The 57671-nt window shown below is 63.9% G+C and carries 50 protein-coding genes and 1 tRNA gene (1 of these 51 running past the window's edge); 22 read left to right on the forward strand and 29 right to left on the reverse strand.

Annotation, left to right across the window (positions count from 1 at the left end):
• Positions 1 to 167: 167 nt before the first annotated feature.
• Both IFT75_RS17640 and IFT75_RS17645 read right to left on the reverse strand, forming a co-directional pair.
• Positions 168 to 1274 (reverse strand): Gfo/Idh/MocA family protein, encoded by a 1107-nt coding sequence (locus tag IFT75_RS17640; RefSeq protein WP_185793265.1) that lies wholly within the window; start codon positions 1272 to 1274, stop codon positions 168 to 170.
• 108 nt (positions 1275 to 1382) lie between these two features.
• Positions 1383 to 1468 (reverse strand) — tRNA-Leu (locus IFT75_RS17645).
• A 239-nt stretch (positions 1469 to 1707) separates the two neighbouring features.
• On the opposite strand from IFT75_RS17645, the gene IFT75_RS17650 reads away from it, so the two are divergent.
• The 3 genes from IFT75_RS17650 (at position 1708) to IFT75_RS17660 (ending at position 6934) form a co-directional block, all read left to right on the forward strand.
• On the forward strand, positions 1708 to 3978 hold the full coding sequence (locus IFT75_RS17650; RefSeq protein WP_192055942.1) for an ATP-binding protein: 2271 nt from the start codon (positions 1708 to 1710) through the stop codon (positions 3976 to 3978).
• A gap of 3 nt (positions 3979 to 3981) precedes the next feature.
• Positions 3982 to 4443 carry a response regulator gene (locus IFT75_RS17655; RefSeq protein WP_122477893.1) on the forward strand — a complete coding sequence of 154 codons (462 nt, stop codon included), beginning with the start codon at positions 3982 to 3984 and terminating at the stop codon, positions 4441 to 4443.
• A gap of 112 nt (positions 4444 to 4555) precedes the next feature.
• Positions 4556 to 6934 (forward strand): hybrid sensor histidine kinase/response regulator, encoded by a 2379-nt coding sequence (locus IFT75_RS17660; RefSeq protein WP_185793267.1) that lies wholly within the window; start codon positions 4556 to 4558, stop codon positions 6932 to 6934.
• 18 nt (positions 6935 to 6952) lie between these two features.
• Here IFT75_RS17660 and csrA (IFT75_RS17665) read toward each other — a convergent pair whose 3' ends face one another.
• Positions 6953 to 7147: a carbon storage regulator CsrA gene (gene csrA / locus IFT75_RS17665; protein WP_185793268.1), complete on the reverse strand. Its 195-nt coding sequence runs from the start codon at positions 7145 to 7147 to the stop codon at positions 6953 to 6955.
• A gap of 194 nt (positions 7148 to 7341) precedes the next feature.
• On the opposite strand from csrA (IFT75_RS17665), the gene IFT75_RS17670 reads away from it, so the two are divergent.
• Positions 7342 to 7674, forward strand: a complete 333-nt coding sequence (locus tag IFT75_RS17670) for a hypothetical protein (protein ID WP_122477898.1) — start codon at positions 7342 to 7344, stop codon at positions 7672 to 7674.
• Between the two features lie 87 nt (positions 7675 to 7761).
• On the opposite strand, the gene csrA (IFT75_RS17675) is transcribed toward IFT75_RS17670, so the two are convergent.
• The 3 genes from csrA (IFT75_RS17675) to IFT75_RS17685 form a co-directional block, all read right to left on the reverse strand.
• The gene (gene csrA, locus IFT75_RS17675) at positions 7762 to 7959 is read right to left on the reverse strand and encodes a carbon storage regulator CsrA (protein ID WP_122477900.1); all 198 of its coding nucleotides are present in this window, start codon (positions 7957 to 7959) and stop codon (positions 7762 to 7764) included.
• Between the two features lie 256 nt (positions 7960 to 8215).
• Entirely contained in the window at positions 8216 to 10033 is a 1818-nt protein-coding gene (locus IFT75_RS17680) for a glycoside hydrolase family 15 protein (RefSeq protein WP_185793269.1), read from the reverse strand.
• Positions 10026 to 10826, reverse strand: coding sequence for a glucose 1-dehydrogenase (locus IFT75_RS17685; protein WP_122477903.1), 801 nt, complete (start codon positions 10824 to 10826; stop codon positions 10026 to 10028). The genes IFT75_RS17680 and IFT75_RS17685 overlap by 8 nt, the downstream gene beginning before the upstream one ends.
• A gap of 153 nt (positions 10827 to 10979) precedes the next feature.
• On the opposite strand from IFT75_RS17685, the gene IFT75_RS17690 reads away from it, so the two are divergent.
• Positions 10980 to 11123, forward strand: a complete 144-nt coding sequence (locus IFT75_RS17690; protein ID WP_163007541.1) for a hypothetical protein — start codon at positions 10980 to 10982, stop codon at positions 11121 to 11123.
• A 60-nt stretch (positions 11124 to 11183) separates the two neighbouring features.
• On the opposite strand, the gene uvrA is transcribed toward IFT75_RS17690, so the two are convergent.
• Both uvrA and IFT75_RS17700 read right to left on the reverse strand, forming a co-directional pair.
• Positions 11184 to 13688 carry an excinuclease ABC subunit UvrA gene (gene uvrA / locus IFT75_RS17695; RefSeq protein ID WP_192055944.1) on the reverse strand — a complete coding sequence of 835 codons (2505 nt, stop codon included), beginning with the start codon at positions 13686 to 13688 and terminating at the stop codon, positions 11184 to 11186.
• An 81-nt stretch (positions 13689 to 13769) separates the two neighbouring features.
• Complete coding sequence (locus tag IFT75_RS17700; RefSeq protein ID WP_185793271.1) at positions 13770 to 14807, reverse strand: DNA topoisomerase IB; 1038 nt, start codon at positions 14805 to 14807, stop codon at positions 13770 to 13772.
• A 230-nt stretch (positions 14808 to 15037) separates the two neighbouring features.
• Here IFT75_RS17700 and IFT75_RS17705 point away from each other — a divergent pair, with 230 nt between their 5' ends.
• From IFT75_RS17705 to IFT75_RS17740, 8 genes are all read left to right on the forward strand, one after another.
• Positions 15038 to 15538 (forward strand): CS1 type fimbrial major subunit, encoded by a 501-nt coding sequence (locus tag IFT75_RS17705; protein ID WP_122477908.1) that lies wholly within the window; start codon positions 15038 to 15040, stop codon positions 15536 to 15538.
• Between the two features lie 82 nt (positions 15539 to 15620).
• A complete protein-coding gene (locus tag IFT75_RS17710; protein WP_192055946.1) occupies positions 15621 to 18143 on the forward strand; it encodes a CS1-pili formation C-terminal domain-containing protein in 2523 nt (840 codons plus the stop codon).
• The gene (locus IFT75_RS17715; RefSeq protein WP_185793273.1) at positions 18140 to 19321 is read left to right on the forward strand and encodes a hypothetical protein; all 1182 of its coding nucleotides are present in this window, start codon (positions 18140 to 18142) and stop codon (positions 19319 to 19321) included. The genes IFT75_RS17710 and IFT75_RS17715 overlap by 4 nt, the downstream gene beginning before the upstream one ends.
• Before the next feature lie 17 nt (positions 19322 to 19338).
• On the forward strand, positions 19339 to 20070 hold the full coding sequence (locus tag IFT75_RS17720; RefSeq protein WP_122477911.1) for a molecular chaperone: 732 nt from the start codon (positions 19339 to 19341) through the stop codon (positions 20068 to 20070).
• Between the two features lie 126 nt (positions 20071 to 20196).
• Positions 20197 to 20823, forward strand: a complete 627-nt coding sequence (locus IFT75_RS17725; RefSeq protein WP_122477913.1) for a response regulator transcription factor — start codon at positions 20197 to 20199, stop codon at positions 20821 to 20823.
• A gap of 366 nt (positions 20824 to 21189) precedes the next feature.
• On the forward strand, positions 21190 to 21816 hold the full coding sequence (locus tag IFT75_RS17730; protein ID WP_185793275.1) for a response regulator transcription factor: 627 nt from the start codon (positions 21190 to 21192) through the stop codon (positions 21814 to 21816).
• Positions 21816 to 25436, forward strand: a complete 3621-nt coding sequence (locus IFT75_RS17735; RefSeq protein ID WP_192055948.1) for a transporter substrate-binding domain-containing protein — start codon at positions 21816 to 21818, stop codon at positions 25434 to 25436. Before IFT75_RS17730 ends, IFT75_RS17735 begins: the two co-directional genes overlap by 1 nt.
• 88 nt (positions 25437 to 25524) lie before the next feature.
• Complete coding sequence (locus tag IFT75_RS17740) at positions 25525 to 26733, forward strand: EAL domain-containing protein (protein ID WP_163007560.1); 1209 nt, start codon at positions 25525 to 25527, stop codon at positions 26731 to 26733.
• Positions 26734 to 27408: 675 nt separating this feature from the next.
• Here IFT75_RS17740 and modC read toward each other — a convergent pair.
• The 11 genes from modC to tusD form a co-directional block, all read right to left on the reverse strand.
• Positions 27409 to 28488: a molybdenum ABC transporter ATP-binding protein gene (gene modC / locus IFT75_RS17745; RefSeq protein ID WP_192055950.1), complete on the reverse strand. Its 1080-nt coding sequence runs from the start codon at positions 28486 to 28488 to the stop codon at positions 27409 to 27411.
• Between the two features lie 4 nt (positions 28489 to 28492).
• Positions 28493 to 29173, reverse strand: coding sequence for a molybdate ABC transporter permease subunit (modB, locus tag IFT75_RS17750; RefSeq protein ID WP_122477920.1), 681 nt, complete (start codon positions 29171 to 29173; stop codon positions 28493 to 28495).
• Complete coding sequence (gene modA / locus IFT75_RS17755; RefSeq protein ID WP_185793278.1) at positions 29173 to 29922, reverse strand: molybdate ABC transporter substrate-binding protein; 750 nt, start codon at positions 29920 to 29922, stop codon at positions 29173 to 29175. Before modA ends, modB begins: the two co-directional genes overlap by 1 nt.
• Before the next feature lie 115 nt (positions 29923 to 30037).
• A complete protein-coding gene (gene ada, locus IFT75_RS17760) occupies positions 30038 to 30880 on the reverse strand; it encodes a bifunctional DNA-binding transcriptional regulator/O6-methylguanine-DNA methyltransferase Ada (RefSeq protein WP_185793279.1) in 843 nt (280 codons plus the stop codon).
• Positions 30881 to 30953: 73 nt separating this feature from the next.
• On the reverse strand, positions 30954 to 31604 hold the full coding sequence (gene alkB / locus IFT75_RS17765) for a DNA oxidative demethylase AlkB (protein ID WP_122478261.1): 651 nt from the start codon (positions 31602 to 31604) through the stop codon (positions 30954 to 30956).
• Between the two features lie 5 nt (positions 31605 to 31609).
• On the reverse strand, positions 31610 to 32617 hold the full coding sequence (locus IFT75_RS17770) for a glutathione S-transferase family protein (protein WP_192055952.1): 1008 nt from the start codon (positions 32615 to 32617) through the stop codon (positions 31610 to 31612).
• A gap of 377 nt (positions 32618 to 32994) precedes the next feature.
• Entirely contained in the window at positions 32995 to 34011 is a 1017-nt protein-coding gene (locus IFT75_RS17775; RefSeq protein WP_192055954.1) for a glycosyl transferase family protein, read from the reverse strand.
• Positions 34008 to 34343: a TusE/DsrC/DsvC family sulfur relay protein gene (locus tag IFT75_RS17780; protein ID WP_185793283.1), complete on the reverse strand. Its 336-nt coding sequence runs from the start codon at positions 34341 to 34343 to the stop codon at positions 34008 to 34010. Before IFT75_RS17780 ends, IFT75_RS17775 begins: the two co-directional genes overlap by 4 nt.
• Complete coding sequence (gene tusB, locus IFT75_RS17785; protein ID WP_122477931.1) at positions 34340 to 34633, reverse strand: sulfurtransferase complex subunit TusB; 294 nt, start codon at positions 34631 to 34633, stop codon at positions 34340 to 34342. Before tusB ends, IFT75_RS17780 begins: the two co-directional genes overlap by 4 nt.
• A complete protein-coding gene (gene tusC, locus IFT75_RS17790; protein WP_192055956.1) occupies positions 34633 to 34992 on the reverse strand; it encodes a sulfurtransferase complex subunit TusC in 360 nt (119 codons plus the stop codon). The genes tusB and tusC overlap by 1 nt, the downstream gene beginning before the upstream one ends.
• Position 34993: 1 nt before the next feature.
• Positions 34994 to 35386, reverse strand: coding sequence for a sulfurtransferase complex subunit TusD (gene tusD / locus IFT75_RS17795; protein ID WP_192055958.1), 393 nt, complete (start codon positions 35384 to 35386; stop codon positions 34994 to 34996).
• 716 nt (positions 35387 to 36102) lie between these two features.
• Between tusD and IFT75_RS17800 the strand changes: the two genes are divergently transcribed.
• On the forward strand, positions 36103 to 36387 hold the full coding sequence (locus IFT75_RS17800; protein ID WP_192055960.1) for a hypothetical protein: 285 nt from the start codon (positions 36103 to 36105) through the stop codon (positions 36385 to 36387).
• Positions 36388 to 36399: 12 nt separating this feature from the next.
• Here the strand turns inward: IFT75_RS17800 and IFT75_RS17805 are convergent, their stop codons facing one another.
• Positions 36400 to 37935: a sensor domain-containing diguanylate cyclase gene (locus tag IFT75_RS17805; protein ID WP_192055962.1), complete on the reverse strand. Its 1536-nt coding sequence runs from the start codon at positions 37933 to 37935 to the stop codon at positions 36400 to 36402.
• Between the two features lie 205 nt (positions 37936 to 38140).
• Here IFT75_RS17805 and IFT75_RS17810 point away from each other — a divergent pair, with 205 nt between their 5' ends.
• Positions 38141 to 39100 (forward strand): 2-hydroxyacid dehydrogenase, encoded by a 960-nt coding sequence (locus IFT75_RS17810; RefSeq protein ID WP_185793288.1) that lies wholly within the window; start codon positions 38141 to 38143, stop codon positions 39098 to 39100.
• Between the two features lie 124 nt (positions 39101 to 39224).
• Here the strand turns inward: IFT75_RS17810 and IFT75_RS17815 are convergent, their stop codons facing one another.
• Positions 39225 to 39485, reverse strand: coding sequence for an ogr/Delta-like zinc finger family protein (locus IFT75_RS17815; RefSeq protein WP_122477941.1), 261 nt, complete (start codon positions 39483 to 39485; stop codon positions 39225 to 39227).
• A 302-nt stretch (positions 39486 to 39787) separates the two neighbouring features.
• Between IFT75_RS17815 and IFT75_RS17820 the strand changes: the two genes are divergently transcribed.
• Positions 39788 to 40168, forward strand: coding sequence for a helix-turn-helix domain-containing protein (locus IFT75_RS17820; protein ID WP_185793289.1), 381 nt, complete (start codon positions 39788 to 39790; stop codon positions 40166 to 40168).
• Positions 40169 to 40173: 5 nt separating this feature from the next.
• On the opposite strand, the gene IFT75_RS17825 is transcribed toward IFT75_RS17820, so the two are convergent.
• The 8 genes from IFT75_RS17825 to IFT75_RS17860 all read right to left on the reverse strand — a co-directional run bounded on the left by IFT75_RS17825 (position 40174) and on the right by IFT75_RS17860 (position 49489).
• Positions 40174 to 40524 (reverse strand): hypothetical protein, encoded by a 351-nt coding sequence (locus IFT75_RS17825; RefSeq protein ID WP_185793290.1) that lies wholly within the window; start codon positions 40522 to 40524, stop codon positions 40174 to 40176.
• 195 nt (positions 40525 to 40719) lie between these two features.
• Positions 40720 to 42171, reverse strand: coding sequence for a SulP family inorganic anion transporter (locus IFT75_RS17830; RefSeq protein ID WP_185793291.1), 1452 nt, complete (start codon positions 42169 to 42171; stop codon positions 40720 to 40722).
• A 117-nt stretch (positions 42172 to 42288) separates the two neighbouring features.
• Complete coding sequence (locus tag IFT75_RS17835) at positions 42289 to 43125, reverse strand: aldo/keto reductase (RefSeq protein WP_185793292.1); 837 nt, start codon at positions 43123 to 43125, stop codon at positions 42289 to 42291.
• Positions 43126 to 43202: 77 nt separating this feature from the next.
• A complete protein-coding gene (locus IFT75_RS17840; protein ID WP_185793293.1) occupies positions 43203 to 44459 on the reverse strand; it encodes a dihydrolipoamide acetyltransferase family protein in 1257 nt (418 codons plus the stop codon).
• A complete protein-coding gene (locus tag IFT75_RS17845; protein WP_122478262.1) occupies positions 44460 to 45509 on the reverse strand; it encodes an alpha-ketoacid dehydrogenase subunit beta in 1050 nt (349 codons plus the stop codon).
• Positions 45510 to 45519: 10 nt separating this feature from the next.
• On the reverse strand, positions 45520 to 46752 hold the full coding sequence (locus tag IFT75_RS17850; protein WP_185793294.1) for a thiamine pyrophosphate-dependent enzyme: 1233 nt from the start codon (positions 46750 to 46752) through the stop codon (positions 45520 to 45522).
• 284 nt (positions 46753 to 47036) lie between these two features.
• Positions 47037 to 48230 (reverse strand): NAD(P)-dependent oxidoreductase, encoded by a 1194-nt coding sequence (locus IFT75_RS17855; RefSeq protein WP_244646886.1) that lies wholly within the window; start codon positions 48228 to 48230, stop codon positions 47037 to 47039.
• Between the two features lie 176 nt (positions 48231 to 48406).
• Positions 48407 to 49489, reverse strand: coding sequence for a glycosyltransferase (locus tag IFT75_RS17860; RefSeq protein ID WP_122477953.1), 1083 nt, complete (start codon positions 49487 to 49489; stop codon positions 48407 to 48409).
• Positions 49490 to 50292: 803 nt separating this feature from the next.
• Here IFT75_RS17860 and IFT75_RS17865 point away from each other — a divergent pair.
• The 6 genes from IFT75_RS17865 to IFT75_RS17890 form a co-directional block, all read left to right on the forward strand.
• Positions 50293 to 51840 (forward strand): MBOAT family O-acyltransferase, encoded by a 1548-nt coding sequence (locus tag IFT75_RS17865; RefSeq protein WP_192055964.1) that lies wholly within the window; start codon positions 50293 to 50295, stop codon positions 51838 to 51840.
• A 38-nt stretch (positions 51841 to 51878) separates the two neighbouring features.
• A complete protein-coding gene (locus IFT75_RS17870; protein ID WP_192055965.1) occupies positions 51879 to 53801 on the forward strand; it encodes an HAD-IIIC family phosphatase in 1923 nt (640 codons plus the stop codon).
• Complete coding sequence (locus tag IFT75_RS17875; RefSeq protein WP_122477958.1) at positions 53794 to 54045, forward strand: acyl carrier protein; 252 nt, start codon at positions 53794 to 53796, stop codon at positions 54043 to 54045. The genes IFT75_RS17870 and IFT75_RS17875 overlap by 8 nt, the downstream gene beginning before the upstream one ends.
• A 3-nt stretch (positions 54046 to 54048) precedes the next feature.
• On the forward strand, positions 54049 to 55062 hold the full coding sequence (locus IFT75_RS17880) for a hypothetical protein (protein WP_185793297.1): 1014 nt from the start codon (positions 54049 to 54051) through the stop codon (positions 55060 to 55062).
• Between the two features lie 132 nt (positions 55063 to 55194).
• A complete protein-coding gene (locus IFT75_RS17885) occupies positions 55195 to 57561 on the forward strand; it encodes an ATP-binding protein (protein WP_192055967.1) in 2367 nt (788 codons plus the stop codon).
• Positions 57562 to 57652: 91 nt separating this feature from the next.
• Positions 57653 to 57671, forward strand: the start of a protein-coding gene (locus tag IFT75_RS17890; protein WP_122715433.1) for an antitoxin Xre-like helix-turn-helix domain-containing protein. It continues 386 nt past the right edge of the window; only the first 19 of its 405 coding nucleotides appear in the window; the start codon lies at positions 57653 to 57655; its stop codon lies off the right edge, out of view.

Raw genomic sequence — 57671 nt, forward strand, 5'->3', positions numbered from 1 at the left:
TTTTCGGGCGGTCATCGGCTGTGAAAGGGGTGTTCGGTACAGCCTACGGACCGCAGCGCGCCCTTCGCGGCCACCGACCGCTCCTACTGGGGAACCCCAATCTTCGTAGGAGCGGTCGTCGGCCGCGAAGCAGGCGCTGCGGTCATTCAGGCAGATCGGCGCACTGCTCAGTCGTTGGGTTCAGTGGTATTGACGTACGGCGGCACCTTGGCCAGGGTCAGCGATCGCGCCTGATCGGCCTGAATGCCCTGGCGCGAAGCCAGCGGCTCGAGCTTCTGGATCTCGCCGGTCTGCAGCGAGCGCTCGATAGCAGCCAGTACCCGCACGTCACGCCAACCTTCGTCACCATCCGCTTCAGGCTGGCGATCTTCGAGAATGCACTGAGAGAAGTACTCCGTCTCGCCGCCGAACTGATCGACCACCGGGAAGGTATGAGCCTGCGTTTCGCCGTCGATGATCGCGCGATAGGCAATGGCGACGCCTTCACCGAAACCGAAGCAAGGCGATGCCTCGAACTCCCCCTTGGTACCGATCAACTGGAACCGCTCGGTTGCCGGCAGGCTGTAGCTGACGGTGAACGTAGCCTGACGCTGCTCGGAGAACCGCAGAGTCACACTGACGGTGTCTGGCGTGTTGATCGGTCGTCCGGGTGTCTGCGCGCCTACAGCATGCACTTCCAGCGGCTCGCCGCCGAACAGGTTGCGCACGGCATTGAGCGGGTAGGGCCCCATGTCCGCCGCCGGGCCGGCCCAGAAACCGCTTTTCATCCGGTGGTTCTCGGCATCGGTGTGTTGCGTGAAGGTAGCGGTAAACAGCCGTGGCTCACCAATATCACCCCTGCGCACGCGCTGGACCATGTCCACCGTGCCAGGCTCGCAATGCAGACGGTAGGCGATCATCAGCTTGGCCTTGCCACGCTCGGCAGCCGCATTGATCGCCAAACAGTCTTCCTCGCTGGCAGCCATGGGCTTTTCCAGCAGCACATGGATACCGGCTTCGAGCGCCGGGACGGCGAATTCGCGATGACGGAAGTTGGGCGTGGCCAGGTAGATCGCATCGATCTCGCCCGACGCCAGCAGTTCGGGAAACTGCTCGTAGCTGTAGCTCTTAAGGTCATACATCGCAGCCAGTTCATCGGCCTTGATCGGGTCACCGGTCACCAGTGCAGTCATCACCGAATTGCTGGTCTGGTCCACACCGGGCATGAACGCACCTTGCGAAATCCAGCCACCGGCAACCACGGCGTAACGAATTTTTCCCTGAGCATCAGGCATGGGTCGGGCCTCCTTGTGTCACCAGGCGAAATGCGTGGCGTATAGGAAGTCGGCAAGCTGAGAGGGCAGGAGTTCCCGAAGATTGGGAGGAGGGGGGAGAAATCGAGATGGTGCGAGGTGCGGGAATCGAACCCGCACAACCAAAGGTCGTCAGATTTTAAGTCTGATGCGTCTACCAATTTCGCCAACCTCGCATAGTCGCGCATCATACTGATTAGGCTGAGAAATGTCATGCGCTAATGGTTCGATGGCGCGGCCTGCCAAACATGCACTCGCGGTGGCTAAAATCAATTTGCCATTATTGAACATAAAGCCGACATGGCGCGTCCTAATTTGCTAAGGTGGTAGCCGATTGTAAGTTTTTCACATGCCACGGTTGGCGACCATGCAATGGCTTGCAGCGCTGCGCTGATAGGCCGCCAGGAGATTCACTGTGACATCACGCGAGACTTCGGTCCTGCTCGCCGCTGCCATCGAGCAGTGCGCGAGCGAGCCCATCCGTACGCCGGGCAGCATCCAGCCGCAGGGTTTCATGCTGGTGCTCGACGCCGCCGCCCAGCGTGTGCTGCAGGTCAGCGACAACGTCCGCCATTGGCTGCAGCTCGAGCCTGCGCACCTGCTGGAAACGCCGGTCGCCGACCTGATCGAGCGAGGTGCGGCACTGTCGGCGCGCCTGGCCGCCTGGTCCGGGGAAGAACAGCAGCCATTTCATTTCGCCGATGTGAGCTTCGCCCAGGGCAGCCGTCGCCAGATTGCCACGGCGATGATGGTGCACCGCGTCGACGGGGTGATCGTCGCCGAGTTCGAGCCCGCTGCCGATGAGGCCCATGCCTATGGCGCCTTGTACCCAATGGTGCGGACGTTCATTGGCCAGTTGCACAACGCCCGGGACATTCTCGAGTTGTGCGAGCGCTCGGTGGTCGAGGTGAAGCGCGTGACCGGCTTCGGTCGGGTCAAGGCCTACAGTTTCGACGAGACGGGCAACGGCACCGTGCTGGCCGAGGCACGGGACGAGGGCTACCCCAGCTACCTGGGGCTATGCTTCCCGGCGTCCGATATTCCGCGTCAGGCCAGGGAGCTGTACTGCATCAACCGCATCCGGGTGATCGAAGATGCCAACTACCAGGCATCGCCGCTGATGCCGGCCAACAACCCCCTGACCGGCGAGCCGTTGGACCTCAGTCATGCAGCACTGCGCAGCGTTTCACCCGTGCACGTGCAGTACATGCGCAACATGCAGACGATGGCGTCGATGTCGATTTCCATCGTGGTCGACGGTCGGCTCTGGGGTCTGATCTCCTGTCACCACGACCAGCCTCATGCGGTCGGTTTTCAGACCCGTACCGCCTGTGAGCTGCTGGGCAGCGTCCTGTCGCTGCAGATCGAAACCAAAGCCGTCCATGCGCAGAACGAGCGCATGCTCGAACTGCGTCGGCAGATCGTCCAGTTGCTCTCCGCCATGGCCGACAGCGACAGCGTGCGTGCCGGCCTGCTGACGCTGCCCGAGACCTTTCTGGGCTTCGTCCGCGCCAGCGGTGCGGCGATCATCGCCGAGGCTCGCTGCGAGTTGCTGGGTGACACACCTCCGCAGGCGTTGGTCGATGCACTGGCAGTGTGGCTGGCCGAGCGCGGCGGGCAGGAAATATTTCACAGTGACAACGTCGGTCGGGACCTGCCCGAGCTGCCCGAACTGGCGCGTTACTGCGGCGGTGTGCTGGCCGTGGCGATTTCCGAGATTCATTCCCACTATTTGATCTGGTTCAAGCCGGAGCAATCGCACACGGTGACTTGGGCAGGGCGGGCAGAAAAAAGCCTGGACAGTGCCGGTGTGCTCAATCCACGCGCCAGCTTCGATAGCTGGAAGCAGGAAGTCAGCGGCTTCTCAAGCCCCTGGGACGCACTCGAGATCGAAGGCGTACACGAACTGCGCACCGCCGTGCTGGGCATCGTCCTGCGCAAGGCCGAGGAACTGGCGCAGTTGGCCGGCGAACTGAAGAAATCCAACAAGGAGCTCGAGGCGTTCTCGTACAGCGTGTCCCATGATCTGCGTGCACCGTTGCGCCACATTGCCGGCTACGCCGAATTGCTGGCCGATTTCGAAGGCCCCAAGCTGTCCGAGCGAGGCTTGCGTTTTCTCGAACACATCGGCGAGTCGGCGCGGTTTGCCGGCACCCTGGTCGACAACCTGCTGAGCTTTTCCCAGATGGGCCGTTCGGCCCTGCGTTTCACCGACGTCGACCTCAACGCGCTGGTCGAGTCCATCCGCCTGGAGATGCAGCCCGATTACGAAGGTCGCGATCTGCAATGGCAGGTGGCGGCACTGCCGCGCCTGGTGGCCGACGCCGCGTTCGTGCACCTGGCGCTGCGCAACCTGTTGTCCAATGCCATCAAGTACAGCCGCACCCGCGAGCATGCGGTGATCGAAGTCGGCGCTTACCAGCAGGACGCCGAGACGATCATTTTCGTGCGTGACAATGGCGTGGGCTTCGACATGGCCTACGCCGGCAAGCTGTTCGGGGTGTTCCAGCGCCTGCACCGCATGGAAGAGTTCGAAGGGACCGGGATTGGCCTGGCCAGCGTGCGCCGCATCATCGAACGACACGACGGCCGGGTGTGGGCCGAAGGCGCCCTGGATCAGGGCGCCACTTTCTACATGGCGTTGCCGCGACGCGCACATTCCGCCAGCACGAATTCACCGAGGTAAGCGATGCTCAAACCTATTCTTCTGGTCGAGGACAATCCCAAGGACCTGGAGCTGACACTGGTGGCGCTGGAGCGCAGCCAGCTGGCGAACGAAGTCATCGTCATGCGTGACGGTGCCGAAGCGCTGGACTACCTGCTGCGCCGCGGCAGTCATGCGGCGCGTGACGCGGGCAACCCGGCAGTGCTGCTGCTGGATCTCAAGCTGCCCAAGGTCGACGGGCTGGAAGTGCTCAAGGTCGTCCGCGAAACCGAGCAGTTGCGCAGTATTCCGACGGTCATGCTGACCTCTTCCAGGGAAGAACCGGATCTTGAACGCGCCTACTCACTTGGAGTGAACGCTTACGTGGTCAAGCCGGTCGAATTCAAGGAATTCGTGTCAGCCATTTCCGACCTGGGTATTTTCTGGGCGGTGTTGAACGAGCCGCCACCTGGCTCGTCACGAATCGTTCGTCGTCCCGGCTCTTGAGTCCTGCTCGCGCTGTGTGACGGTCGGGACCCAACCACACCCAGCGCGCCCCACCCAATGGCGCACGGATGGCGCACAGCGCGCCACACTCCAGCCACGTATTCGGATCTCTATGCCGCCCAAGCCTTTGCAACTGCTGTTCGTGGAAGACAGCCCCCTCGATGCCGAACTGGCGCTGATGACCCTTGAGCGCGCGGGCGTGGCCGTCGAGTCGACCCTGGTGTTCAATCATCAGGGTGTGGAGCAGGCGCTGGCGGACGGTGCGTTCGACCTGATTCTGTGTGACTACATGCTGCCAGGCTCATCCGGCCCTTTGGTGCTGCAGGCAGCGCAGCGCCTGGCGCCGATGACGCCGTTCATCTTCCTGTCCGGGGTCTACGGCGAAGAGCATGCGGTCGAGATGATGCGCCAGGGCGCCATCGACTATGTGCTCAAGCAGAACCTGAGCCTGTTGCCCCGTGCCATCCAGCGTGCCATGGACGAAGTCCACGAGCGTCATCGTCGGCGCGACGCAGAGCGTTCCCTGCAGCACGCCGAAGTGCGTGCGCACATCGCCACCAACGCAGCGCGCATGGGGGTCTGGGACTATGCGCCGCGCAGCGATACGTTGCTCTGGGACGAACGCTGCCGGGCACTGTACGAGCTTGACCCCGCTACCGAAGTCAACCTGGCGCTGTTTCTCGACTACTGCCACGACGAAGATCTGCCCGTGGTTCAGGAACGCATGACTGCGGCCCTGACGGTCGACGATGGGCGGTTGTTTCACATCGAGTATCGCGTGCGTCTGGCCAGCGGTACCCTGCGCTGGATTGCCAGCCACGGGCAGGCCTTCTTCGAAGAGGGTGCGTGCGTGCGTTTCACCGGCGTCATTCAGGACATCACCGAGCAGAAGCAAGCCACCCAGGCCCTCGAGCAGCTCAACGAGATGCTCGGTGAGCGGGTGGTCAAGCGTACCCGCGAGCGCGACCGCACCTGGGAGCTGTCCCGCGAGTTGCTGGGGGTAATGCGCTTCGACATGTCGCCGGTGTCGCTCAACCCCGCGTGGGAATCCACACTGGGCTGGACCCGTGAGCATCTGGGCAGCATCCAGTTGTGGGAGATCATTCATCCCGACGATCTCGCGGCAACCCGCCGCGAGACCGAGAACATCGCCAACGGCAATGTCTCGACCCGCTTCGTCAACCGCATGCGCCACGCCGACGGAAACTACCGTTGGTTGTCCTGGACCATCGTTCCGGACGAGGGGCTGATGTACACCGCCGTGCGCGACATCACCGGTGAGCGTGAAGTGCTGGATGAGCTGGCCGGTGCCAACCATCAGCTGCGCGAGCAGATCGACGAGCGCCAACGCATCGAGGCCACGCTGCACCAGCTGCAGCGCCTGGAAGCGGTCGGCCAGCTGACGGCGGGTGTGGCGCACGACTTCAACAACCTGCTGACGGTGATCCTGGCCAGTACCACCTTCATTGCCCGCGATTTCGAAAAGGGCAGGACCGAACGCATTCAGGGCCGCCTGCAGAACATCAAGGAGGCGGGCGAACGCGGTGCCAAGCTCACCGGTCAGTTGCTGTCCTTCTCCCGCCGCCAGCGCCTCGAGCCGGTGGCGGTGAACCTCAACGGTACCGTGGAAGGCATGATCGAGCTGTTGCAGCGCACCCTGGGTGGCAGCATCTGGATCGAAACCGACACCGCGCCCGACCTGTGGAATGCATTGGTGGATCCGACCCAGACCGAGATGATCATTCTCAACCTGGCGATCAACTCCCGCGATGCCATGCCCGGTGGCGGCACCTTGCGCCTGTCCACGGCCAACGAAACGGTAAGCATGGCGGCGCAGCGTCCGGAAGACCCGGAGCCCGGCAACTACGTGGTGCTGTCGATCCAGGATTCGGGTACTGGCATGAGCCAGCAGGTGGTGGCCAAGGCCTTCGAGCCGTTCTTTACCACCAAGGAAGTGGGCAAGGGGTCAGGCTTGGGTCTGGCTCAGGTGTTCGGCTTTGCCAAACAGTCGGGTGGGGGCGTGGCCATCATGACCTCGCCGGGCTACGGCACCACTGTGAAGGTCTACTTGCCGGGCGTTCCGGATCAACTCGTAGCGCAGGCAGACGAGCCCGCCTATGTCGCTGCCGCTCATGACGAAAGCGAGCGCCAGACTATACTGCTGGTAGACGATGATCACGACGTGCGGGAAGTGACGGCGACCATGTTGCAGGGCCTCGGCTACAGTGTGATCGAGGCCGACAGTGCCGAGCAGGCGCTGAACAAGTTGGACCCCAGTGTCGACCTGGTACTGACCGACTTCGCCATGCCTGGCACCAACGGCGGCGAGTTGGCGCATATGATCCGCCGCCGTCACCCACGATTGCCGATCGTGTTCGTGACCGGTTATGCCGAGCTCGAGGGCCTCGATTCCGAGCACTATCCTTTGGTCCAGAAACCCTTTCGCGAGCAGGACCTGGCGAGCAAGATCAGCGCTGCATTCCGTGCCTAGCAACGGCTGCCAGCCGATTCAACGGCCAGCTGCCTTGGGTACCATGGGTACGCCGGCCTTGATGCGTTCGTAGATTTCCTGACGATGCACCGCCACGTCCCGTGGCGCATCTATGCCCAGGCGGACCTGACCGCCCTTGACGTCGATGATGGTGATACGAATATCGTCTTCGATAACGATGCTTTCGTCAGTGTTGCGCGTCAATATCAGCATGATGGAATCCTTGCGCTCGAGGGATTTCGTTCCTGGCATCTCTGATTAGTGACGTATGCCGTGTGGGAATAATTCCCTTCGATGCGCATTTGTCGTCGGCGAGATTTCCTACCGCTGGGTTGTACTGAACCACGGCGCTTGTAGAGGGTCGGTTATATAAGGCATCGCCTTGATTACCCACAAGAGGTAGGCATATGACAGACGTAGAATTGGAAACCACCAAGCAGTTCATGGAATGGGAAGACTCGTCAGCGAACTATCTGGACGAGCAGGTTCGCCATGAGGAAACGCTCAAAAACGGCTGCCGTATCGTGGTGCGTGCGCGCAAGATCGGCGAAGACAAAATTTCGGTGTTCTTTGGCACCTACGGCGTGGATGGCCGGGTGATCAAGGAACAGACCGAAATACGCGATGGATTGACATGTGCCAAGGATGCACTGGCGTTCGCCACGGACAAGGCAAAGCGTCATGCAGGGGGTGGGGCAGGGGCTCCAGACGACAATCATCACCAGGCAACGCCTGTCTGACCGTGTGAGCGGTGACTTCGCGCCGCTGTGCAGCTTGGCTGAAGCCAGCTGCATGGCGGCGTTCGAAGGACCGCGGCAAGTGGCCGATCAGGCCTGGCCATCTCCCTTTTCCGGTGCAGGGCTGCCTGCCTGGATACGCTTGAAGATTTCTTCGCGATGTACCTGTACATCCTTCGGCGCATCGATGCCGATTCGCACCTGCATCCCTTTCACGCCAAGGATAGTGATCTTGATGTCGTCATGAATGACGATGCTTTCGCCTACCTTGCGGGTGAGTATCAGCATGAACGGCTCCTTGATTCCTTTGCTTAGAATTTATCCGGTGTTTGTAGGGTGTCGATTGCTACCTGAATACGGACGCAACGTGACAAATTTAATTCCCTCGAAGCGCCCTGTTTGTGGATACGCGGCAGTCATGGCACAACGAGTGGCACTAGGCGCCAGTATGGCGTGGTTCTGTACAGGCGCCTAGCAGATTGGCATTACGTTTGGTTTATCGGGGCGATAGTGGCACTCTTGCCACAATCGCTGAAACCAAACCCTAGGGTTGCCACTGGGTACGCTGGCCACTCAGCTTCCTGTCAAGAAAGCTGGCGGCGCTGATCAGTGCCAGATGGCTCAATCCCTGGGGGGTATTGCCGAGATGATGGCCATGCCGATCGAACTCTTCGGCGAACAGACCCAGCGGGTTGGCATAGCGCAGCAACTGCTGGAACTCCAGATGCGCCTTTTCTACCTGTCCAGCCCGCGCCAGGCACTCCACATACCAGAACGAGCAGGCGGTGAACGCACCTTCGTCGCCGGGCAGGCCATCATCCTGGCGGTAGCGGTAGACCATGCCGTCACGCACCAGGGTGCGCTCGATTGCCTCCAGTGTGCTCAGCCATTGCGGGTCGCTGGCACCCACGAAACGCACCAGTGGCATCAACAGCATGGAACCGTCGAGCTCGACGCTGCCCAGCTTCTGTACGAAATGCCCAGCATCGGCGTTCCAGAAATTATTCCAGATGTCGTCGTGAATCGCCTGGCGTTCCTTGTCCCAGCGCTCGAATGGAGCTGGCAGCGAACGCTTCTCGGCCAGACGCAGGGCCCGATCCAGAGCAACCCAGCACATCAGGCGTGAGTGCAGGTAATGCTCGGGCGGGTTGCGCATTTCCCAGATGCCGACGTCCTTCTGATGCCAGCTGCTGCACACTTTGTCGACGATGTGGGTAACGTGTTTCCAGCCTTGGTGGGAGATCGCCTCGCCGTACTTGTTGGCCAGGTACACGGCGTCCAGCAGTTCGCCGTAGATATCCAGCTGAACCTGATCATGGGCGCCGTTGCCCACCAGCACCGGCTTGGCACCGCCATGCCCGCTCAAGTGATCGAGCTCGGACTCTGGCAGCTCTTCGCGTCCGTCCAGGCCATACACCACGCCCAACCGGGCTGGCTCATCGCAGCATTCGCCGACGCGATCGCGCACCCAGCGCATGTAGTCGTTGGCCTCGGTGGTGAAACCCAGGCGCATGAAGGCATACACGGTGAACGATGCATCGCGGATCCAGGTATACCGATAGTCCCAGTTGCGCACGCCGCCGGGGGCCTCGGGAAGGCCGAACGTGGCGGCGGCAATGATCCCGCCATGACGGCGCGACGTCAGCAGTTTCAAGGCCAGTGCAGAGCGATCGACCATCTCGCGCCAGCGACCCTTGTAGTTCGAATGGCCGATCCAGTTGCGCCAGAACGCCAGGGTTTCGTCCAGGCATGCCTGGCCTTCACCGGCACGCACCATCGGGTCTTCGGCGCCGCCGAGGATGAATTCGGCGCATTCGCCTTCCTTGAGTTCGAACACGGCGATGGCGCTGTGCGCCTCGATGCGCAAAGCCTGGGTTGCCGACAGCCGCAAGGTGGGCTGGCCTTCGGCGCTGAAGCAGACGTCCTCGCCGCTGGCGTGGGCCTGGGTATCGGCGCGGCTGTAGTCGTGCCGAACCCGGCAGCGCAAGCGGATGGTGGCAGTGCCGTTGCGCACTTCTACCCGACGTATCAGCCGGGGCAGGGCGTCGGCCTCTGCGGCGACCGGCATCAGGTCGGTGACCTCGACCACTGCGTCCTGGTCGATCCAGCGGGTTTGCAACACGTTGCTGTCGGGCAGGTAGATCTGCTGGCGACGCGCGCCGGGCAGGTCCGGGGCGAGTTCGAACACACCTGCGCGATCGCAGTCCAGCAGGGCCGTGAAAATGGAAGGGCTGTCGAATTCCGGCCAGCAGCAGAAGTCGATACTGCCGTTGTCCGCGACCAGCGCGGCGCTGCGCATGTCGCCGATGATGCCGTGGGCCTCGATCGGGCTTTGCAGGGTGCTGCAGACGTCTTCAGCCATTGTTTCGGAACCCCGGATACAAGCTCATGCCACCGTCGATGAACAGCGTGGTGCCGTGCACGTAGTCACTCAGATCGGATGCCAGCCAGACGACCGCGTTGGCGACGTCGTCGACCTCGCCGACACGGCCGTAGGGAATCAGTTCGAGCAGCTTCTTCTCGGCGTCGCCTTGGGTGTTTTCTTCGTTGATGGCGGTGCGAATCGCGCCAGGGGCGATCGAGTTGACGCGAATGCGCTGCTCGCCGACTTCCTGGGCGATGCTGCGCATCAGCAGATCGATGCCGCCCTTGGAGGCGGCGTAGTTGACATGGCCGGCCCAGGGAATCAACTGGTGCACCGAGCTCATGTGGATGATCTTGCCGGCCGCCCGCGACAGCCAGGAGCGCGGGCCCTGTTTCTGGAACTGTCGCAGGGCGGCGCGCGCGCAGAGGAATTGGCCGGTGAGGTTGACCTCGATCACCTTGTTCCAGTCGGCCAGGGTCATGTCGACCGTGGCAGCATCACGCTGCAGGCCCGAATTGGCGACCAGAATATCCAGTGCGCCGTAGGTGTCGATGGTGGCGGCGAAGAGTCGCTCGACGTCGTCTTCCTTCGACACGTCCGCGCCCACCGCAATGGCTTTGCCACCCGCTTCGCGGATCTCTGCAACCAGGCGTTCGGCGGGCTCGGCGTGGGAATTGTAGTTGACGACCACAGCGGCCCCGGCGGCGGCCAGTGCCTTGGCGGCAGCGGCGCCCAGGCCGGAGCTGGCGCCGGTGACCAGGGCAACCTGTTTGTCCAATGAAATCTGCATCCGGGATGATCCTCCAATAATGGCGTTTCAATGCTGACTGGCGATGCGGTGCGGGAGTTCAGCGCAGAAACGTTTGGGCACGAATGCCGAAGGCAGCTGCCTAAATCAAGTACCGGCTCGATGAGCCGTCCAGCCCCTGCCAGGAGAGACACCGTGGACAAAGAATCCAAGCGTGAAGACCTCGACCACAAGCCGGAAAATGCCGGCAAGGTGGGTGAGCAACACAAGCGCGCCAACCAACAGGGCGAAAAGGCCCGCAGCCCGTCCGACGAAGGCCAGAGCAAGCCGGTCGGTTGAAGCAACCCTGGGCAGCCCCGCGCGCTGGGGCTGCCGCTATGTGTGCTCGGTGGACAGCCGCTATACAGGTTCCGCCAGTGCGCTTTGCAGATAGGTTGCAGTGCGGCTGGCGCTGACCTTGGCCACGTCTTCCGGGCGCCCGGCTGCGACGACTTTACCGCCTTGGTCACCGGCCTTCGGGCCGATGTCGATCACCCAGTCCGCCTGCGCCACCACGCGCATGTCGTGTTCCACCACGATCACGCTGTTGCCGGCGTCCACCAGATGATTGAGTTGCTGCATCAGCCGATCGACGTCGCTGGGGTGCAGCCCGGTGGTCGGCTCATCGAGCACGTACAGAGTGGCGCCGCGTTGGTTGCGCTGCAGCTCGGTAGCCAGTTTGATGCGCTGTGCTTCACCGCCGGACAGTTCGGTGGCCGGTTGGCCCAGGCGCAGGTAACCCAGGCCGATATCACGCAGCACGGTCAGTGGCCGCAGCACTGCCGGCTGTTCGGCGAACACCTCGCACGCCTGGTGGACCGTGAGCTGCAACACGTCGGCAATGCTGCGGCCTTGCCATTTCACCGCCAGGGTCTTGGGGCTGTAGCGCGCGCCGTGGCAGGTCGGGCAGGGGCTGAACACGCTGGGCATGAACAGCAGCTCGACGCTGACGAAGCCTTCGCCTTCACACTCGGGGCATCGCCCCTTGGCGACGTTGAAAGAAAACTGCCCGGCATCGAAACCGTGCCGCTGCGCATCGGGGGTGGCCGCGAACAGCTTGCGTACGGCGTCGAACAGCCCGGTGTAGGTGGCCAGGTTCGACCGCGGCGTGCGACCGATAGGCTTCTGGTCGACCTGCACCAGGCGCTTGATGCTGTGCATGCCTTCGACGATATACCCCGATTCGGTCTGCGGTACGGCGTCTTCGAGCACGTCCTCGACGTCTTCGCGAGCCTGGCCCAGATGCTCGCCCACCAGTTCCAGCAGCACCTGGCTGACCAGGCTCGATTTACCCGAGCCGGAAATCCCGGTAACGGCCGTGAAGCACTGCAGGGGAAAGTCGGCAGCGACTTTGTGCAGATTGTTGCGGCTGACGTCGGCCAGCTTCAGCCAGCTTGCGGTAGGCCGACGCGGGCGCGGCAGCGGCACGGCGCTGCCGTACAGGTAGGCACGGGTCTGCGACGCGTCGACCTGGGCCAGCCCTTTGGGCGGTCCGCTGTAGAGCACCTGGCCGCCTTGCTCGCCCGCCAGTGGCCCGACATCCACCACCCAGTCGGCGCGGCTCATGGTGTCCAGGTCGTGTTCGACCACGAACAATGAATTGCCTGCCGCTTTCAGCCCTTGCAGGGCGGCGTGCAACGATTCGCCATCGGCGGGGTGCAGGCCGGCGGTCGGTTCGTCCAGCACATAGACCACGCCGAATAGCTGCGAGCCCAGCTGGGTGGCCAGGCGCAAGCGCTGCAGCTCGCCCGAGGACAAGGTGGGCGTACTGCGCTCCAGCGCCAGGTAGCCCAGACCAAGGTCGATCAGGGTGTTCAGGCGACCCAGCAGGTTCTGCGCAAGCTGCTCGGCGGCCATGCGCTTCTCTTCACTGAGCTTCTTGCCGACTTGCTTGCCATCTGCCACCGGCTTGAGTTTCTGCGCCAGCTGGGTGAGCGGCAGTCGCGAGAACTCACCAATGTCCAGCCCGGCAAAGGTCACGCTCAGTGCTTCCGGCTTGAGCCGCTTGCCTGCGCAGACTTCGCACGCGGCACCGATCATGAACTGACTGACGCGCTTCTTCATCAGCGCGCTTTGCGAGTGGGTGAAGGTGTGCAGCACATAGCGTCGTGCGCCGGTGAAGGTGCCCTGGTAGCTGGGCTCCAGCTTGCGCTTGAGCGCGTCGCGGGTCTGCGCTGGGGTCATTCCGCCGTACACCGGCACCGTCGGCGTTTCCTCGGTGAAGAGAATCCAGTCGCGCTGCTTTTTCGGCAGGTCACGCCACGGCACGTCGACGTCGTAGCCCAGGGTCACGAGGATGTCGCGCTGGTTTTGGCCCTGCCAGGCTGGCGGCCAGGACGCGACTGCGCGCTGGCGAATGGTCAAGCTGTCGTCGGGCACCATGGTTTTTTCGGTGACCTCGTACACCCGGCCCAGGCCGTGACAATGCGGGCATGCCCCCTGTGGCGTATTGGCCGAGAAATCTTCGGCGTAGAGCATGGCCTGGCCAGGAGGATAGGCGCCGGCCCGCGAATAGAGCATCCGCACCAGGCTGCCCAGGGTGGTGACGCTGCCCACCGACGAGCGTGTGCTCGGCGTGCCGCGCTGTTGCTGCAGGGCCACGGCCGGCGGCAGCCCCTCGATGCTGTCGACATCGGGCACCCCGACCTGATCGATCAAGCGCCGGGCGTAGGGCGCCACCGATTCGAAATAGCGTCGCTGGGCTTCGGCGTACAGGGTGCCGAACGCGAGAGACGACTTGCCCGAGCCCGACACCCCGGTGAACACCACCAGGGCATCGCGGGGAATATCGACGTCGACGTTCTTGAGGTTGTGTTCGCGCGCGCCGCGAACTTGGACGTAGCCGCTGGGAGCGGTAGGTTTCATGAAAAGCCTTGGAATGTATGAGCGTTGCTATAACCGACCGCAGTGGCCACGCACAATTCCGGCGGTCGTTGCAGCGCTCGCTCAGGCCGCAGCCACCAGCCGCTCCAGGAACGTGGCCAGGGCCACTTCTTCCAGGCGCAGCCCTTTGCGCTGACGCGGCTTGGGCAACTTGGCCAGCTCGCCCATGACGAAGTGCTCCAGCACCTTGGGGTGGATGTAGCACTTGCGGCACACCGTAGGGGTATTGCCCAGCTGCCTCGCCACGGCTTTGACCATGTCGACGATGTGCTGCTTGGCATCGGGTTCGGGCTGCCAGTGCAGCTCGCGCAGCATGGCCAGCGCCAGCGCGCTGCCGGCCCAGGTGCGGTAATCCTTGGCGGTGAAATGCGCGCCGGTGATCTGGTGCAGATAGGCGTTCACGTCATGGGAGCTGACGCTGTGGCGTTCACCATGCTCGTCCAGGTACTGGAACAGGTTCTGCCCAGGCAGCTCCATGCAGCGCTTGACGATGGTGGCCAGCCGACGGTCCTTCACCGTGACCGCGTGTTCGACGCCACTTTTGCCGCGAAACTGGAACGCAATGGTATGCCCCTTGACCTCCACGTGCTTGTTGCGCAGCGTGGTCAGCCCATAGGACTTGTTGTCCCGGGCGTACTGGCTGTTGCCAACCCGGATCAGCGTGTTGTCGAGCAGCGAGACGACCGCGGCCATCACCTTGTTTCGGTCCAGGCCCGGCGCAGCCAGATGCGCTTCCAGCTGCCGGCGCACCTTGGGCAGCATCTTGCCGAACTCGATCATGCGCGAATACTTGTCTTCGTCGCGCACCTCGCGCCAGCGCGGGTGGTAGCGGTACTGCTTGCGGCCGCGGGCATCGCGCCCGGTGGCCTGCAAATGGCCTTGAGGGTCGGCGCAGATCCACACATCGGTATAGGCCGGAGGAATCACCAGTGCATTGATGCGCTTGATCTCGTCGGCATCGGTGATGCGCTCGCCGCTGGCATCGAAGTAGGCAAATTTGCCGCGCAGGGTCTTGCGGCGCAACCCTGGCTGGTTGTCGTCCACGTAATGCAGGTCTGGCGGGAGTACAACGGTCTGAAGGTCGTCTTCGATGTCAGGCATGGCTCGGCTCAGTGAAGGTACTTAGCCTTGTAGACAGTAGGAATCTTTCGCCGTGCAGTCAGACAGATCGCCCGTATTGTCAGACTCGTCACTTCATCGGTCAGACCTGTCTGACAGCCAAGCCAGCGAGGCTTCGGGACAATGTTGCCCATCGAGTTGAACGCCGCTCAGCCGTGAACGCTGCGGCCAATTCGATCCATCGTCCCTATGCCCAAGCTGGAGAAGTACCCATGAAGAAAATCTACGCCGCGTTCCCATTGGCTTGTTGTCTGGCCAGCCCGGTGTGGGCTGCCGATCAGATCGAAAAGCAGGTCACGGTGACCGCAACGGTTCCCACCGCTGCCTTCTTCGTCGAGCCCATCGGCGGCAACTGGATGAACGACCCACAGGACATGGCCTACAACTCGTTCACCAAGACCTTCGCACCGATCCGCAAGCAGCTGCAGGCCAAGAACACCGCCGCCGGCGGTATCAGCGCCAAACTGATGCGCCCGGCGGTGATCGTCAGCGGTGCCGACCAGATCCCTCTCACCGTGTCGGTAGGCGGCAAGAGCCTGAACCACACCACTGCGCAGTTGGTGGTCACCCAGGCCGATGCCCAGGCCGGCAACGGCGCCGTGGTGGACTTCCAGATCGCCTCGGCACTGGCGGCCGGTACCGCACCGAACGCAGGCAACTACCAGGGTGAAGTGAACATGATGTTCGAGCCCGGTCCAGTCGTTGCGCCCTGACCCAGGATAGACCCCACCACCCACGCGCTTCCTGGCCATCCACCCGTGCTGGGCCGCGAAGCGCGTTCACGAAAAGACCTGCATGTTCAAGACTACCTCATTGGCCAACGCCATCGGTGTGGCGCTAGGCGCGGGCTGGCTGCTGCTCGGACCCGTGCCGGCGCACGCCGCCAACACGCCGCCTGCCCTGGGGATCCTCGGCCAGGCCCAGGGCCTGCCGGCAGATTTCGCCGAGCATTTCTTCGATGTCCCGCTGGCAGTGCGTGTCGATCTGGACGGCCGCCTGCTGGGCGAGGCGCTGGTGGTGCTCGGCCGTGACGACACGCTGCAGTGGCTCGAGTACACCGATACCAGTGAAAGCCGGGAGACCCCGGTGGTACGGCAACGCTGGGCACAACGGTTGAGCGAGGGCGTGAGTCTGGGCAGCTGCACGACACAGTGCACCGATGGTTTGGTGGCCGTGCATTACAGCCTGGTCAACTCGCAGCTCTCGTTGCTGACGCGCGCCGTCGAGCAGTCCACCGATGTCCAGCGCTACCATGCCTTGCCCGAGCAGGCCGAGCACGGGCTGATCCTGCGCAACCAGCTCAACCTCAGCCAGGCAGGCGATGAAACCGTTGGCCGCTACGCCGTGCAAGGGGTGGGCAGTGTCGGCGACTGGAGCACCCAGGCCAACCTGCAGATGGACAAGACCAATTTTCATGGCCTGCGCCATCGCGTTGACCAGCTCTATGCCGAACGCATCGAGCGCGATCGTTTCCTGCGCCTGGGGTATTTCGACCCGGTCGCCCAAGGCCTGATACGCCAGCCGCGGTTGATGGGCAGCACGGCGCAAACCGCATTGGGGGTCATGCTCGGCAGCAGCGACACGCTGTACATCGACAATGGCACAACCAGTACCACGCCCATCTATGTCACGCCCAGCCGACCCGGTACGGTCGAGATCTACCGCAATGGCCAGCTGATCAACACCCAGGCGGTGCAGCCGGGCCTGCAGACCCTGGACACACGGGTATTGCCCGGTGGCATCTATGCGGTGGAAGTGCGCTTGCTGGAAAACGGCCAGGTGACGTCGCGCAGCAACGAATTCGTGTACAAGCCCAGTGCCTGGCGCAACCCGGAACAGCGCTGGCGCTACAACGCCTACGTGGGTCGGCAGAGCACGCTGTTCAGTAACTGGGAGCAAGACCCGAACGGCGGGCTGGCTGCCGGCGTGATGACCAACTACCTGATGCATCCCCGGGCAATCGTGGGGCTTTCGGCGCAGCAGGTCGATACGCAGACGCAAGTGGGCACGTCACTGGACTGGGATGCCCTGGACCGCCTCAAGCTGTATGGCAACCTGTACCGCACCGACCGTCGCGGCAATGGCTACGACCTGCAGGGCGTGTGGAGCCATGGCTCGGGCAATGTGGTGCTCAACCACAACCGTGCCTGGCTGCACCCCCAGCGCGAACGCGGCGACAGCTACTACGTGGACCGCCGCGAGCCGGCTCGGCTCACCACCCAGACCTCGCTGTCGGTCAGCCATCGGCTCACCCGCAACAGCACGCTCACCGCCCGGCTCAGCCGAACCGACGGGATTGAAGCCGGCAATGCACTGGACCTGGGCTGGGCACGTTATGGCCAGTTCATGGGCACCGACGCCAACTGGCGAGTTTCGCTGTTCGACCGCCCCGGCACCGCCAGCACCGACGACCAGCGCAACCGCGGTATCAACCTCACGCTCAGCATGGCGCTGGGTGGGCCGGGCGAGCGCTTGTCTGCCAGCCTGGGCACCCGCACCGGGCGCGACGGCGAACGCGATCGCACTGCCTCGCTCAGCTACCAGCAGGACATGGGGCAAGGCACGCTGCGTACCTTGGGCGGGACCCTCAATGCCGACCGCTACGGCACCGGGCTGGGGGTCAACGCGGGGTTCCAGAACAGCGCCCTGTACGGCGATGCGTTTGCGCTCAGTTCTTCCTACAACGGCCAATTGTCTTCGGGCCTGAACCTTGAAAGCACCTTGGCGCTGGGTGATGGCAAGGCTGCGTTCAGCGGCGAAGTCATGCCCCACGACGCCAGCCTGATCGTCGACCTGGAGTCGGACGTTCCTGGGCTCGAGCTGCGTGCCGATGACCACCTGGGCGGCGCCGCGCTGCTGCGTCCCGGGCGCAACGTGCTGCCGGTGGGTGCCTATCGCGCTGGTCACGTGCAGCTGGGCTTCGACAAGCAGGACCACCTGGCGGCCGACATCCAGCCGCCGACCCTGGACTACCACCTCAACAAAGGCGCGGTGCAGTACCGCCAGTTGAAGGTGGTGCGTACCGTCACCGTACTGGGTCGGGTCGTCGACCACGAGGGCAGGGCACTGAAAGGGGCGCAGGTGATCAACCATGCCAGCCGCAGCGTGACCGAAGCCGATGGCTTCTTCGCACTGGAAATGAGCGAGAGCAATCCGACCCTGGAGATCCGCCAGGGCGGCGTCCAGCGCTGCCTGCTGACCCTCGACACCCACACCAGCAAGCGCGAGCAGGATGTGCTGCTGCTGGGTGATCTTTCATGCATCGCCGAGGGCGTTGCCGCCCTGACGACACCGAAACCGACAGGAGAGGCCGGATGACTCGCATGACTTCACGTTACTGGAAACGCCTGGTGTCGATGCTGATCTCCATGGCCTTGGCAGGTCCTGTGCTGGCGGGCGATGTGTTGCTTTCCGCTGAGTTCACGCCCACCTCGCAGGGCTTCGTGCATACCAACCCCAAGGCTTCGATCTGCTCGAGGTTTCCGCCGTTCTGCAATTCGAGGGGCTCGGCAAACCTGCCGATCACCTACCGCAAAGGCACCGAGCATTCCGCCGCAGATCCGCGGGATCAGTTCTACGTAGCCTTGCCCAAGCCCGTGACCGTTCAGGTTCGAAACGAACGCGGCGATGCCCATGACGTGCTGCTTACGATCAACTACGTCACCCATCGTGCGGACACTCTGCCGGACGGGCCTCCAAACACCACACCGCAAACCAATACCTGTTCGCAATCAGCCTCTGCATCGGATACCACATTCGCAGCTGTGCTTTGGTGGCTACGTAATCCCGGTAGCGGTGCTCCTTGTTATTCGAGCAATAACCGAGGTCGCGCGGGCGATGTGCGAAGCAGCACGGTTCGTCAGTTCGGCATCTTATACTCGCTGGGAACCCCCTCGCCCTGGAGAATGAAGAACGGCCGCTACACCGGTGAAGTCACCTTCACCGTGGGCAACGGCGGGCAGATCGACCTGGGCAACCAGGTGACCGAACTCAACGACGACACCCTCACCATCAAGTTCCAGCTCGACGTGCAGCACCCCTTCATCGTGGAAACCCCGCCCGGTTCCGAGCTGGCCGTGCTCGAACCGCAGGGCGGCTGGTTGAACTGGAGCGGCGGCTCGCGGACGCCACCGCGCCTGTACCGCGACCACCCCCTGCGACTGTGGTCGGCGGGCCCGTTCAAGGTGCATACCCTGTGTGAATTTCCCATGGCTGGCCAGTGTGCGATCCGCAACCCCGGCGACGACCACCGGGTGCCCGTGGAGGTCGCTCTGTCTCTGCCCAGCGGCGCCGAGCACAACGGCGCACCGGCGCGGCGAGTTGCGCTGCCGGTGGAGGCGGTGAACGCCCTGGAGTTCGACGCCCAGGCACCGCTGCTCAATCGCCCGGGCATGCTGCATTACCAGGTGGTGCAGCCTTACGTCGCGCAGATGATGCAGCGCGCCGGAGCTCGTTATGAAGGCTGGGTGCGGATTGTCTTCGATGCACAACTGTAAACAAGGAGATCCAACCCATGCACAAGACTCTGGGGGCATTGGCCCTGATGATGGCCAGTAGCGCCGTGCTCGCCGGCCCCGAGCTCAATATCGGTGCCTTCTACGACTATCTGGAAGGCCCGCGCAGTACCTTGGTCAAGCGCGTGCGCAACGGCGGCGATGCCACCGCATTCGTCAAGGTCGAAGTGGTTGAAATCATTCATCGCCCGGGCCAGCCCGATCTGGAGCGATCCCTGGAAGGCTTGCCCGTGGCCGAACGGCCCTTGATCGCCAGCCCGGCGCGGTTGATCGTGCCGGCCAACGGCATGCAAAGCGTGCGCTTGCTGCACCGCGGCGAGCGCCAGCAGGAACGCTACTTTCGCGTGCGCTTCATGCCAGTGATGCCCACCGGCAACGACGACTTCGCCATGACCGACCAGCAGGCGCAGCAGTATCGCGAGTCACTGCGAGCCGGCGTGCAGGTGCTTTCCGGTTACGGTGCGTTGCTCTTCGTACAGCCGCAGGACACCCGGTACGCCACCGATATCCGTGAAACCCCCGGCAGCCTTCAGGTGCGCAATGACGGCAACGCCACCATCGTGATGGACCACTTCAACGACTGCGATCGCAGCGGCAAAAGCTGCGCAACCGCCACCCTGCATCACGTACTGCCCGGCCTGGAAAGGCGTTTCGACAAGCAACCGGGGCGCACCTACAGCTTCGAGCTGATCGAGGGTCAGGCGCGGCGAAAGGTGATCAGTGAAGGGTAGGGTGCACACAGTCGGAAACGCCCTGCGCACACTGGAGCATCTACCTACATCGCAAGCGGAAAAGTCCGGATTTGTGCCACTGCCCGATGCGCTATACAACACTCACCCACTCCAAGGAGGTGTTCCATGCGCAAGGCATTGATCGTGGATGACCATCCGTTTATCCGCGCCAGTGTCAGGACGCTGCTGGCTCAGGAGCTGCAGTACCAGGTCATCGAAAGCGGCAACAGCACCGAAGCGGTGCGGTTGTATCGCGACGAGCGGCCGGACCTGGTCATCCTCGACCTGTCGATGCCCGGCCTCGACGGCTTCGATGTGCTCAGGCGCATGAGGGAATCGACCTCGCCGGGCAAGATCATCGTGCTCACCTCCATGCCTCCCGGCTACTACTCGATGCGCAGCATGAAAGCCGGTGCGACCGCTTTCGTCTCCAAATCCGATGCGCTCGACCAGCTGCGCAAGGCAATCGCCGCGGTGCAATCGGGATACACCTATTTTCCGGACTGCACCGACGTGTCCCTGGGCCGCGCGGACAGCGACAGCGCCGAGGCGGCACGAATCTCCAGCCTCACCGACCGCGAGATCCTGGTGCTGGTGAACCTGGCCAAAGGCCTGTGCAATCAGGACATCGCCCACACCATGCTGCTCAGCCACAAGACCGTCAGCACCTACAAGATGCGCATGATGCGCAAGCTGCGGCTCAACTCGGTGATGGAAATGACGGACCTGGCCAGGCGTCACGAATTGATCTGAGCCCCGTGCCGAAACGGTCGGCTCCGTAGGAGATTTCGCCGAAAGCTTGGGAAATGTCCGGCTTCAATGTCATCCCGGCGCAGCAATACTGCCGCCGCCGAACACGGAGGGTGACACGGACACGGACATCCTACGGTGCGCGGGAAAATTTCCTTCAGGTATCCCGGAACCTTCCCATCGCTAATTCAGAATTTGACGACCGACTTCGGCCTGAATTTACGGAACACTCCTACGGTAGATGGCCTCGTCTGCGCTTGACAGCTGTCTCCTGATCCAGAACCAACAGAGTCGATGCAGAACGCTGCAAAGGAAGCCCGCGCCGGGCATGCAGGCGCCGTCCCGCGCTCACGCACTCAGGAGAAAGACATGCGTACAGCACTGATAATCGATGATCACCCGTTCATTCGATCGAGCGTCAAACTCTTGCTCAAACAGGAACGCTTCAGCGTAGTGGCGGAGGCCCAGGACGGTGTCGACGGAGTCCTGATGGCAAAGACTCACCAACCCGACCTGATCGTCCTGGATATTTCCCTTCCCGGGCTGGACGGCATGGAAGTCATCGCCAGAATCAAGGAGCTGGGAACCAGCAGCCGTATCGTCATTCTCACTTCCCAGGCCGCCGAGCACTTCTCCCTGCGCTGCATGAAGCTGGGCGCCATGGGCTATGTGTCCAAGCGTGATGACCTCAACGAGCTGCGCAAGGCGGTGACGGCCATCGGCTCCGGGTTCACCTATTTTCCGGTCGTGGCTTTCAGCTCGGTGCGCAGCAGTGACGGGCTGGGCAGCGAAACGGAGTGCATCGCGCGCCTGACCAATCGCGAGCTGACCATCCTCCAGCACCTGGCTCGCGGGCTGAGCAACAAGGCCATCGGCGAATTGATGCTGCTGAGCAACAAGACCGTGAGCACCTACAAGTTCCGCCTGATGGACAAGCTGCAGATGAGCTCGCTGGTGGAACTGGCCGAGCTCGCCAAACGTAACTTCCTGGTGTGATGAGCCTGATCGCGTGGGTCGGCCGCAGCACTCGCTGGGTGCTGGTGTGGCTGGCCGGCACAGCACTTGCCCATGCCCAGGTGCTGCCGTTGCACGGACGCTCGCAGCCCGAGCCTGCCTGGTTCGAGCGGTTGCACATGCAACTGGCCGACCGCGACCGACAGTGGCTGCGCGCACGACGCGTTTTGCGCGTCGCCGTGAGCCGTCCGGACTACGGCCCTTTCGACCTCTCCGCCAATGGCGGCAGCTATGAGGGAATCAGCGCCGACTACCTGGCGCTGGTGGCTCGGCTGCTCGAACTGGATGTCGAGGTGCAGGCCTATCCTTCCCGCGAGCTTGCGCTTGCCGCTCTCGAAGCGGGCGAGGTGCAAGTGTTGGGCACCACCAGCCGCCGTGAAGCCTTGCGTCACGGCCTGCTGCTTTCCGACGCCTACATACAGGATCAGCCTGTGCTCGCCATGCGACCCGGCCAGTCGCTCGACGCGACCGCGCCGCTGCGCATTGCCCTGGTGCGCGATCACGTCGCAGCGAGCGAGGTCCGCGAACGCTTCCCGGAGGGCCAGCTGCAATTGCATCCGACACCCTCGAACGCCCTGGCAGCGGTGGCCTATCAGCAGGCCGATCTGTTCGTCGGTGGCGCGCTGGCGGTGTTCCACCAGGCCGACGGCAGCCAGCTGCCCGGCCTGCGCCTGCAACCGGCCGAGGGCATTGGCGGCAATGCTTTCGGCTTCGCCGTGAACCCACGCGATGCGCGTCTGCTGCGGCTGCTCGACAAGGCCCTGGCGGTGGTGCCCGACGAGGCCCGGGCGGCCATCGCTCGGCGCTGGAGCGTCGAGCGCCCGCGCGTGGCGGAACCGGCTGCACTGCCCCTGACCGCCACGCAGCGCCAATGGCTGGCCGGGCGTACCGAACTGCGGGTGCTGATGGATCCGCGCTTCGTGCCGGTCAGCTACCGTGACGATCAGGGCCGCTTCGCCGGCGTGGCCGCCGACGTGCTGCACCAGATCGCGCGGCGCACCGGGCTCGCCATCGAGGTGATCGAAAGCACCTCGCTCACGCGCATGAGCGAAATGATCGAGCGCGGCGAGGCCGATCTGATCGCCGCGATGATTCCCAGCCCGGAGCGCCAGACTCGCCTGGCGTTCAGCCGCGGCTACCTGAGCAGCTCCCCGGTGCTGGTCACGCGCGAGGGCGGGCGCGAGCCGGTTTCGCTGGAGCAATCGGCGGGCAAGCGGGTGGTGCTGGTGGAGGGCAGCCTGCTGCATGAGTGGCTGCAGGAACACTACCCCTCGATCGACCGCCTGCGCGCGGCAAGCTCCGCCGAGGCCCTGGCCATGCTCGACCGCGGTCAGGCCGACGCGGCGGTGCTGCCATTGATCGCGGCGCGCTACATGATCGCGCGGCAGTACCGTGGTCGGCTGCGCGTCAGCGCGGCGCTGCCGGTGGCGCCGGTACATTTCGCGTTCGCCGTCTCGCCCCGGGCCCAGGTGCTGCAGTCGATCCTCGACAGCGCCCTGCAGGACATTCCGCCGCCACACATGAGCGAGCTGACGCGCCATTGGCGCACCGAAATGATCGTCGCCGATGGCCTTTGGCAACGTTACCGCTGGGCCATCATCCAGGGGTTCGCCGCCGCCTCGCTATTGTTGCTGCTGGCACTGGGCTGGGTCAGCTACCTCAAGCGTCTGATCCGCCAGCGGGTCGATGCCGAACGGGCCCTGACCACACAGCTGGAGTTCATGCGGGTAATGATCGACGGCACACCCCATCCGATCTACATCCGAGATCGCCAGGCACGCCTGATCAACTGCAACACCAGTTACCTGCAAGCCCTGGGTGTGACCCGCGAGGCGATCCTAAACAAGCCGCTGACCGGCTATGGCCTGCTCGAAGAACGGCACGCCCAGTTGGCCCAGGACGCGTATCTGCAAGCCATGGAGCACGGCGAGCCAGTGGTCGAGGATCGCACGCTGACCTTGCCGTCGGGCGAGGTGCTGATCATTCACCACTGGATGCTGCCGTACCGCGGCGGCGACGGACGAATCCAGGGTCTGATCGCCGGGTGGGTCGACATCACCGAGCGCCAGCGCCTGTGCCAGGCGTACCGTGACGCCCAAGCGCAGGCCGAAGCGGCCAACCAGGCCAAGACCACCTTCCTGGCAACCATGAGCCATGAAATCCGCACGCCGATGAACGCCGTGCTGGGCATGCTCGAACTGGCCCTGAAGAAAGCCGAGCAGGGCATGCTCGACAAGCCTGCGCTGGAGGTTGCCTCGCAGTCGGCCAACGGTCTGCTGGCGTTGATCGGGGATATTCTCGATGTCACGCGCATCGAGGCCGGTCGCCTGGAACTGCTGCCGGCGCCGTGCCAGCTGGGGCAACTGGCCGGGGAAACCGTGGGGCTGTTCCAGGCCCAGGCACGGGAGAAATACCTGCGGCTCAAGCTGGAGGTGCTCGGTGCCCCCGACACCTGGCTCAGCGTCGACCCGGTGCGGTTCAAGCAGATCATCGCCAACCTGCTGAGCAACGCGATCAAGTTCACCCGCGAGGGGCAGGTCTCGGTGGTGCTCGGGGTCTGGCCGCAGGCGCACGGCGCGCGGGTCGAACTGAGTGTGGAGGACAGCGGGCAGGGCATTGCCCAGGCCGACCTGTTGCGCCTGGGCGCGCCTTATCGACAGGCCGCCGGTGGCCGCGGCAGCCGCGTCGGTGCCGGTCTGGGCTTGAGTATCTGCCGCAGCCTAGCCGACCTGATGGGTGGCAGGCTGGAATTGCACAGTGTGCTTGGCTGCGGCACGCGGGTGCAGCTGCAGTTCGACGCGGTGCCTGGCGCGAACGCACCGCCGTCGGCCGCTCGCGAGCCTGCGCGCATTGACCTGCCGGCGTTGCAGGTGCTGGTGGTCGACGACTACCCCGCCAATCGGGTGCTGCTTGAGCGCCAACTGACATTCCTCGGCCACCGCGTAACGGTAGCCGAGCACGGTGCTGCCGGGTTGCGCGCCTGGTTGCGCGGCGCCTACGACGTGGTCATCAGCGACTGCAACATGCCCGGCATCAATGGCTATCAGTTGGTCAAGGCGGTGCGTGAGCACGAACGGCGCAAGCATCAGGAACCGTGCCTGTTCCTCGGTTGTACGGCGAATGCCCAGATCAGCGAGCGCCGCCGTTGCCTGCAGCAAGGCATGGATGACTGCTTGTTCAAACCATTGAGCCTGGAAACTCTGGCACTGCACCTGGACCCGCACCGCGCCCGTCGCATGCTCGGTGCGCCGGAAGACGACGTCGACCTGGGCAGTCTCGATCAGCTCACCGGCGGCGATGCCAGCCTGTTGCTGCGCCTGCTCGATGATTTGGCCGAGAGCAACCTGCAGGACCTCAAGCGCCTGCATTCGCTGTCTCAGCCCTACCAGACCGGCGAAGTCGCCGACCTGGTGCACCGGATCAAGGGCGGCGCCCGCATCGTTCGGGCGCGACGCCTGCTGGCGGCCTGCGAAGCCCTGGAACAGGCCTGCACGGCAAGCTCTTCGGCCGAGCGGATGCGGCGTGGCGTCGACGATCTGGCGGCGGCCATGGTTGGCCTCGATGACTACTTGGCACGGCACGGCACATCCGGCAAACCGTAGGAATTTTCCGATGCGTATTGGGAAATTGCCTGCATCCCGGTCATTGCACGGAGTTGAACATAGGCATGAAGAAACAGGGGAAGTGATCGTGTCAGACATCAAGCCAACGGTGTTACTCGTCGAAAGTCATGGGTTCCAGCGTGCGATCGCGGTGCAGATGCTCAGCCAGTTGGGTTGCTCGTGCGTGTACCAGGCGCAGACCAGCGAGCAGGCGCTGCAGTTGCTGCGCGAGCACCAGCCCATCGATGTGCTGGTGTGCAACGTCGACGTACTGGGCGTGGGTGCATTGCGCATCATCCAGGAAGCGGTTACCCGCAAGCGTGTGCGCGCCGTGCTGATCGGCGGCGGGATCGAGCCGGAAGTGCGCACCGGGCTGTACCAATGGGTGTCGATGCTCGGCCTGGAGTACCTGGTCGACGCTGGCAGCCCGTTGGACTTCAACCGCTTGCAGCGATTCTTCGAGGCCTTGAACACGCCTCGCGGCGCGCTCGTACCAGCGCCTGCGAAGGTGCGGATCGGGCGCGTGGAGGTGCAGGCGGCGATCGCTGGCGGCCAGTTCGAGGTGTGCTTCCTGCCGCGCTGCACGGTGGCCGACGGACGCATCCGCAGCGTCGATGCGCAACTGAGCTGGCAGCATCCACGCCATGGCCTGCTGGCCATGCCGCAGTTCTGCCCGGCGGTGGAGCGGGCCGGGCTGGGCAATGCGTTGCTGTTGTACATGGCCGAGCAGGCGGTCGAGGTGCAGCAGCAGCTTGCCCAAGCCGGATTGCAGGTGGGCCTGAGCCTGGGTATGCGGCTCGAACAACTCGGTCACCAGCCGCTGATGAACGAGTTGTTGGGCATATTGCGTGGGCACCTGACCGGCAAGCACCGCGTGGCACTGGAGCTCAGCCATGTCGGCCTGGCCCGGCCCAAGGCGGAATACCTGGAAACCCTGTTGCGCGTGCGGTTGATGGGCTGTGACCTGGGCATGCAGGGGTTCGGTTTCGGCGGTGCCTCGCTGCAGCGCCTGTGTCAGTGGCCGATCAACCAGTTGCGTCTGGCGTCACCCTTTCTGCTGGAAGCCCCGCACCAGTCGCGCCATTTGGCGGTGGTGCAGCACATGTCGGTCGCCGCGCGCACGTTGGGTATCGAACTGACGGTGGCCGGCGTGCAGAGTGCGGTGCATCATCTGCTGTTGTTCGACCTCGGCTGCCTGCGCGGACAGGGCGATTACTTCGCCAAGCCGCTGAGCGCCGACGCGCTGCGCGAACGTCTCCAGCAACCGAAAACGCTGCAACCGATACGCCGGGAGTAGCCCCGTCCGCGTGCGCAAGACCTGTAGCAGCGGCGCAAGCCGCGTCCGGGTGCGCTGCGGAGTGTCAGGTGGGTTGCGTGCGCCGATGACGCGGCTCGCGCCGCTGCTACAGGGGCTCGCGGTCCGTAGCAGCGGCGCAAGCCGCGTCCGGGTGCGCTGCGGGGTGTCAGGTGGATCGCATGCGCCGATGACGCGGCTCGCGCCGCTGCTACAGGGGATCGCGATCTGTAGCAGCGGCGCAAGCCGCGTCCGGGTGCGCTGCGGAGTGTCAGGTGGATCGCATGCGCCGATGACGCGGCTCGCGCCGCTGCTACAGGGGATCGCGGTCCGTAGCAGCGGCGCAAGCCGCGTCCGGGTGCGCTGCGGGGTGTCAGGTGGGTTGCGTGCGCCGATGACGCGGCTCGCGCCGCTGCTACAGGGGATCGCGATCTGTAGCAGCGGCGCAAGCCGCGTCCGGGTGCGCTGCGGAGTGTCAGGTGGATCGCATGCGCAGATGACGCGGCTCGCGCCGCTGCTACAGGGGATCGCGGTCTGTAGCAGCGGCGCAAGCCGCGTCCGGGTGCGCTGCGGGGTGTCAGGTGGGTTGCGTGCGCCGATGACGCGGCTCGCGCCGCTGCTACAGGGGATCGCGGTCCGTAGCAGCGGCGCAAGCCGCGTCCGGGTGCGCTGCAGTGCTCAGGCCAATACCGCCACGGCCTTGATCTGCGCCCACGCCTGCAGGCCCGCCACCACCCCCAACTGATCCGCCGAATAACGGGTGATTCGCGCCAGGATCACTGTCTCGCCGGCGCGCAGACTCAGCTGCACATGGGCCGGATTGTGCGCTGTCGACACCTGCTCGACGGTGACGGCGAAACGATTGAGGATGCTGCTGGCGTCGTCCGGGCTCAGGCTGAGGCTGACGTCACGGGCCTGGATCTTGACCCGCAAGCGGTCGCCAACCGCCCGAGGGGTATGGGCGACGCGCAGCGGTTCGACGGCCCCCGGCAGTTGCAGGGACAGCAGCTGATAGACCGGATCGTAGCCGCGGACCGTGGCCTGCACGACCACACCGGCGTCGGCTTCGCGCGCCATGGGCAGATCGAGGCGCTCCAGCGTCGGCCCCAGCGGCCCGCTGCCCAGCACGCGGCCGTGCTGCAGCACCACCAGATGGTCGGCCAGCCGCGCGACCTCATCCTGGGCATGGCTGACGTACACCACGGGAATGTCCAGTTCGTCATGCAACCGTTCCAGATAGGGCAGGATCTCGGCCTTGCGGCGGCTGTCCAGCGCCGCCAGAGGCTCGTCCATCAGCAGCAGCCCGGGGCTGGTCAGCAGCGCGCGGGCGATGCCCACGCGCTGCCGTTCGCCGCCGGACAGGTTGGCCGGCTGGCGTTCCAGCAGATGTTCTATGCCAAGCAGGTCGCACGCCTGATCGAGCGCGACCTTGCGTTGACCAGGCTTGATCCGCCGCCAGCCGTATTCAAGATTGCCGCGCACCGACAGGTGCTCGAACAGGCTGGCTTCCTGGAACACATAGCCGAGCGCACGCTTGTGCGGCGCCAGGAAAATTCCCCTGGCGCTGTCCTGCCAGACCTCGCCATTGACTTCGATGCAGGCATCGGGTGCTTTCACCAACCCGGCCAGGCAGCGCAGGCAGGTGGTCTTGCCGGATCCGGAGTCACCGAACAGCGCGCTGACACCGCGTCCGGGCAGTTGCAGGTCGACGTCCAGCGAAAACGCGCCATAGCTCATGTCGATACGGGCACGGATCATTCCATCAACTCCACGCCGAGCGCGATTGACGGCCGCGGTGCAGCAACAGCAGCACGGCGAAGGAAAACACTAGCATGGCGCCGGCCAGCCAGTGTGCCTGGGCGTATTCCATGGCTTCGACATGGTCGAAGATCTGCACCGACACCACCCGCGTCTTGTCCGGTATGTTGCCGCCGATCATCAGTACCACGCCGAATTCACCGACGGTATGGGCAAAGCCCAGAATGCTGGCCGTGACGAAACCAGGCTTGGCCTGCGGCAGCACCACGGTGAAGAAACAATCCCAAGGGCTTGCACGCAAGGTCGCCGCCACTTCCAGAGGTCGTTCGCCGATGGCTTTGAAAGCGTTCTGCAGGGGCTGGACCACGAAAGGCATGGAGTAGATCACCGAACCGATCACCAGCCCGGTGAAGCTGAACACCACCGAGCCCAGACCCAGCGCTTGCGTTGCCTGGCCGATGAAACCGTGGGGGCCCAGCAGCAGCAACAGGTAGAAACCGATGACCGTCGGCGGCAATACCAGGGGCAGGGCGACCACTGCGCCGACAGCGCCGCGCCAGGGCGACGCGGTGCGCGCCAGCCACCAGGCGACGGGCGTACCGACCAGCAGCAGAATCACCGTGGTCAGGCTGGCCAGCTTCACCGTCAGCCAGATCGCACCCAGGTCGCTGGCGTCCAGCGGCATCAGATCTGGTAGCCGTACGACTTGATGATGGCCGCAGCTGCCGGGCCTTTCAGGTATTGCATGAGCGCCTTGGCGGCTTCGCTGTCACGACCTTTGTTGAGAATCACCGCGTCCTGCTTGATCGGGTCGTGCAAGGCCGCCGGGACGATCCAGGCCGATCCTTGTTCGACTTTGCCATCCTTGTAGATCTGCGACAGTGCCACGAAACCCAGCTCGGCATTGCCGGTCGAGACGAACTGGAAGGCCTGGGTGATGTTCTGCCCTTCGACCAGTTTGGGCTGGGTGGCCTGGGTCAGGTTCATCTTCGCCAACACCTGGGTCGCCGCCAGCCCGTAGGGTGCGGCCTTGGGGTTGGCGATGGACAGGTGCTGATAGCTGTTGCCCTTGAGCACGGCGCCTTCGGCGTCGACGTAGCCAGGCTTGGCCGACCACAGCGCCAGGGTGCCGGTGGCGTAGGTAAAGCGTGAGCCCGGAACGGTTTCCTGCTCGCTTTCCAGTTTTGCCGGGGTGCTGTCGTCGGCGGCCAGGAACACTTCGAACGGCGCGCCGTTCTTGATCTGGGTATAGAACTGGCCGGTCGAGCCATAGGCGGCGACGAGCTTGTGCCCGGTGTCGGCCTCGAAGGCTTTGGCGATGGCCTGTATGGGGGCGGTGAAATTGGCGGCGACAGCCACCTGTACCTCATCGGCGTACGCACTGTTGAGGGCCATGGCGGCGCCGAGGGCAAGCAGGCGGGTGGTAAACTTCATTGGGCGGCGCTCTGTGAGAAAAAAGACTACCGTCATATAGCAAAATATATAGCGCTTTGCCAGTCCTGCACGCTGGTGTCCGCAGCCTGCGAGAAGTCCACTGACGAGATCGGCGTCAAGGCGTGTCAGGCCGACGCTCGCGCTCGAGCAGTTCGCGCTTGCGCTCGATACCCCAGCGGTACCCGGAAAGCCCACCGTCGGTGCGTACCACTCGATGACAGGGTACCGCCACGGCCAGGGCGTTCGCCGCGCAGGCCCCGGCCACCGCACGTACCGCGCTCGGCGCGCCGATGCTGGCCGCAACCTGCGCGTAGCTGGCGGTAGTGCCCGGTTCGATCTTGCCCAGCGCTTGCCATACCCGTTGCTGGAAAGCCGTGCCGCGAATGTCCAGGGGCAAGTCCAGACCCGCCCTCGGCGCCTCGATGAAGCCCAGCACCTTGGCCACGATCGCTTCGAAGTCTGAGTCGGCGCCTATCAGTGCTGCCTTGGGAAAGCGCCGTTGCAGATCATCGAGCAAGGCTTGCGGCTCGTCACCGAGCAGGATCGCGCACACACCGCGCTCGCTGCAGGCCACCAGCACCGCGCCAAGGCTGCATTGGGCAAGGGCGAAATGGATCGAAGCCTTGCTGCCCCCTTGGCGGAAGGCCGCCGGGGTCATGCCGAGCATGCCGTTGGCGGCCTCGTAGAACCGCCCGGATGAATTGAAGCCGCTGGCGTACAGGGTTTCGGTGACGGATTTGCCCTGCTGAAGCTGCTCGCGGACCTTCTGCGCCCGTCGGGCACTGGCATAGCTGCGCGGCGTCAGCCCGGTCACGGCCTTGAACACCCGGTGGAAGTGCCATGGGCTCAAGCCGGCCCGTTCGGCCAGCGCGCTCAACTCGGGCAGAGCGTCGCTGGCTTCGATCTGGCGGCAGGCGGCGGCAACCAGTTGGCTGTGGTGAGCGGTGGGGGTGGGCATGGCGCGATTCCGTGGATCGTCGAAGCAGCCATGTTAGCCGTTGCTGCGGGCACTGACACTCCGCTGCTTGCGCTCAGCCAGCCTTGCGCAGGGTGAAGTTGATCCGTTGTGGGCCCATCACCGGGTGCACGCCTTCCTTGAGCGGCAGCACGCCGTGAAAGCGCAGACGGTCGACACCGCCCCATACCATTACATCGCCGTGCAGCAGGGGCACGCGCAGCGGGCGGTCGCTGCGCTGCAGGCCGCCGAGCTGGAACATCGCCGCGAGGCCCAGTGAAACCGAAACGATGGGCGCGCCGTAGTCACGTTCATCGCGATCCTGGTGCAGGGACATCCTGGCGCCCGGCACGTAGCGGTTGAGCAGGCAGGCATCGGGTATGAAATCATCGAAACCGGCCGCTGCCGCTGCTTCCCGAGCCAGCGTGCGCAGCACCTCGGGCAGCACCGGCCACGGGCGGCCGGTGAGAGGATCGTCGCTAACGTAGCGATATCCTCGCGCATCCGTGCTCCAACCGAACTGCCCGCAGTTGCTCAACGCCACCGACATGGTGTGCCCACCGGGCGTTTCCATGCGCCGAAACGGGGCTGCCCTGAGCACTTCGCGCAAGGCCGGCAGGATGTCGTCCAGCCAGGGCAGGGCGAAGCCACGCAGGACGAAGGTCTGCTCGCCCAGGGATTCGCGACGACTGGGTTGTTGTGGCTCATCGAACAGTGAGGACTGCACCGGGCTCACCCCTCGCCGTGTTGCCAGATACCCCGGCCGTGAAGGCGCTCACGGTCATGGGCAGCGTTGAAATCCTGCGCGGGCCCCTTGGGCACGATACCGGTCGGGTTGATGGTCGGATGACTGGTGTAGTAGTGGCCTTTGATGTGTTCGAAGTCCACCGTCTGGGCGATGCCCGGCCATTGGTACAGCTCGCGCAGCCAGTTCGACAGGTTCGGGTAATCGGCGATGCGCCGCAGGTTGCACTTGAAGTGTCCGTGGTACACCGCGTCGAAGCGGATCAGGCTGGTGAACAGGCGCCAGTCGGCTTCGGTCAGGGACTCCCCGGTCAGGTAGCGCTGGGTGTCCAGCGTGGCTTCGAGGCGGTCGAGTTCGGCGAATACATCGTCGAACGCCCTGGCGTAAGCCTGCTGCGAAGTGGCAAAGCCGGCGCGATAGACGCCGTTGTTCACATTCGGGTAAACCGCGTCGTTGACGCGGTCTATGGCTGGGCGCAGCGACTCGGGATAGAGGTCCAGGCGATTGCCGGTGAGGGCATCGAAGGCGCTGTTGAACATGCGAATGATCTCGGCCGACTCGTTGCTGACGATACGGCTCTGCTGCTTGTCCCACAGCACCGGCACCGTGACTCGGCCGGTGTAGCGCGGATCGTCGCGGGTGTAGCGTTCGTGCAGGTAGCGCAAAGGCTCGAGGTGATCACCGCTCGAGCCTGTCTGGCTGTCGAACGTCCAGCCGTGCTCGCCCATGTGCCAGCTCACCACCGATACGTCGATCAGCGTTTCCAGGGCCTTGAGCTTGCGCACGATCAGGGTGCGATGGGCCCACGGGCACGCCAGCGAGACGTACAGATGGTAGCGACCGGCTTCGGCCTTGAAGCCGCCCTGGCCACTGGGGCCGGGTTGTCCGTCGGCGGTGACCCAATGGCGGCGCTGCGAGGTTTCGCGCTGAAACGCGCCGTCCTCGCTGCTTTCGTACCACTGGTCGTGCCAGCGTCCTTCGATCAGCAAACCCATGGTCGTCTCCCGAGTGCGTATCGGCGAACTGTATCACGCTGCTCCGCCGCAGCGGCCCATACCAGGTGTGCCGCCGACGCGGCTCGCGCCGCTGCTACATGGGTATTCCGGGCACAGCGCGTGTACCGCTGACGCGGTTGCGCCGCTGCTACACAGGTATTCCGGGCACACCGTATGTACCGCCGACGCGGCTTGCGCCGCTGCTACACAGGTATTCCGGGCACACCGTATGTACCGCCGACGCGGCTTGCGCCGCTGCTACATACGCGCCGCGATTCTCCGTAGGAGCGGTCAGTGGCCGCGAAACTGGCGCCGCGATGGATCAGGCAAGCCGCAGGGCCTGTTTCGCGGCCACAGACCTCCCACAGAGGGCGCTGTCAGCTCTTCTTCGTACACGCCGCCAGGTCGCGTGCCGCCCACAGCGCGCGGGCTTCGTCGAAGGCCTGCTCGCGGGAGCTGCCCAGCCCTCGCAGGGCCAGGGCCATGGTGGAGATCAAGGCCATTTCGCCGTAGCTGTCCTGGCGCTCACCCTGCCAGAACTCAACCAGGTGGCCGACTTCGAGAGTCGGCGGCTTCACGTGGCGCTGGGCGGCCAGGGCAGGCCATTCCTCATCCCAGGGCAGGTGGTCGCCGGTGCCATAGAGATGGCTGGCGCTGTCCGGGTTGATCTCGATTTCGCCACCGTCGCCCTTGACCACGATCGCCGTGTCGCCGAGCAGGCCGCTGGCATCGCGATGCACTGCCTGGTAGCCAGGGTGGAAGATGCTCTGCAGGCCACAGCGTGCCCCGAGCGGGTTGAGAATCCGCGCCAGCGAATGAATGGGCGAGCGCAGGCCCAAGGTGTTGCGCAGGTCGATCATGCGTTGCAGTGGCGCTGCCCAGTCCATCAACGGGGAAAACGCCAGGCCGTGCTGGTCGAGCGCCTGGCCGACGGCATCCCAGTCCCGACACAGCGCGATGTTCAAGGTCCCGAGCAGTTGTTCGCTGTACAGCCGCCCGGCGGTGTGGGCGCCCGCGCCGTGCATGAATATGCGCCGGCCGCTGCCGCCCAAGCATTTCGCAGCCAGCAGGTACCACGGCAAGTGGCGCTTCTTGCCAGCGTAGGTCGGCCAGTCCAGATCGACTGCCAGCGCCGGCGCCTGCAGGCGTTCGCGCAGGGCGAGGGTGAAACCGGCGAGTTCCTCGGCGCTTTCTTCCTTGTGCCGCAGCAGCATCAGGAAGGCACCCAGCTGTGCGTCTTCCACCCGGCCATCGAGCAGCATGCCCATGGCCTCGCGGGCTTCCTCACCGGTGAGGTTGCGTGCGCCGCGCTTACCCTTGCCCAGGGCTCGCACGAATTGGGCGAACGGGTGCTCTTCGGGGGTTTCCAGCATCAGTGCAGGGTAGTCGGTCATATGCAATTGGTCGGTTTGGGCAGGCCCGCCAGCTTGGCAGCGAGTTTGGCAGGAGTGCCATTGAATAGGCGATTGAGGTGCAGACTGTTGCCCTTGTCAGCGCCCAGTTGCTGCGCCACGTACTTGATCAGCGGCCGGGTGGCAGGCGAAAGCTGGTACTGGGCATGGAAGCGGCGCAGCAGCTCGATGATCTGCCAGTGGTCAGGGGTCAGTTGCAGATCCTCGGCGCCGGCCAGCGCCTGGGCGACTTGCGGACTCCAGTCGGCGAGCGACTGCAGGTAGCCGTCCTGATCCAGCGCGATGCTGCGCCCGTCGACGATGAGTGTCGTCATAGCCAGCTATTGACCTTTTCATAGGCCAGCGTCAGCTCGACGAACGCCGGGTAATCGAGCAGTTCGACCCCGGGGTTGTTCGGCAAAGCGCGTGCCTGCGCATCTTCGGCCAGGGCAAAGACGGCGACGCCGGCGCTCGCCAGCGCTGCCCAGGGCTCGCTGCCGGGCGCCAGGGCGTAGACCGCATCGCCGCTGAGCAGAATGGCGTCGTCGTCGCCCAGCAGACGCAGGCAACTGTGCAGGCGCTGGTCGCTGAACGGCGAGTGTGACAATACGTGAAGAGTACTCATTACAAGGTCACCACAAGGTCGAAGCGCGCCAGCAGCTCGCGCAATTGCGCATCTGCAAGTGCCTGCGCGGGCAGGGCCAGCCCCGAGGAGGCCAGGCCACGTCGTGCCAGGCTGGCGCTGCAGACGAACACCTCCTCGACACCGAACAGCGGCAGCGCCTGCAGGTTGGCCGCAAGATTCTTTTGTTGCACGGCATCCGGCGCCTGGTCATCCAGCAGTTGGTAGACACCGTCGTCGAGAAACAGCATGGCCAGCGGCAGGTCGTAGGCACCGCCGGCCAGGGCGATGTCCAGCGCCTCGCGCGCGGCGGGGCCTGCCCAGGGGGCTTGGCGGCTGATGATCAGCATGGACTTGGCCATGTCAATGTCCCCCGAAGCTGACGAGCCGATCGGCCTGCTGGGCGGCTTCGTGCAATTGCCCCAGCCCGGACAGCTGCCAGGGTTGGCTCAGGTTGGCGGCCGGGCGCTGGTAGCGACGTGCTTCTTCTTCGTCGAGCACGCCGCGCCGCAGGGCCGCGGCGATGCACACCACCGCGTCTATCTGATGTTCGACGACGAAAGCGCGCCACTGCGACGCCGTGTCGGTTTCATCCTGCGCGGTGACGATGTTGCTGGAAGCTGTGTGCACGCCGTCCTGGTAGAAGAACACCCGCAGCAGTTGGTGGCCTTGAGCCAAGACCGCTTGGGCGAACAGCAGCGCGCGCCGCGAGGCCGGCGAGTGGGCGGGCGAATAGACAGCGATGGCAAACTTCATGGTCGGCTCTGGTGTGGAACTGTGGCCATGATAAAGGCTGCCTTTGCAAAAAGCCTAGCAAGAAGCGCCGCGCGGGGAATCAGTGCTCGCACATTTCCCGTAGGAGCGGTCAGCGGCCGCGAAAAGGGCGCCGCCGATGGGCTGATACACCTCGGCGCCCGGTTCGCGGCCACGGACCGCTCCTACAGAGGTTGTCCATGGTTGCCAAGGATGCGTTTCCCGTAGGAGCGGTCAGCGGCCGCGAAAAGGGCGCCGCCGATGGGCTGATACACCTCGGCGCCCGGTTCGCGGCCACGGACCGCTCCTACAGAGGTTGTCCATGGTTGCCAAGGATGTGTTTCCCGTAGGAGCGGTCAGCGGCCGCGAAAAGGCGCCGCCGATGGGCTGATGCACCTCGGCCCCCGGTTCGCGGCCACCGATCGCTCCCACAGGAGGCCTGTCGTGGCCGGTGTGACAGCGTGCCGCAGTGCCACCGCGCGCCGCTCTGGGCCGTGCGATTGCGCAGACGAGCGGGCTTGGTTGTCATACATCTGCGCCTCGGTGCGGTTTACAGCGCCCAAGCAGCTGCCTAAAATTCACCCCAAGCGTCGGGGCCTGACCGGTCGACAGCACGCTACCCATAAAAAAAGCCCGTCCAAGACGGGCTTTTTGCGTTTCCAGCGCGCCTTTTTCCAGGCTGCCGCCCACACACCGCCACCCACCGAGGCCTTTTTTCCATGTTGCGCCTGTTTCTGCTGTTGCTGTCCTATTGCTACAAACGTGTCACCACCAGCCTGGCCTCCATGCGCGATCAGCGCATCGAAAACGCCTACTCGACCTATGAAGAAGCCGAGGAGGGTGGCCGTTGGTCGTGGTTGACGCTGCTGACCATCGCTGTGCTCAGCTTCTATATCCTCGGCAGCCTGGGCTTTTACGCCAAGGTGCATATCTGGGACGCGCTGTCCGAAGATCAGAAAAGCATGGTCATCGAGTCCATGGCCGCCAACCAGCAGATGCTCTGAAGCGGCCTTGCGCTAGACCACCAGCGGTTGCAGCGGATAGACCCGGTTGCGGCCCGAGCTCTTGGCCCGGTAAAGCGCCTGATCCGCCGCTTCCACCAGGCTCTGCGCGCGTACGTCCGGGTCGCTGTTGCGCCATACGTGAACACCGGCGCTGATGGTTACCATTCCCAGGTCGCTGCCCGCATGGGCAATCGCCAGCGCGCGCACCGCCAGCAGTACCTTCTCGGCGACCTGCCAGGCACCGGCCTCGTCACTCTCGGGCAGCAGCACCAGAATTTCCTCGCCGCCGTAGCGCACCACCAGGTCTCCCGAACGGCCCACACAGCTCAGCACCGCCTGGCCCACGGCCTTGATGCACTCATCCCCTGCGGGATGTCCATACAGGTCGTTGAAGCGCTTGAAATGGTCGATGTCGAGCATGATCACGCCCAGCGGCCGGGCGTTGCGTCGCGCCCGACCGATCTCGTCGGGCAGCGCCGCGTCCAGCTGGCGGCGGTTGGCCAGGCCAGTCAAGCCGTCCTGCATCGCCAGCTTCTGCAGCGCGGCGTGGGCATTGCGCAGTTCCGCCTCGGTGCGCAGGCCATGGCGAATCTGCCGGATCAGTGTCATCGCGCACAGACCCAAGGCTATCCCGACCACCAGCACGAAGACTGCCGAACGCAGCAGGTTCTCGTACCAGTTGGCCAGCAGTGACGCCTTGGATTCGGCGGTTTCCAGCACCAGCGGGTAATTGCGCAGCGCCTGGTAGCTGTACATCCGCTCGACATCGTCCACCAGCGAGCGCTGCATCAGCGTGCCATGGCTAGATTGCGGCAACATCTCGCTGAAGATCCTGCCCTTGGCCATGCTGCTGCCGATCACGTTCTCATCGAACGGGCGGCGCAGCAAAATGGTGCCGTCGTTGAGCAGCAGGGCGATGACCCCGCGCTCGTCCAGGTCGAAGCCGGCGTAGAACTGGTTGAAATATTCCACTTTCAAGGTAGCCAGCACCACGCCGGCAAACTTGCCGTCGGCACTGCTCAGGCGCCTGGAGACAGGAATCACCAAGGCGTTGGTGGAACGACTGCGAATGACCGGCCCGACATGCACCCCGGGGTCGGGATTGTCCTGGTGAAAGCGGAAGTATTCTCGGTCGGCGTTATTGATGCCTGGCGGATCCGCGAGATTGGAGCTGGCCACCCAGCGCCCTTGGCTGTCATAGATGAACAGCCCCTGCAACTGCTCCATCGAGCGCGTCCAGCCCTGCATCAGGTTGCGCAGACGCTGCACTTCGGCAGGCGCCGTGCCGTCGACCTGGATGCGCTCGATCAGGCCCAGCAGTACCGTGTCCGATTGCTTGATGGTGTCTTCGGCATGCTGGGCCAGCGAGCGGGCCAGGTTGGACGTGGTGATCTCGCTGACATGCATGGCCTGCGCGCGCGCGGTGAGGGTCTGCCATACATCCAGCACGATCAGCGAGACGACCACCAGCGCCACGAAGAGGATAGCCATGCGCTGGGCCGAACTGTCGGACTTCAGGGCGGGTCGATACTGTGCGTCGTCTGGCATCAGGGGCTTCTTGATCGGCAGGTAGGTGCAGTCTAGTGGGTTACGCTCAGCATACAACCGCTGTCTGCGATGCAGGCCTGTGTGGTTGTAATCACATTGGAGCAGGTTGTACGATGACCTTGGTCGTCCATCATACGGGCTGCGTGGCGTCGTTGCGCCACGCCTGGCTTCCATAACAATTTCAACGATGCAAACAGGAGGTTTCATGACACAGCCATCGACCCGCGACGTTCCCGTCTTGATCATTGGCGCGCTGCTGCCCAGCCTGCAGGAGGCCGTGGAAACCCACTTCGACGCGACCCGCTTTTGGGAACTGCCCGATCAGGACGCCTGGCTGGCGCAGCACGGCGAGCGAATCAAGGCGATCGTCACCTCGGGTGCCCTGGGCGCCAGCAGCGAAGTGATCGCCCGCCTGCCCAAGCTCGAGGCCATCTTCAGCTTCGGTGTCGGCTACGATTCGATCGCCGTCGATGCCGCCCGTGACCGCGGCATCGTGGTCACCAACACCCCGGCGGTGCTGGATGATTGCGTCGCCGATACGGCCATGGCCCTGACCCTGGATGTGATGCGCCGCTACAGCGAGGCCGACCGCTTCGTGCGCGCGGGCAAGTGGACCCAAGGCAAGTTTCCGCTCGCCAGCAAGATCGGCGGCAAGAAGATCGGCATCGTCGGCCTGGGCAATATCGGCGAGTCCATCGCCAAGCGCGCTGCGGCGTTTGACATGCAGGTGCTTTACCACAATCGCAAACCCAAGGCCGGTGTCGCCTACCAGTATTACGCCGACCTGGATACGATGATCGCCGACTGTGACGTGCTGGTGCTGGCGGTGCCCGGTGGCAAGTCCACCGAAGGCCTGATCGATGCCAAGCGCATCGGCCTGTTGGGCAGCAAGGGGTTCCTGGTCAATATCGCCCGCGGCAGCGTGGTCGACCAACCGGCGCTGATCGAGGCGCTGCGCGAGGGTCGGATTGCAGGCGCCGGCCTGGATGTCTATGAAGACGAGCCCAATGTGCCCCAGGCGCTCATCGACCTGCACAACGTCGTCCTGCTGCCACACCTGGCCAGCGGCACTCACGAGACACGCCAGGCCATGGGCGACCTGGTGTGGAGCAATATTCAGGGTTATTTTCACGACGAGCGCAAAGTGCTGACGCCGGTAGGCTGATACACATCCGAAAGCTGCCCGCGCAACGCGGGCATGCCGATGGTTGCTTGTTTGCTTGTTTGCTTGTTTGCTTGTTGGCACCGGCGCCGGCCGCCCTGATCGGGTGCCCGGCGCAGGCAGACGGTCAGGCGGCGCCAGCCGTCTCGGCCGGTTTGCTTGCCGCGCGACGCAGGGCGATGGGCGCGCTGGGCAAATGAATATCAGGGTTCGCCACCCCGCTGGGCGACAACTCATGGGTCATCTCGAACTCCGCCCGCACCGACCAGCCACAGATCTCGTTCGTACACTGCAGGTATGCCACGCGCAGGAACACATGGGTGCCCTCGCTGGTGCGGATGCGCATTCTGTTCTTGCAGTGAGGGCAAACCATCTTGTAAGTGCTCATTCTTCAAACCTTATGACCCGCGCCGTGCTCGTACCACTGAGACACCGGGATCAACTACAAAATTTTAAGTAAGTCTTCCTTGAGTGAACTGCTGGCGCTACCTGCGTCTTGCCTTTGCACAACGGGCGGCTAAATACATTGAGTCTAAGTAGCCACGCCATGTAGGAAATTTCGTTATGATGTATGTAAGTTGTAGGGCTGCATCTTCGATATCCTTGATTTATGAACTAGGGTTAATATTAATATGCAATTCGAATAAATTAATATACTCAAATTGAGTGGGTCAAGCGGAAGTTCCCAACGTGTGTACCTCTGAAACAACCGAAGTGCTGAATCGGCTCAAGCATCTGTTGGCGGCTTCCAACGACGCAGCGCTGGCCAAGGCCCTGAGCATCAGCCCGCAAACCCTGGCCAGCTGGCGCGCTCGCTGCAGCATTCCGTACGCGTTGTGCATGGAGCTGGCGCGCACCGACGGCATTTCTCTCGACTGGTTGCTGTTGGGCCGCGGTGCCATGCTGCTCGAACCGCAGACCCTGCTCGCCGACGATGCGGTGGTTGCGGTGCTGGCCACCCTGCAAGGGCTGTGTGCCCAGGACCTGGAACATGTGCACCAGGTTGCGCTCGAGCGCAAACGGCTGCGTGAGCTGGAACGGGAAGTTGCCAGCCTGCGGCGCCCGAACTGACGGGCTCAGGAACCTCTGAAACGGCGCAGAATGTCCTCGATGTCCAGCCGCCGAACCCAGTCTCGCAACTTCACGCTCAGCGGAATCACCAGCAGTGCGCAGCCGAAAGCGGCAATGCCCCCGGTAAGTTGCGGTACCTGATCGTGCACCATTGGCGCGAAGAGCAGACCGACGCCGGCCGACAGCAGCAGGTTGGTCAATTTGCGCGTGCAGCTCGCGCCTTGTTGTCGGCTGATCACCAGGCAGGCGCCCAGTGCCGCGCCCAGCAGGTTATCGAAGACTGGCCAGGAAGCTGACGCAGCCAGTGCCAGGCCCGATGCCGCGGCGGCGCCAGCGACCAGGGTGTCCTGATTCATGACGCGTCTCCCGGGGCCGGTGACCCGTCGCAATGGCACGATCCGTATTGTTCAAGCACTTGGCACCTCGCCTCGGGTCTGGAGCCGCAACCAGCGGCACTGGACCCATCCTCGCCCGGCGACTCTCAAGGCTCAAGGATCGAGCCTTGTAGGAAAGCCGGACAGAGGTACCCCGCTTGAACGGCGCAGATGAACTCAGCCGATGGTCACGGCGGCGTGAGCCTTTTCCAGCAGGCGCTGGTTGCGCGAGGACAGCTGGCGCAGCTGGAGCTGCTTGCCGAACTTGCTGTAGCGGGCGGCGAGATTCTCCATGGTGGCGATGGCCGAATGATCCACCAGGTGCAGATGACGGCAGTCGATGTAGACCTGGTCCGGGTCGTTCTGCGGATCGAACAGTGCCTGGAAATGCGTGGTCGAGGCGAAGAACAATGTGCCGTGCGGGGTGTAGACGCGTGCCTCGTCGCTGTCGTGGACATCGCTGCGCATGTCGCGCGAGTGCTGCCAGGCGAAGGCCAGCGCCGCGATCAGGATGCCGCACAGCACGGCAGTGGCGAGGTCGGTGAACACGGTGATGATGGTCACCGCAATGATCACCACGGCATCGTTGGCGGGCACCTTGCCCAGCACCCTCACCGAACCCCAGGCAAAGGTCTGCTGCGCGACCACGAACATCACCCCGGCCAGGGCGGCCAGCGGGATGCGCTCGATCAGCGGTGACAGGAACAGAATGAACAGCAGGATCATCACCCCGCTGACGATCCCGGACAGCCGCCCGCGGCCCCCGGAACTCAGGTTGATCACGGTCTGCCCGATCATCGCGCACCCTCCCATGCCGCCGAACAGGCCCGAAGTGATGTTGGCCACGCCCAGCGCCACGCATTCGCGGTTGGGCTGGCCACGGGTCTCGGTGATCTCGTCGGTGAGGTTGAAGGTCAGCAAGGTTTCCAGCAATCCGACCATGGCCATCAGCAGGGCATAGGGAGCAATGATTTTCAGCGTCGCCAGGTCCAGCGGGATGCTGGGCCACTCGAAGCTGGGCAGGCCGCCGGCGATGGTCGCCATGTCGGCCAGGGTGCGCGTGGGCAGGTGCAGCCATTGCACCAGCAGACTGACGCCGATGATCGCCACCAGCGCGCCGGGTACGGCCTTGGTCAGGCGCGGCAGCAGGTAGACCACGGCCATGGTCAGCACCACCAGCCCGGTCATGATGCCCAGCTCACCGAACGGCAGCCATTGGCCGTCGTGGGTCTTGAAGTGTTCGAGCTGCGACATCGCAATGACGATCGCCAGCCCGTTGACGAAGCCCAGCATGACGGGGTGAGGCACCATGCGCACCAGCTTGCCGAGCCGCAGCACGCCGAAAATCGCCATGATCAGGCCGCTGAGCACGACGGTGGCCAACAGGTATTGCACGCCGTGCTGTACCACCAGCGCCACGATGACCACGGCCATCGACCCGGCAGCACCGGAAATCATCGCCGGTCGGCCGCCCAGCAACGCGGTGAGAGTACAGATGATGAAGGCGCCATATAAACCCATCAATGGGTTGACCTGGGCCACCAGGGCAAAGGCGATGCACTCGGGCACCAGCGCGAACGAGGACGTCAGGCCAGCCAGTACGTTACGGCGAATATCGGTCAAGGACATGCAATACCTATCAGCACAAACACCCCGCGGCTTGGCAGCCGTGGGGTGTGTCTAGCGTTGTTTTGGGAGACGATCAGTTTAACAGGTGTTGCGGGGTGTGTCTGTTGAGCGCCCGTGTCACGCGCCCATGTCGAAGGTGTCGGGGTTGGGGCCAAGCCGCCCGGTCTGCGGGATGTGGGCGATGGCCTGCATGTCCTGCTCGTCGAGCACGAAATCGAACACGTCGAGGTTCTGCGCAATGCGCTCCGGGTTGCTCGAGCGCGGAATGACCACGTGCTGGTTCTGGACATGCCAGCGCAGGATCACCTGGGCGGCGCTTTTGCCATGCTTCTCGGCGATCTGCGACAGCACCGGCTGGGAGAGCAGGGCGCCGCCCTGGCCCAGTGGGCTCCACGACTCGGTCACGATGTTCAGGCCCTTGCAGAATTCGACCAACTCGATCTGGGCGAAATCGGGGTGCAGTTCGATCTGGTTGACCGACGGCGTCACCCCGGTATCGGCAATGATGTGTTGCAGGTGCTCTGGATGAAAGTTGGACACGCCGATAGAGCGCACGCGGCCTTCTTCCTGGAGCCGTACGAAAGCTTTCCAGGTGTCGCGGTAGGCGGCCTTCTTGGGCAGCGCCCAGTGGATGAGGTACAGGTCGAGCTGCTCCAGGCCCAGCTTGGCCATGCTCGCGTCGAACGCGCGCAGGGTGCTGTCGTAGCCCTGGTCGGTGTTCCACAGTTTGGTGGTGATGAAGATCTCGTCGCGCGCCAGTCCGCTTTCGGCCACGGCGCGGCCGACGCCGGCCTCGTTGCCGTAGATCATGGCGGTGTCGATGTGGCGGTAGCCGGCCTTGAGGGCGGCCACGCTCGACGCGTAGGCCTGATCGTCATCGAGCTGCCAGACGCCCAGACCCAGTTGTGGAATCTGCACGCCGTCGTTGAGGGTGATCAGTGGTGCATGTGGCATGGGAGGTTGCTCCTGATAGCGGTGAGTCGATGGGGATGTCGACCCGCCGCTACCCGGCATAGTTCACGCCAGCAGCGCTAGACGAAGAGCATCGCCGGCTGCTCCAGCAGGCGCTTGACCGCCTGGATGAAGCGCGCCGCGTCCATGCCGTCGACCACACGGTGATCGAAGGAGCTGGAGAGGTTCATCATCTGTCGGATCGCGATCTGGCCATTGACCACCATGGGCCGTTCCACCACGCGGTTGACGCCGACGATGGCCACTTCAGGCCGGTTGATCACGGGTGTCGAGGCGATGCCGCCCAGGGCACCCAGGCTGGTCAGGGTGATGGTCGAGCCGGACAGCTCGTTGCGCGCCGCCTTGCCACTGCGCGCGGCATGGGCCAGGCGGTTGATTTCCCCTGCCGTGAACCACAGGTCGGCAGCTTCGGCATGGCGCAGTACCGGCACCATCAAACCGTTGTCGCTTTGCGTGGCGATGCCCATGTGCACGGCACCGTGGCGAGTGATGACCTGCTGTTGATCGTCGTAGTGCGCGTTGATCTGCGGGAACTCGCGCAACGCCACGACCAATGCCCGGATCAACAGCGGCAGCAGGGTCAGCTTGCCGCGGCTCTCACCGAACTGCGCGTTGAGGTCGGCGCGCAGCGACAGCAGCGCAGTAACGTCGATCTCCTCGACATAGCTGAAATGCGCCACCTGCCGCGTGGCTTCCTGCATGCGCTGGGCGATCTTGCGGCGCAGGCCGATGACGGGGATGCGTTCCTCGTCGATTCGCGGCGTGCCGGTTGTCGCCTGTGGCACGGTGCGGCTGCCACTCAGGAATGCGTCCAGGTCTGCATGCCGAATGCGCCCGGCAGGGCCGGTGCCGCGCAGGCCGGCCAGGTCGATGCCTTCGTCGCGCGCGCGCTGGCGCACGGCCGGCGAGGCCAAAGGCCGCGAGGTCGCTTCGGCGGTGGGCTTGTTGCAAGCGGCCCTGGCCATCGGTACGGGGTTCGTCGGCGCGCTGGCTGGTACAGGCGCAACCGCCACTTCGGCGTCGTCGCTTGCGTCCACGGCTACCGGGGTCTGGGCCTCGTGATGATTGCCGGTGCCCTGGACCTCGATGCGGATCAACTCGGCCCCTACCGCCATGACTTCACCCGGCACGCCCCCAAGGGCGACCACGGTGCCGGCCACCGAGCTGGGAATTTCCACGGTCGCCTTGTCGGTCATCACATCGGCCAATACCTGGTCTTCACTGACGGTGTCGCCGACCTTGACGAACCATTCCACCAGCTCGACCTGGGCGATGCCTTCGCCGATGTCCGGCATACGGATTACATGCGTGCCCATTCAGACCTCCATCACACGTTGCAAGGCAGCGCCGACACGCGCAGGGCCTGGGAAATAGGCCCATTCCTGGGCGTGCGGGTACGGCGTGTCCCAGCCGGTGACGCGTTCGATGGGCGCCTCCAGGTGGTGGAAGCAATGCTCCTGCACCAGCGCCACCAGCTCGGCGCCGAAGCCGCAGGTGCGGGTGGCTTCGTGGACCACCACGCAGCGTCCGGTTTTCTGCACCGAAGCGACGATGGTGTCCAGGTCCAGCGGCCACAGGCTGCGCAGGTCGATCACTTCGGCGTCGATCCCGGTCTCCTCGGCGGCGGTGACCGCCACGTAGACGGTGGTGCCGTAGGTCAGCACCGTGACTTCGCTGCCCGGCCGCACGATGGCGGCGCTGTCCAGTGGCACGCTGTAGTAGCCCTCGGGTACCGCGCTGGCGGCGTGCTTGGACCACGGCGTCACGGGCCGGTCGTGATGACCGTCGAAGGGGCCGTTGTAGAGCCGCTTGGGCTCCAGGAAAATCACCGGATCGTCGTTCTCGATCGCGGCGATCAGCAGCCCTTTGGCGTCGTAGGGGTTGGAGGGCATGACGGTGCGCAGACCGCAGACCTGGGTGAAGATCGCTTCCGGGCTCTGGCTGTGCGTCTGGCCGCCGTAGATGCCGCCGCCGCAGGGCATGCGTACGGTCATCGGCGCGCTGAACTGCCCGGCCGAGCGAAAGCGCAGGCGCGCGGCCTCCGATGCCAGTTGGTCGTAGGCGGGGTAGACGTAGTCGGCGAACTGGATCTCGGCCACCGGGCGCAGGCCATAGGCGCCCATGCCGACCGCGATGCCGACGATGCCACTCTCGGAAATCGGCGTGTCGAACACCCGCGAGCGCCCGTACTTGGCTTGCAGCCCTTCGGTGCAGCGGAACACCCCGCCGAAATAGCCGATGTCCTGGCCGAAGGCGACCACGTTGGGGTCGCGCTCGAGCATGACGTCCATGGCCGACCGGATGGCCTGGACCATGCTCATGATGGCCGTGCTGTTTGCTTTCTCGACCGGTGTTTCTGTAGGCATGTTCATGATGTCAGGCTCCCATCTGCTGACGTTGCCGACGCAGATGCTCGGGCATGTCCTTGTACACGTCTTCGAAAATGGTCGCGGCGCTTGCGACCCGACCACTGACCAGCGTGCCGAATTGTTCGGCCGCCTTCAGCGCGGCAATGACCTGTGCCTCGATCTCGCTTTCCAGCGCGGCGTGGCGCTCTTCGCTCCAGACACCGGTAACGATCAAATGCTGCTTGAGGCGGGCGATCGGATCACCCAGCGGAAAGTGCTGGCCATCGTCGGCAGGGCGGTATTTGGAAGGATCGTCTGAGGTGGAGTGGGGGCCGGAGCGGTAGGTGACCCATTCGATCAAGGTCGGCCCGTGGTTGCGTCGGGCGCGCTCTGCGGCCCAGCGCGAGGCGGCGAACACCGCGAGGAAATCGTTGCCGTCCACCCGCAGCGAGGCTATGCCACAGCCCACGCCGCGCCCGGCGAAGGTCGTGGCTTCACCGCCAGCGATACCCTGGAACGACGAGATCGCCCACTGGTTGTTGACCACGTTGAGAATGACCGGCGCGCGGTAGACGTGGGCGAACGTCAAGGCGGTATGGAAGTCGGCCTCGGCGGTGGAACCGTCGCCGATCCACGCCGACGCGATGCGCGTGTCGCCCTGGATGGCCGAGGCCATGGCCCAACCTACCGCCTGGACGAACTGGGTGGCCAGGTTGCCGGATATGCTGAAGAAACCTTCGTTTTTGTACGAGTACATGACCGGCAACTGGCGACCCTTGAGCGGGTCTTTCTCGTTGGAGAACAGCTGGCAGATCATGTCCACCAGCGGCAGCTTGCGCGCCATCAGGATGCTCTGCTGGCGGTAGGTGGGAAAGCACATGTCGTCGGCGCGCAGTGCCAGCGCATGGGCGCTGCCAATGGCTTCTTCACCCAGGCTCTGTATATAGAAAGACATTTTCTTCTGGCGCTGGGCGGTCACCATCCGTGTGTCGTAGATGCGCGTGGTGAGCATGGCGCGCAGGCCGTCGTGCAGCACCTGTTCGGGAATGTCTTCGGCCCACGGCCCCTGCGCCTGGCCGTCCTCGCCGAGCACTCGCACCAGGCTTGCGGCCAGGTCGGCGGTGGCTTGCGGGTCGACATCGACGGCGGGCTTGCGCACAGCGCCCGCGGCGCTCAGCTGCAGATAGGAGAAGTCGGTCTTGCAGCCGGGACGGCCGCTGGGTTCAGGCACATGCAGCCTGAGGGGAAGATAGTCGTTCACGTCGTCACTACCCTTGATCTTGTTGTTGTGGGTGCAGCGTTGGGGTTGAGTCTAGTCGGCGTTTGCCGACCGCTCGCAATGCAGGCCCCTTGAAACCAATGCTACGGCGCGGCGCAGGCAAAATCATGCCGAAAACGGTAAACGGCGTCAGCGCAATTGCATGAATCATGCGCTTATGAGCCGCTTTCGCGATGATTCATGCCGAGTCAGCAGTGGTGTTTCGGCAGGCCCGGAAACGCAAAAACCCGCCGAGGCGGGTTCTTGTGGTTGCAGCGGGCTGCGTGTCAGGCCAGGACGGCTTCGGCGCCGGTGAACAGCGGCTGTGCAGCAGAGCGGCCGGTGACCAGGGACAGGTCCTCGACCAGGATGCGTGTACCCCTGCGTTGTTGCAGAACGATGTCCAGCGCGCGGCTGGGCTGCAGCTCGACGTCGTCGAAGGTGATCATCTGGCCCGGCTCGACGGCGCGCTTCATGACCGCGTGGCTCATCAGGCCGATCGGTACGTGATCCTCGTGACGATCGATGATCACGCTCTCGCCGCGCAGCTGGAACCCGCCGATGCCGCGGCTGATCAGCTCGCCCGCCGGCATGGCATGCTTGGCGATGGCGGCGACGCCAACGGTGGGGTTGGTCGAGTTGTTCAGCAGGATGCCACCGCCATTGAGTACGCGGCGCAGTGTCTTGCCGACCTCCAGCGAACACAGGTGGAAAGGGCGCAGCAGGGCGTAGTAGGGGCCCGCACCCAGCTTGAGGTATTGCAGCGCCTGGCTTTGCACGCGGTCATGGCGACCGACCAGGAACACACCGCCGGCAGCGTAGCCGCTGGGAATCACGTAGTCGACGATCGACTGGCCCAGGCTGTCGGCAAGGGCGCCCAGTATGGCCGAGCTCTCGTCGAGGTTGGTCGAAGGCAGGCCTTCCATGCCCTGGCGGGTGATGGTCGCGCCGAAACCGTTGGCCACCAGCGCCTGTTCGATCTGCACCTTGGTGCCGTCGGTGAATGAGGTGGTCTGCTCGATGCTGATGCCCTGACGCGACGACCAGTAGGCCATGTCCTCGTGACTGGGGTTGTGGTTGAGGTAACCCTTCATGTTGCCGTACACCAGCGGTTCGAAGCCCATCATGATGGCCTCTTCACGCAGGGCTGCCAGCGAGCCGGGCTGATCGCCCTCGGCTTCGGTGATGAAACCCTTGCCTGCCAGGTACGAACCGGTCGTCACCTGCAGCTCGGCGTTGACGGTGATGACCCGCAGACCGGCACTGAAAGCGCGCTCGATGACCACGGTGCCGTGGCACACATCGCCGCTGCATTCGATGATCAGGTCGCTATGGTCGATCAAGTCGTCGAGCGAGTTGGTGAGTACGCCGTCCAACGGAAAATTCGCCAGCTCACGCACCGGGCGACGGGTCAGGACCCGCGTCACCTGTACGTCCTTGTAATGTTTGGCCAGAAGCAGAACCAGCGCGCGTGCAATCATGCCGGTACCGCTAACACCGATTCTGGTAACAGTCGTTTTGTCCATGGGGCGCACTCTCGAAAAGTTGAACAGCAGGAAACAGCTAGGCACAGCAGGCCGTCCGCGATCCTTGGTCAGGGACGGCGCCTGGGGTGTGCAGGTCCATCAGGGCAAAGCAAAATCCGGGTAAAACGTCATCAGCGCAGCGGGAACGTCGAACTCATGCCCAGCTTCGAGTTCTCGCCGTCATGAATGGCCCGCTGCAGCAGCGCCAGGCGATCCTGGGCGTTGCGGCGACGAGCGAAGTAAGTCAGCAGCGAATTGAAAATCTTGCGGTTCAGGCGGTACATCAGCGGTGATGCCAGCCACACGTGCTTGTCGAACCAGGCCTGGTTGCGCGCCGAGTAGTAGGCGCGAAAATCCGAGTTGCCCAGCAGGAACGATTCATAGATGTTGCGAGTGTTGGCCTTGTTGTTCCAGGAATCCTCCAGCTCGTCGATGACCGCATCGGTGAGCAGATAGAGGTGCCCGCCGTTGGCAGTGATACGCCGGGTGTATTCGGTGTCGTCCACGTACAGGACCAACTCGCGGCGCGGCACGCCGATGCTTTCGTACAGGCTGCGATGGCCGAGCATGCCGCCATAAGGCGCGAAGGGCAGGCTGAGCATGGCCGCCGGTTTGCTGCGACGCTTGCCCCAGGGGCGACGGCGCCACAGTTTGTAAGGGATCTGCGCAACGTGGAAACCGAAGTAGCTCGAAGGCCGCTGCGTGGCGAAACGCAGTGGCACGCCCTGGGCGATGTCCTCCTGCTGGCCGGGGCGGAAGCCCAGCACGGCGACCTGGCTGCTGCCGTGCACGCCTTCCAGGCGTTTGAGCTCTGCGTGCAGCAGTTCGACCGCGGCCGGCGTTGGCGTGTTGTCGTCGTCCATCATCCAGATGTACTCGGCGCCATTGGCCAGCGCGGCTTCGATGCCCACTGCGTAACCGTTGGCCGAGCCGCTGTTTTCCGCCAGCTGTATGACCCGCACGCGTCCCGGCCAGCGCTCGGCGAGCTGGTCCACCGGGGCGGTTGCAGCGTTGCTGACGATCAGCACTTCGTCGATTTCTGCAAAGCTCAAGGCATCGCCGACCAATTGCTCGAGGTAACCCAGGCGATCGCCGTAGGTCACGGTAACGATGGTCGTCCCCTCTTTGGGGCTTTTTTCCGCACCCGAGAACACTTCCAGGTAGGAGTAGCCATCAATGAGGATTGTCGAGTGTTGTTGCCGAGTATCGACCATGTGGATGCCTTCGCTTGAAAAGAGGAGGGGGTTTGCACCGCCCGTTGGTTAATGCTTTTTTCCGCGTGCTGCAGCGGAGCGCATTGAAACGAGTTTCAAGCGAGGCGAAAACTCTGCATGTTCTGTACTTGTGCTCGACATTTCTGTGCCCCATTCCATTTCGAGTTCAACTCTGTCAATCCGGATTCGTCAATCTGAATCCGTCAATCAGAAGTTAAAGCTACCGCCGGTCCATGCAACGCAGTGGGCGTGGTGTTTCATTTATTTGAATGGCGCTTTCACCGGAACCGGCTAGACGCTCTTCTTGCCTTCGGAAAGTCTCTGGAACGAGGTTTCATGGGCGTTGAAGCGAATTTAAGGTGGTGCTGGCATGTAAGTCAATGCAGCGAATCATGATTTTTGACAAAAATTTTACATTTGCCTTGTGTTTCGCGTAAGTCATTGATTTATATAGTAGTCAATGTTCTGTCGTGGCCATCTGTCAAGAATCCGTGCGCCAAATCAGGCGCGTCAAAAAACTAATTGGCTGTATTTCAACGGCTTTAACAGGGCGGCTTGCGATAAGAACTATCTTCTTATTGGAAGACTTGCGCAGCGCATAAGTTTGCGACATTCTTCTTTCCGTTCGTCAGGGGCACTGAACTTTCTTCGTGCCCCGTTAAAAGTACCGTTTTCCTACTGCCCCGTTTCATGAATCTGCCACCGGCCGGACATGTGCGTGGGGCGTCTGGCCGTGTGCGCATCTGGACGACCGTTTGTTCCGAAAGACTTTTCAATGTCGCGCCACGTGTGGGGTATTACCGATGTTGTTCAACTCGATGGTCTTCATCGCCGGGTTTCTGCCGGTGGTCTTGCTGGGGTTCTTTCTGCTTGCCGGAACGGGACGCCAGCGCCTGGCTGCCATATGGCTGACCTTGGCTTCACTGGTGTTCTACGGCTGGTGGAACCCCGCCAACGTCCCTTTGCTGCTGGGCAGCATCGCCTTCAACTATGTACTGGCCGGGCAACTACTGCGTACGCGTTCCAAAGCACTGTTGATCATGGGTGTCAGCGCCAACCTGGCGTTGTTGCTGTATTTCAAATACACCGGTTTTCTGTTCGGCAACATCAACCAAGCGTTTGGTCTGGGCTGGACACTGCAGAACATCACTCTGCCGCTGGCCATCTCGTTCTTCACCTTCCAGCAGATGGCCTACCTGGTCGACACCCATGACGGCGAAGTGGTTGAACATGACTTCGTCAACTACTGCCTGTTCATCACGTTCTTTCCGCATCTCATTGCCGGCCCCATCACTCACCACCGGGAAATGCTCGAGCAGTTTCGCCGTGGCGACAACTTCCGTCCGCAGCTGGTCAACCTGTCCATTGGCGCCAGTATCTTTCTGATGGGCCTGTTCAAGAAAGTCATCATGGCCGACCCCATGGGCGAGAAGGCCGCTCCGGTATTCGCCATGGCGGCAGACGGAACCGTACCCGCCCTGCACGAGGCCTGGATTGGAGCGTTGAGCTACACCCTGCAGATCTACTTCGACTTTTCCGGTTACACCGACATGGCCATCGGCCTGGGGCTGCTGTTCGGCATCAGCCTGCCGGCCAACTTCAACAGCCCGTTCAAGGCACGCAATGTCATCGACTACTGGTCGCGCTGGCACATGACCCTGACCCGCTTTCTCACCAGCTACATCTACAACCCGATCGTGCTGCGCATCGCCCGTCGACGCATGGCGGCAGGATTGCCGATGCCCAAGCGCGGCAAGATGAGCGTGGGTACGTTCTGCATGGTGGTGGCCTATCCGACCGTGCTGACCATGTTCATTTCCGGCGTGTGGCACGGCGCGGGCTGGCAGTTCGTGGCGTTTGGCCTGGTGCACGGCTTCTACCTGGTGGTGGCGCACGGTTGGCGCGCCTGGAAGGCCCGCCGGGGCTGGGCCGTGGACAGTGATCGCTGGATGCACCGGATACCGGCCGTGCTGCTGACCTTCACCTGCGTGGTGGTGGCCATGGTGTTCTTCCGCGCGCCGACCCTGGCCAGTGCCCTGGCGGTACTGGGCGGCATGCTCGGCTTGAGCGAACTGCCGGCACAACTGGCGGCCAACCACCTGCGCAGTCTGATCATGATCGCCGCCTTGCTGGCGTTCGTCTGGACGCTGCCGAACATCCAGCAATGGATGGGCCATTTGCGCACCGCCCTCAACGCCAAGCCGGAGCTTCACTGGTTGCAGCGCCGAGTGCCGGCCAGTGCCTGGCAACCCAGCGCCACCGTTGGCGTGGGGATCGGCGTGCTGGGCTTCTTCGCGCTGGCCACGGCGTTCTCGGTTGCCCCCAGCGAATTCCTTTACTTCCAGTTCTGATCAATCGCCCCGTTCTGATCAATCACAAGGTGCCGACCATGGAACAGTTAGCCTGGCTTGCCCAACACCCCGACCTGGGTGCGGCGATTTCCCACGCCAAGTCGCTGAGCGATCCTCTGGCGCGTCTGTATGAAACGGCGAGGCTGGCCGCCTACCGTCGCGATTTCACCCAGACGCTGCGCCTGGATCGCCTTGCGCAGCAGGGCATCGAGCTGCTCGTTGGTGAAGGTGAACAAAGCGTACCGGGCTTCACCGCGTTGCGCATGGCCGTGCTGGCGTCGCATACCGTGGACCATTTGCTGCCGGGTATCCGCGTCGCCGCGTTGCAGCGTCAGGTCGGCGTGTCGGTGTACCTGGCGCCCTATGGCCAGTATCGCCAGGCGTTGCTCGGTGATGATCCCGCGCTGAAGGCTTTTGCCCCGCAGGTCATTCTGCTCGCCCTCGACGCCATGGATTCGCCACCCAGTTGCGCCCTGCATGCCAGTGCCGAAGAGGCCGAAAACGCCGTGCAGGCGCGGGTTGAAGAACTGCGCCTGCTCTGGCGCCAGGCCCGTGCGCGCTACGCTGCGCAGGTCATCCAGCAAACCCTGGTGCCCGCGGCCCCGGCGCTGTTCGGTCACTTCGACGCGCTGGTGCCAGGTTCGCCGCGCGCCTTGCTCGAACGGCTGAACAACGAGATCCGTCGTGCCGCCCGCGAAGACGGCGTGTTGCTCCTGGACCTGGCCTGGAGTGCGGCCGGCGGCCAGTACGGCGACGGCCTGGCCGACCCGGTCCGCTGGCATCAGGCCAAGCAACTGGTGAGTCCGATCTGGGCACCGTTGTACGGCGACCAACTGGCGCGCATCGCTGCCGCAGTGGTGGGTCGCTCGCGCAAGTGCCTGGTGCTGGACCTGGACAACACCCTGTGGGGCGGCGTGGTGGGTGACGACGGCGTCGACGGCCTGTACCTGGGGCAGGGCAGTGCCACTGGTGAAGCCTTCCTCGCTTTCCAGCAGTACGCGGCGCAGCTGGCGCGCCGCGGTGTGATCCTGGCGGTGTGCAGCAAGAACGACATGCAGATAGCCGAGGCGGCGTTCGATCATCGGGAAATGGCGTTGAAGCGCAGCGACATCGCCGCCTTCGTGGCCAACTGGGAAGACAAGGCGAGCAACCTGCGACGCATCGCCGAGCAATTGAACATCGGCTTGGACAGCCTGGTGTTCGTCGACGACAACCCTGCCGAGCGCGACATCGTGCGCCGCGAATTGCCCCAGGTGGCGGTGCCGGAGCTGCCCGATGACGTCGCCGACTACCCGGCACGGGTGGCTGCCGCGGGTTACTTCGAGGCCATTGCCTTCACTGCCGACGACAGCGCCCGTGTCCAGATCTACCGGGCCAATGGTGAACGCCAGGCGGCGCTGGGTCAGGCCACTGACATGGCCGGTTACCTCAAGGGCCTGGAAATGGTCATGCAGGCGCGGCCCATAGGCACTGCGGAACTGGCGCGGGCGACGCAGCTGATCAACAAGACCAATCAGTTCAACCTCAGCACGCGGCGCTACAGCGAGGTGCAGGTGCAACAGCTGGCAGACACCCCCGGCGCGGTCGCCTTGAGCCTGCGCCTGACCGACAAGTTCGGCGACAACGGCCTGATCAGCGTGGTGCTGGCGCGCCCCGACACCACTTGTGCCGACGACGAGCTGTTCATCGACACCTGGCTGATGAGCTGCCGTGTGCTGGGCCGCCAGGCCGAACAGGCGGCCCTGCAGGTACTTGTCCAACACGCCGCTACCGCCGGCTACAGCGCGTTGATCGGCGAATACCGCCCCAGCGAGCGCAATGCGATGGTCGCCGAACATTATCCGCAGCTGGGCTTCGTCCATGCGCCGAACCCCGATGCCAGTTCGCCGGCCACGTTGTGGCGTTACCCACTGACCGCGTCTTCCACGTTCAACCATCACATCGAGATCCGCCATGACTGAAACCACTACCGTGTTGCACGAACTGACCGACCTGTTCCGTGACCTGTTCGACGACGAAGGCCTGGTGCTGAGCAGCGACACCACGGCCGATCAGGTCGAGGGCTGGGACAGCCAGATGCACGTGATGCTGATCGTCGCCGCCGAGCAGCGCTTCGGCATCAAGTTCCGCACCGCGGAGCTGGAGTCGTTGCGCAACGTCGGCCAATTCACCCAGTTGATCGAAAGCAAACTTTCCGGGAGTTGACCGATGCAAACGACCGCACAGCCACACGCATCGCCGCCTGCGGGCGCCGCCATGGGCCCCGCCTACCTGATCTGGATGGGTGTCGGGCTGTTCGGCAGTCTGGCGCTTTTCGCCGGCTTGATTCTGGGGCTGCGCGCCACCGGCAACCTGCCGCCGCCGGCGTTTTCCAACAGCCTGTGTGCGGACGAAAAGCTCTCGTTCATGCGTGAGCACCCGGCGCAGGCGCCGAACCTGCTGGTGGTGGGTTCGTCGGTCGCGTGGCGGCACTTTGACGGCCAGACGGTCGCCGACAAGGCCCCTGGGGTGCGGCCACTCAATGGTGCGTTCTGCGGACTGCGCGCCAACCAGGCGGTGTACGTCGCCAACTGGCTGCTCGACCGCGAAACCACCGTCGAGCAAGTGCTGATGATCGTCGACCCACTGGACTTCGCGGGTTGCAGCACGGTTGCCGCGGCCGTGTTCGACCGCCGCGACGCCGACGCCTATGTGTACGGACAGGGCTCGGCCTGGCTGCCCTACATGCGCTACTTCACCCCCGGCTCGCTGCTGCGCAACGCACGCACGGTCAAGGCCCAGCGCGCCGGGCAGGTCGAGTTCGACCCGTTGGTGTTCAACCGTTACGGCGACGGCCCGCTGGACACCCGCAATTCTCGCGCGCTGCTGTACGGCCAGCCCGACGCGCTCGACCCGACCTGCTTCGCCGCGCTCGACAGCCTGGCCCAGCGTCTCAAGCGCGAAGGGCGGCCATTGACCGTGGTGGCGACTCCGCTGCATCCGCAGTGGAAGGCCGAACACGACGGCGACGGTCGCCTGCTGGCCGCGTTCGACAGTGCGCTGCGCCAGACCCTGGATCGCAGTGGCGCGCAGTTGTGGAACGCCGATACCGAATACCAGGTCGGCGAGACCGCTTTCGTCGATGCCATTCACTTGCGCTGGAGCGCGGCTCAGGCGCTGTCCGTCGACCTTGCGGCGCGCTTGGCGCCGGTTGCCGAGGTGGCGGTGGTGCAACGCCAATAGCCGTCGCCACGGGCTGTTGGGAGGGGAGCTTCGACGCTGAAAATAACCGTTCACATACCCCCGAAACGTTAAAAACCTGTCATGTCTCGGCCCTGCTAGTCTGCCCGTACGCACCCCACGGACAGCTGCACCATGAAGCCTTGGGCCGTTCCCCTGATCGCGCTGTGCTACAGCGCTTCGCTCGACGCTCGAACGCTGGCGTTGACCGAGGCCGAGCGCGGCTGGATCCGTGACCACCCGGTGGTGGAGTATGCGGTGGATCCCTACTGGCCCATCGAGTACGTGGAAAATGGCCAGCATCAGGGGCTGACCCGTGACTACATCGATCATATCCAGCGCAGCACCGGCCTGCGTCTGGTCCGCGTGCCCAGTCCCGACTGGCAGTCAACGCAGCAGAGCCTGGCCAGCGGCCGACTGATGCTGGCTTCGGCAGTGTCCGAGCGTTTGCTCGACGCACAGCCACGCAGCCAGTTGTTGTTGAGCCAGCCGTATTTCTTTGGCGCGACGGTGGCGATCACCCGCGCCGGCAAGCCCATGCTGTTCACTGCCGGCCGCCTGGCAGGGCAGACCGTGGCGGTGAAAGGCGGTGGTGGCTATGAACACTACCTTCGCCAGCACCATCCCGACGTTCGCCTGCTGTTGCTCGGTGATGCCGAACAGGCCCTGGCCGCGGTGGCCGAACAACGCGCGGACGTGGCAATCGGTCTCGACGCCGTGCTGCAACCGGTGTTGCGCCGCAAATATTCCGGTCGCCTGCACCTGGCCGGCGTGGTGGCCGACATGCCGGTGGTGCTGGCCATGGGCGTGACACCCAGCGAGCCGCTGTTGCGCGCCATCGTCGACAAGGCGCTGGACAGCCTCACCTCCAAGGCCACCGATGACATCTATGACCGTTGGTTGGCGCAGACCGATTTCGGCGCACCCACCTGGCAGACCCTGGCGCAGTATTACTGGCTGGAAATCGTCGTGGGACTTGGGCTGTTGCTGCTGCTCGCCACCCTGGCCCGCCGCGCTCGCGTGGCGCAACGCCGCGCGCAACGCAGCGAACGGCGCATGGCGCGCTTTTTGGCCATGCTCGGCCACGAGATTCGCACGCCGATGAATGCGGTGCTGTCGGCCATCGAACTGTTGTCCCGCAGCCATCTGGGTGCCCGTGAACAACAGTGGGTTGGCCTGGCCAACGATTCGGCCGTGAATCTGCTGGAGCTGCTCGACGACATTCTGGAGATCACGCGCCTGGACGCCGGCGCGGTACGTCTGCACCTGCAGCCCACCGACCTGGCCGCGTTGGGCCGCAGCGTCGCCGAGCTGTACCGCCTGGAAGCCGAGCGTAAAGGCCTGCGCCTGGATTACCGCGCGCTGGGGTTCGATCACACGCTGCTCGGAGTCGATCGCCTGCGCGTGCGGCAGATTCTCACCAACCTGCTCTCCAATGCGGTCAAGTTCACCCACCATGGCCAGGTCACCCTGGCCCTCGAATGCCGCCCCACGGCCAGTGGCGCAGGCGGGTGGCTGGAGATCCGCGTCAGCGACAGTGGTGTCGGCATCGCGCCGGATCGCCACAACGCTGTGTTCGAAGCATTCACCCAGGCCAATGGCAGCACGACCGAGCGCTACGGGGGCAGCGGCTTGGGTCTGGCCATCTGCCGCGAGCTGATCCAGCTCATGGGTGGCAGCATCGCCCTGCGCAGCGAAGTGGGCTGCGGCACCGTAATTAGCTGCCGGTTGCCGGTGACGCTGCAAGCGCTGTCGCCGACACTGTCAACGGCGCTGCCTGCCGCTTCGGTGGACACGTTGGTGGCGCTGCGCAAGACGGTACTGGTGGTCGAAGACCATGTGCTCAATCAACGCGTCATCGCCCAGCAACTGGAATTGCTGGGCTACCGCTGCGAAGTGGTCGGGAGTGGTACGCAGGCCCTGGGCACCCTCAGTGCGCATGACGATTTGGGTCTGGTATTGCTGGATTGCCAGCTGCCGGACCTCGATGGCTACGCCCTGGCCCGCAAGATCCGGCAGATACCCGGCGGCTACGGGCACGTTCCCATCGTCGCCATTTCCGCCGCCAGTTATCCCGAGCACGTGCAGCGCTGCTATGCCAGCGGCATGAACGATGTGTTGCTCAAGCCCTTGCAGCTGTCGGAGCTGGCACGGGTCTGCGGCCAATTCCTGCGGGTCGCCGAGCGATCGGTGGCGCCGCTTGCGCCAGCACTAGATGCAGCGACCCGGCGAACGCTCGAGCAGCTTCTGGTAACGACCTGTCGAGACGATTTGCGCGAGCTGACCCAGGCCTTGCAGGAGCAGCGTCTGCAGGCGGCCATCGGCCTGGCCCATCGCATGGAGGGGGCCGCGCGCATGGCGGGCGCGCTGATGCTGGCCGATGCCGCAGAGCACCTGCAGCAGCGCCTGGAGGCGTGGCCGCTGCCGCGCGAAGCCTGGCAGCACGGGGTGGATGAGGTCTACCGGGCACTGGATGACATCGACAAGCTGCCATCGCGCTGAGCTTATATCCGGACATAAAGTGCGAAGATTGATTCTACAGACCTATAAGTGCTAATATATGCTCTGTAGATCGGAAAAAAAGGGCCTGACCATGACTGCCTCGCTGCAAA

This window comes from Pseudomonas sp. CFBP 8758 (assembly GCF_014841725.1).
Classification (GTDB): Bacteria; Pseudomonadota; Gammaproteobacteria; order Pseudomonadales; family Pseudomonadaceae; genus Aquipseudomonas; species Aquipseudomonas baltica.

Coding starts and splice junctions, on each gene's coding strand:
- IFT75_RS17640 (WP_185793265.1), bottom strand. CDS start 1,274: ATGCCTGATGCTCAGGGAAAAATTCGTTACGCCGTGGTTGCCGGTGGC.
- IFT75_RS17655 (WP_122477893.1), top strand. CDS start 3,982: ATGCTCAAACCTATTCTTCTGGTCGAGGACAATCCCAAGGACCTGGAG.
- IFT75_RS17660 (WP_185793267.1), top strand. CDS start 4,556: ATGCCGCCCAAGCCTTTGCAACTGCTGTTCGTGGAAGACAGCCCCCTC.
- csrA (WP_185793268.1), bottom strand. CDS start 7,147: ATGCTGATATTGACGCGCAACACTGACGAAAGCATCGTTATCGAAGAC.
- IFT75_RS17670 (WP_122477898.1), top strand. CDS start 7,342: ATGACAGACGTAGAATTGGAAACCACCAAGCAGTTCATGGAATGGGAA.
- csrA (WP_122477900.1), bottom strand. CDS start 7,959: ATGCTGATACTCACCCGCAAGGTAGGCGAAAGCATCGTCATTCATGAC.
- IFT75_RS17680 (WP_185793269.1), bottom strand. CDS start 10,033: ATGGCTGAAGACGTCTGCAGCACCCTGCAAAGCCCGATCGAGGCCCAC.
- IFT75_RS17685 (WP_122477903.1), bottom strand. CDS start 10,826: ATGCAGATTTCATTGGACAAACAGGTTGCCCTGGTCACCGGCGCCAGC.
- uvrA (WP_192055944.1), bottom strand. CDS start 13,688: ATGAAACCTACCGCTCCCAGCGGCTACGTCCAAGTTCGCGGCGCGCGC.
- IFT75_RS17700 (WP_185793271.1), bottom strand. CDS start 14,807: ATGCCTGACATCGAAGACGACCTTCAGACCGTTGTACTCCCGCCAGAC.
- IFT75_RS17705 (WP_122477908.1), top strand. CDS start 15,038: ATGAAGAAAATCTACGCCGCGTTCCCATTGGCTTGTTGTCTGGCCAGC.
- IFT75_RS17710 (WP_192055946.1), top strand. CDS start 15,621: ATGTTCAAGACTACCTCATTGGCCAACGCCATCGGTGTGGCGCTAGGC.
- IFT75_RS17715 (WP_185793273.1), top strand. CDS start 18,140: ATGACTCGCATGACTTCACGTTACTGGAAACGCCTGGTGTCGATGCTG.
- IFT75_RS17720 (WP_122477911.1), top strand. CDS start 19,339: ATGCACAAGACTCTGGGGGCATTGGCCCTGATGATGGCCAGTAGCGCC.
- IFT75_RS17725 (WP_122477913.1), top strand. CDS start 20,197: ATGCGCAAGGCATTGATCGTGGATGACCATCCGTTTATCCGCGCCAGT.
- IFT75_RS17730 (WP_185793275.1), top strand. CDS start 21,190: ATGCGTACAGCACTGATAATCGATGATCACCCGTTCATTCGATCGAGC.
- IFT75_RS17735 (WP_192055948.1), top strand. CDS start 21,816: ATGAGCCTGATCGCGTGGGTCGGCCGCAGCACTCGCTGGGTGCTGGTG.
- modC (WP_192055950.1), bottom strand. CDS start 28,488: ATGATCCGTGCCCGTATCGACATGAGCTATGGCGCGTTTTCGCTGGAC.
- modB (WP_122477920.1), bottom strand. CDS start 29,173: ATGCCGCTGGACGCCAGCGACCTGGGTGCGATCTGGCTGACGGTGAAG.
- modA (WP_185793278.1), bottom strand. CDS start 29,922: ATGAAGTTTACCACCCGCCTGCTTGCCCTCGGCGCCGCCATGGCCCTC.
- ada (WP_185793279.1), bottom strand. CDS start 30,880: ATGCCCACCCCCACCGCTCACCACAGCCAACTGGTTGCCGCCGCCTGC.
- IFT75_RS17770 (WP_192055952.1), bottom strand. CDS start 32,617: ATGGGTTTGCTGATCGAAGGACGCTGGCACGACCAGTGGTACGAAAGC.
- IFT75_RS17775 (WP_192055954.1), bottom strand. CDS start 34,011: ATGACCGACTACCCTGCACTGATGCTGGAAACCCCCGAAGAGCACCCG.
- IFT75_RS17780 (WP_185793283.1), bottom strand. CDS start 34,343: ATGACGACACTCATCGTCGACGGGCGCAGCATCGCGCTGGATCAGGAC.
- tusB (WP_122477931.1), bottom strand. CDS start 34,633: ATGAGTACTCTTCACGTATTGTCACACTCGCCGTTCAGCGACCAGCGC.
- tusC (WP_192055956.1), bottom strand. CDS start 34,992: ATGGCCAAGTCCATGCTGATCATCAGCCGCCAAGCCCCCTGGGCAGGC.
- tusD (WP_192055958.1), bottom strand. CDS start 35,386: ATGAAGTTTGCCATCGCTGTCTATTCGCCCGCCCACTCGCCGGCCTCG.
- IFT75_RS17800 (WP_192055960.1), top strand. CDS start 36,103: ATGTTGCGCCTGTTTCTGCTGTTGCTGTCCTATTGCTACAAACGTGTC.
- IFT75_RS17805 (WP_192055962.1), bottom strand. CDS start 37,935: ATGCCAGACGACGCACAGTATCGACCCGCCCTGAAGTCCGACAGTTCG.
- IFT75_RS17810 (WP_185793288.1), top strand. CDS start 38,141: ATGACACAGCCATCGACCCGCGACGTTCCCGTCTTGATCATTGGCGCG.
- IFT75_RS17815 (WP_122477941.1), bottom strand. CDS start 39,485: ATGAGCACTTACAAGATGGTTTGCCCTCACTGCAAGAACAGAATGCGC.
- IFT75_RS17825 (WP_185793290.1), bottom strand. CDS start 40,524: ATGAATCAGGACACCCTGGTCGCTGGCGCCGCCGCGGCATCGGGCCTG.
- IFT75_RS17830 (WP_185793291.1), bottom strand. CDS start 42,171: ATGTCCTTGACCGATATTCGCCGTAACGTACTGGCTGGCCTGACGTCC.
- IFT75_RS17835 (WP_185793292.1), bottom strand. CDS start 43,125: ATGCCACATGCACCACTGATCACCCTCAACGACGGCGTGCAGATTCCA.
- IFT75_RS17840 (WP_185793293.1), bottom strand. CDS start 44,459: ATGGGCACGCATGTAATCCGTATGCCGGACATCGGCGAAGGCATCGCC.
- IFT75_RS17845 (WP_122478262.1), bottom strand. CDS start 45,509: ATGCCTACAGAAACACCGGTCGAGAAAGCAAACAGCACGGCCATCATG.
- IFT75_RS17855 (WP_244646886.1), bottom strand. CDS start 48,230: ATGATTGCACGCGCGCTGGTTCTGCTTCTGGCCAAACATTACAAGGAC.
- IFT75_RS17860 (WP_122477953.1), bottom strand. CDS start 49,489: ATGGTCGATACTCGGCAACAACACTCGACAATCCTCATTGATGGCTAC.
- IFT75_RS17865 (WP_192055964.1), top strand. CDS start 50,293: ATGTTGTTCAACTCGATGGTCTTCATCGCCGGGTTTCTGCCGGTGGTC.
- IFT75_RS17870 (WP_192055965.1), top strand. CDS start 51,879: ATGGAACAGTTAGCCTGGCTTGCCCAACACCCCGACCTGGGTGCGGCG.
- IFT75_RS17875 (WP_122477958.1), top strand. CDS start 53,794: ATGACTGAAACCACTACCGTGTTGCACGAACTGACCGACCTGTTCCGT.
- IFT75_RS17880 (WP_185793297.1), top strand. CDS start 54,049: ATGCAAACGACCGCACAGCCACACGCATCGCCGCCTGCGGGCGCCGCC.
- IFT75_RS17885 (WP_192055967.1), top strand. CDS start 55,195: ATGAAGCCTTGGGCCGTTCCCCTGATCGCGCTGTGCTACAGCGCTTCG.